We start from the raw sequence: 57,671 nt of genomic DNA, 5'->3' as shown, positions 1-57,671 counted from the left end.
ACGCGGGGCGCCTGGCGCTGCACGCCGGGGTCGACGTCGAGCTGCCGCAGACGGCGGCGTACGGCGAGCTGCCGCGCCTGATCCGCGAGGGTGTCGTCGACGAGGCCGACCTCGACCGCTCCGTCGCCAGGCACCTCCGCCACAAGTTCGAGGCGGGCCTGCTCGACGGCGGCCCGCTGGTGCCCGAGGGAGCCGAGGACGTCGACCTCGACAGCGCCCGCAACCGCGCGATCTCGTCGCGGATCGCGGAGGAGTCGGTCGTGCTGCTGCGCGACGAGGACGTCGCGGGGCTGCTGTCCTCCGGCTCGCTCGCCGTCGTGGGACCGGCCGCGGACCAGTTCCGCAGCCTGGTCGGCTGCTACGCGTTCCCCAACCACGTGCTCTCCAAGCACCCCGGCCACGACCTCGGGCTGTCGATCCCGACGGTGCTGACGGCGCTGCAGGAGGAGTTCGGAGCGTCGCGCGTGCGCTTCGCGGAGGGCGGCTCGATCACCTCCGCGTCGACCGACGGCGTGCAGGAGGCGGTGGACCTCGTCCGCGGCTCCGACGCGGCGGTCGTCGTGGTCGGCGACATCGCGGGGCTCTTCGGCGACGGCACCTCGGGCGAGGGCTGCGACGCGGCCGACCTCCGCCTCCCCGGAGCGCAGGAGCCGCTGGTGACGGCCGTGCTCGAGACCGGCGTGCCCACCGTGGTGGTCGTCCTCTCGGGCCGGCCCTACGCGCTCGGGGCGTTCGGAGCGGCGCGCGGACTCGTGCAGGCGTTCTTCCCGGGAGCGGACGGGGCGGCCGCGGTCGCCGGCGTGCTCTCGGGCCGCGTGGCTCCGACCGGGCGGCTGCCCGTGCAGATCCCGCGGCTCCCGTCCGCCTCGACCACGTACCTGCAGCCGTCGCTCGGGCTCTCGAACCCCGGGATCACGGCGCTGGACGCGACTCCGCTCTACCCGTTCGGCTACGGGCTGACCCGCGGCGCGGTGACGTACACGGAGCTGGCGACGGCGGCGGAGCTGCCGGTCGGCGGATCGCTCGACGTGGCGGTATCGCTCCGGAACGACGGCGCCGACACGGTCGAGGTGGTGCAGCTCTACGCGGGCTACCCGACCTCGGCGGTGGTGCGGCCGGTCGCGCAGCTCATCGGCTTCGCGCGCGTGCCGATCGCGGCGGGCGAGACGATGACGGTGCACTTCCACGTCGACGCGGCCCGGCTCGCGGTGACGGGGGAGGACGCCCGGCTCGCCGTGGACCCGGGGCCGCTGCGACTGACGGCCGGCGCCTCGGCGGCGGACGCGGCAGTGACGGCGGAGGTGTCGATCACGGGGGAGCGGCGGCTGCTCGCCGAGCGGGCGCTGCGGACCCCCTGGTCGGTGGCGCGAGGCTGAGCGGTCGGCGCCTCAGGGGGGAGGCGCCGGCCGCTCGCGGGGGGCGGGCCGGCGGTGCCGGCTCGCGAGTCCGCAGAAGTCGCGGTGCTCGAGCGCGAGACCTGCGACTTCTGCGGGGTCGGCGGCCGGGAGCGCGACGGCCGCGTAGCACCGGAGGCGCACAGCGCAAGGGGCCCGCGCGAGCCGGGGGCCCGGCCTAGCGTTTAAGGAGCGGCGCCGCCGGTGGCGGGCCGCGGAGAAGACCGATGCAGAGGAGAGTCATGCCCGCCCTGACCGACACGTTCACGCTGTCCAACGGAGTCGCCATCCCGAAGATCGGGTTCGGCACCTGGCAGATCCCCGACGGCCCCGAGGCCTACGACGCGACGACCGCCGCGCTCGAGGCGGGCTACCGACACATCGACACCGCCCGCGCCTACGGCAACGAGGCGAGCGTCGCCCGGGCCCTGCGCGACAGCGGCGTCCCGCGAGACGAGGTGTTCATCACCACCAAGCTCCCGGCCGAGGTGAAGGACTACGAGGGCGCGAAGGCGAGCTTCGAGACCACCATGGCGGCGCTCGAGCTCGACCACGTCGACCTGTACCTCATCCACGCCCCGTGGCCCTGGCAGGACATGGGCTCGGACCACCGCGAGGGCAACATCGCGGCGTGGAAGGCGATGGAGGAGATCCTCGAGGCCGGTCGCTCGCGCGCCATCGGCGTCTCGAACTTCCAGGTCGCCGATCTGGAGTCGCTGATCGCGGCGACCGACGTGGTGCCGCACGCCAACCAGATCCGCTGGTTCGTCGGCAACACCCAGGACGAGACGACCGCGTACTGCAAGGAGCACGGCATCCTCGTCGAGGGGTACTCGCCCCTCGCGACGGGCGGCCTGCTCGACAACTCCGACATCGGCGAGATCGCCGCGAAGTACGACAAGTCGGTGGCGCAGCTCTGCATCCGCTACCTGCTCGAGAAGGACGTGCTGCCGCTGCCGAAGTCGACGACGCCCTCGCGCATCGTCGAGAACGCCGACGTCGACTTCGAGATCTCGTCCGAGGACCTCGCGCACCTCGACTCGCTCGTCGACACGGAGTCCTGACCCGCGGGCGCCTGCTCCTGACGGTCCGGAGGCCGTCGCACTCGAGCTCGAGCGCGGCGGCCTCCTGCGTCTCGGCGCGTCCTGCGCCGCCTCCGCTCGCGAGTGCGCAGGAGTTGTCGCAGTGGGCGTCGAGTGCGACAAGTCCTGGCTTCTCGCCGGACTCCTCCGATCGCGGTTCCGCGAGTGTGCAGGAGTTGTCGCAGTCGGTCTCGAGTGCGACGACTAATGGAGTCTCGGGGTGCTCGGCGCAGGAGCGACGGGCGCCCGGCGTCCTGAGGCCGGTCGCGAATGCGCAGGAGTTGTCGCGGTCGGTCTCGAGTGCGACGACTCCTGGCTTCTCGCCGGGGCGAGCCGGGGCGAGGCGGGGCGGGCCGGGGCGGGCCGGGGCGGGCCCCGGCCCGCCCCGGCCGGCGGCCGCGCGTCAGGCCAGGCGCAGCAGGCGGCAGCCGTGCGGCTCGAGCTCGAGCTCGACGGCGCCGCCGACGATCGGCAGCTCGGCGCCGCTCCACACGTCGACGGCCGAGGCTGCGCCGGAGCAGCCCAGGTCGGTCAGGTGCGCGGAGTAGGACCGCGCCGACGAGCCCAGCCAGAACACTCCGCGCCACTGCTCGTCGCCGCGCCACGCCGACCACACCACCAGGTCGCCGTCGCGGACGATCTCGCGGCTGCCGTCGCTGCCGAGCAGCGCGAGGACGTCGCCGTTCGTCAGCAGCGCGAGCGTGTCGGCGGGCGTGTCCGGGAGGTGCCCGCCCATCATCAGCGGCGAGCGGAGCAGGCACCACAGCGTCACGAGCGTCCGCTGCTCCGCGGGCGTGAACCGCGAGAGCCGGTCCTCGCCCACGTGCGCGCGCACGCCGATCCGCCCCAGCGGCAGCATGTCGGCGTCGGCCCAGGCGCCGGGACGCTGGTGCGGAGCCCAGCGCGCGGCCCGCTGGAACTGCTCGTGCAGGTGGGCCCAGTCGTCCCAGAAGTCATCCGAGATCCGCCACATCTGCGCGGTCGACCGCAGCAGCTCGAGGTTCTCGAGCGAGAGCTGCTTGCCGGGGGAGAGGCTCAGCACCATCGGACGGCCGGTCGCGTCGATCGCGCGGGAGAGTGCGGCGATCTCCTCCGCCTGGATCGGCGGGTAGAGCACGTCGTCGAGCTTCACGAAGTCGACGCCCCACGAGGCCAGCTGCGCCATCACGGAGTCGTAGTACTGCTGCGCGCCGGGCGCGCTCATGTCGACGCCGTAGTTGTCCGGGTTCCACGGGCAGACGTTCCCGCGGTCGGCGATGTCGGCGCAGGTCGCCTCCGCCCCGAGCACCGGCAGGCCGAGCTCGGCCGCTCGGCGGGGGACGCCGCGCATCAGGTGCACCCCGAAGCGGAGGCCGAGGGCGTGCACGCGCGCGGCCAGCGCCGTGAACCCGCCCGTCGCCGCGGAGGGGAAGCGTCCGACGGCGGGCTGCGGGCGGCCCCAGTCGTCGAGCACCGGCTCCGACACCTCCTGGTAGTCGCTCGTGCCGGGATCGGGCTCGTACCACTGGATGTCGACGACGACCGTGTCCCAGCCGTGCGGCAGGAGGTGCTCGGCGAGGTACTCGGCGTTCGCGAGCACCTCCTCCTCCGTCACCGAGGCGCCGAAGCAGTCCCAGCTGTTCCAGCCCATCGGCGGGCGGCGGGCGGCCTCCGTGCGCGCGGCGATCACGAGAGCTCCAGCGTCACGGTCGCGAAGGAGTGCGGGGGCAGCGTGACGCGCAGTCCTGTCGCCGTGGTCTCGATGCCCTCGAGGGCGACGGGGCTCACCTCGTCGGCGGCGCCGGGCCGGTTGTGCGCGTCGGGGCGGTCGGCCGTCAGGAGGCGGCCGGTCGCGCCGGTCACGGTCCCGCCGCGGAAGTCGAGGGAGACCTCGAGCGGCTCCTCCAGGTCGACGTTGGTCAGCGAGACCAGGACGCGGCCGTCCTTCGTGGAGGCGGAGGCGGAGGCGACGGGTATCTCGCGGCCGTCGACCGCGTGCGTCGGGCCGGCGACCGTGGTCGGCAGCACCGTCGCGTCGTGGTGCCCCTTGTTCATCTCGAACACGTGGTAGGTCGGCGTGCGGACCATCTCGCCGCCGTCCGGGTCGGTCAGCAGCATCGCCTGCAGCACGTTCACCGTCTGCGCGATGTTCGCCATCGTCAGGCGGTCGGCGAAGCCGTGGAAGACGTCGAAGTGCCAGGCCGCGACCATCGCGTCGCGGATCGTGTTCTGCTGGAAGAGGAAGCCAGGGTGGGTCCCCGGCTCCACGTCCCACCAGGTGCCCCACTCGTCGAGCACCATCCCGTACTTCTTCTCGGGGTCGTGGACGTCCATCACCGCGGCGTGCGAGCGGAGCAGCTCCTCGATCCCCTGCGCGGCCACGATCGTGCTCCAGTAGGTGTCGGCGTCGAAGTCGGTCGCGCTGCCCTTCGCGTGCCAGCTGCCGCCGATCGTGTAGTAGTGCACCGAGACCGACTCCCACGGCACGGAGGAGAAGGGGTGTCCCTCGATCTCGGGGATCACCTCCATCAGCGTCTGCGTCCAGTGGGTGTCGGCGCCGTCGGCTCCGGCCGCCACGCGGTAGAGCGGAGTGTCGTTGCCGCTCTGCACGAAGGTCCCGAACTGCCGCGCCAGGTCGGCGTAGGCGCCGGCGCGCATGTTGCCGCCGCAGCCCCAGGTCTCGTTGCCGAGCCCCCAGAAGCGGACGGTCCACGGCTCCTCCCGGCCGTGGGAGCGGCGCAGGTCGGCCATCGGCGACTTGCCCGCGCCGGTGAGGTACTCGGCCCAGTCCGCCATCTCCTGCACGGTGCCGGAGCCGATGTTGCCCGAGATGTAGGCGTCGGCGCCGAGCAGCTCGCAGAGCGCCATGAACTCGTGGGTGCCGAAGGAGTTGTCCTCCGCGACTCCGCCCCACTGGGTGTTGATCAGGCCGGGGCGCTCCTCGCGCGGGCCGATGCCGTTGGTCCAGTGGTAGCGGTCGGCGAAGCAGCCGCCGGGCCAGCGGAGGTTGGGGATGTCGAGGGCGCGGAGGGCCTCGACGACGTCCAGGCGGATCCCGCCCTCGTTCGGGACGGGCGAGTCCTCGCCGACCCAGAAGCCGTCGTAGATGCACCGGCCGAGGTGCTCGGCGAAGTGGCCGTAGAGGTGGCGGCTGATGGTGGCGCCGGGGCGGTCGAGGTCGACGGTGACGGTGCTGTTCACGGGGTGCTCCAGGGTGGTGGCGGACGAATCGGCGGCGGCGGTTCCGGCGGCGGCGGTGTCGAGGACGCCGGGGTCGGCGGCGGTGCTCACGCGGTCTCGCGGACGAGCCGCAGGACGATCGCGCGGTCGGCGTGGAAGGTCGGCAGGTCCAGGCCCGCCTCGCCCAGCAGGCTCCCCGAGTAGGCGGGGGCCGGGGCGTCGGAGTCCAGCGGCACCGTCGACTCCAGCCAGTGCGGGCTCTGCCAGGGCGGGCCGAGCGAGCCGGGGCGCGCGGTCTCGATCCGGTAGCGCGCCCGCGGATCCAGGCCCGGGAGGCGGACGCGGCGGCGCGAGTCCGCGGTCAGCGCAGGCGTGACCAGCGTGTACAGCGCCTCCGAGCCGTCCGGCGCGACGACGCCGCGCAGCGACGGCGCGTCGGGGTCGGAGTCGTCGCCCCCGACGACCCGGCCGGTCGCGATCAGGCTGCGGTGCTCGCGGTACGCCGCGATCCAGCCCGCCAGCACGGGCTCCTCCTCCGCGTCCAGCTCGCGGAGGTCCCACTCGATCCCGAAGTGGCCGAGGAAGGCGATCGCGCAGCGGGTGTGCAGGTCGCTGGTGCGACCGGTGACGGAGTTGACCGGCGAGGCGACGTGCGATCCGAGCATCTCCGGCGGCACGAGCAGCCCGGTCCAGCGCAGCATCCGCGAGCGGTCCAGCGGGTCCTGGTTGTCGGAGGTGTGCACGCGGTCGGTGCGCTCGAGGATCCCCAGGTCGACCCGGCCGCCGCCGGAGGCGCAGCTCTCGATCTCGAGCTCCGGGTGCCGGGCGCGCAGCTCGTCGATCAGCCGGTACAGCGCGAGCGTCTGCTCGTGCACCGCGGCCGTCCCGGTGGCGGGGTGGCCCGCGTCGATCAGGTCGCGGTTGTGGTCCCACTTGAGGTAGGCGACGCCGAGGTCGGCGACCAGGCCGTCGAGCACGCCGAGGATGTGCGCGAACGCGTCGGGGTTCGTCAGGTCGAGCACCTGCTGGAAGCGGAACCGCGGCGGCAGCTCCTCGCGGGCCCGCAGGATCCAGTCGGGGTGCGCGCGGGCGAGGTCGGAGTCCTCGTTGATCATCTCGGGCTCGACCCAGAGGCCGAACTCCATGCCCAGGCCGCGGACGTGCTCGGCGAGGGGGAGGAGGCCGTCGGGCCAGGCGACGGGGTCGGGCGTCCAGTCGCCGAGGCCGGCGCGGTCGTCGCTGCGGCCGAGGAACCAGCCGTCGTCGAGCACGTAGCGCTCGACCCCGAGGGCGGCGGCGCGGTCGGCCAGCTCGGCGAGGACGGCGAGGTCCTGGTCGAAGTAGACCGCCTCCCAGACGTTGAGCGTCACCGGGCGCGGCCGGCGCGAGGAGCGGGAGACCCCGCGGAGGTGGGCGTGGAAGCGCGCGGCCGCGGCGTCGAGGCCGTGGCCGAAGCTGCCGGAGATCCAGGGGGAGGAGTAGCTCTCGCCGCTCGCGAGGCGCACCTCGCCGGGCAGGAGCAGCTCGCCGCCCCGGAAGGCGAGCCAGCCGTCGCCGCGCTCCACCGCGTGCTCGTGGTTGCCGCCGATGCCGACGTGGCAGAGCCAGACCCGCCCGTCGGCGGAGTCGAAGCCGGGGGTGCCGACCGCGACGACCGTCGTCGCGTCCAGGCCGGTGCGGCCGCGCCGCGAGGAGCGGGAGTGGGTGCCGGTGACGACGGGGTGGCGCTGGGGGATCTTCTCGGTGCCCCAGCGGCCGGAGAAGTCCAGGATCTCGCGGGCCTCGGTCGGGATCCGGAGGGCGGGGTCGACGCCGATCACCTCGAGGTGCCCGGCGCCGTCGTTGCGGACCGAGACGCGGGTCCTGAGCAGTCCGGCAGGGGAGAGAACGATCTCTAGGACGACTCCGATCCGGGCCTGCGCGTCGTGCGCCTCGACGGTCACGGCGGCGCTGCCGGCCTGCGCGACCGCGCCCTCCGCGAGGGTCTCCCCGTCCACCGAGACGGTGTCCACGGTCAGCCTCGGCGACCAGCCGGCGCCCTCCCTGTGCACCCGGAGACCTGGCAGGCCGGCCCAGCCGAAGGTGTGCTCGGGCAGGATCCCGGGCTCGTAGGGGACGTCGGAGGAGCCCTCGATCCCCGTCCGCACGGGAGTTCTTGCGAAAGCTGCGAGATCGTCGTCGCTCGCGTCGAGTCGCGGACCCCAGTGCAGCAGCACGGGCAGGTCGCCTCCCGACTGAGTGAGGAGGGCGGACACGTCATCGGCGACGAGATGGATCACTCTCGGGGATTGCATGTCCCCATTCCTATCGTCGATCCTGGTCTGAGTACAGCGAGAGATCGATCTCGACCCTCGGTCGGATGGACCACCGCGCGGATCGACCCGCGCCGATCGACCACCGCTCGCACCGCTCATCCCCACCACCCACCGCCTCGACGAGGAGCACCCATGCCGCTGACCCACCCGGCCCCGCACGAGACCCGCCTGGAGCGCGGGGTGCTCGACGCGCGGCGGCGGCTCAACCGCGACTACCTCCTCTCGCTCACCGACGAGGGGCTGCTGCAGAACTTCCTGATCGAGGCCGGGATCGGCGACCAGGGCTGGCACCTGCACCCCTCGCAGGACTCGCGCGAGGCCCGCGGCCTCGACCGGCACTGGGGCTGGGAGACGCCGGGCTCGCAGCTGCGCGGGCACTTCCTCGGCCACTGGCTCTCCGCAGCGGCCCGCGAGGTCGCGGTCACCGGCGACCCGCTGCTGCGCGTCCGGATCGACTCCGTGCTCGACGGACTCGAGCGCTGCCAGGAGGAGAACGGCGGCGGCTGGATCTGGGCGATCCCGCGCGGCTACCTCGACCGCCTCGCGACCGGCCGCCCCATCTGGGCGCCGCAGTACGCGATGCACAAGCTGCTGATGGGCCTCGTCGACCTGCACCTCGACCTCGGCGACGAGCGGGCGCTGCGGATGGCGCGGGCCGCCACGGTCCCGCTGCTGGAGTGGGTCCGCGGATTCGACGACGCCGCGTTCCAGGAGATCCTCGAGGTCGAGACCGGCGGCATGCTCGAGGTCTGGGCCGACCTCCTCGCGATCACCGGGGACCCCGTCTACACCGAGCTGCTCGGCCGCTACGACCGCCGCTCCCTCTTCGAGGGCCTGCTCGAGGGCCGCGACGTGCTGACCAACATGCACGCCAACACCACGATCCCCGAGGTCCTCGGCGCCGCCCGCGCCTACGAGGTCACCGGCGACGAGCGCTGGCGGAGGATCGTCGAGGCCTACTGGGAGCAGGCGGTCACCCTCCGCGGCACCTTCTGCACGGGCGGTCAGACCTCCGGCGAGATCTGGACGCCGCCCTTCGCGTTCGCCGCTCGCCGCGGCGAGAAGACGCAGGAGCACTGCGTCGTCTACAACATGATCCGGCTGGCCGACGTGCTGCTGCGCTGGACCGGCGACCTCGCCTACGCCGACTACATCGAGCGGAACCTCTGGAACGGCCTCCTCGCCCAGCAGAACCCGCGGACCGGGATGGTCGCCTACTTCCTGCCGCTCGAGGGCGGCGCCCGCAAGGACTGGGGCAGCCCGACCGAGGACTTCTGGTGCTGCCACGGCACGCTGGTGCAGGCGCACACGCGCCACTCCGGGCTCGTCTTCTACCGCGGCGGCGACGCCGAGCTGACGATCGCGCAGCACGTCGACGCGAGCCTGCGCCTGCCGACCGCCGCCGGCGACGCGGCGGTGCGGGTCGAGGTGCTCGACACCGCCGGCTACGTCGGCCCGGACGCCAACGCGGGTGCCGCAGGCGACGTGCACCGCCCCACCGCCTCGCGGATCCGGGTCGAGATCGTCTCGGAGGAGGGGGTCGCGCTGCACGTGCGGCTGCGGGTGCCGGAGTGGACCGTCGGCGAGCCGGGGGTCGCGGGCGACGCCGAGCGCGTCCGGGCGGGCGACGGCGCGCTCCTGATCGAGCACCCCGGCGGCCGCACGAGCGTCGACCTCGCCTTCGGCACCGAGATCCGCGCCGTGCCGATCCCGGACGAGCCGGGCACGGTCGCCTTCGTCGAGGGCCCGATCGTGCTGGCCGGCCTCGTCGACCGCGAGATCGCGCTGCGGGGGCGCCTCGAGGACGCCCCCGCCCTGCTCGCCCCCGACAACGAGCGGCAGTGGACCCAGTGGCTGCGCGGCTACCGCGCCGTCGGCCAGCCCGCCGCCGTCCGCTTCCGGCCTCTGCACGAGGTCGTCGACGAACCCTTCTCGCTCTACTTCCCGGTCTCGGCCGGGAGCTGATGGACAGGATCCCCTCCGTGACCTGCGCTCCGCGCTCATGACCGCCTCCACCGCCTCCCCCGCCGTCCAAGCGATGCCCCGCGGCCGCCTCCTGCTGCCGATCTTCGCGATGCTCGTCGGCTTCGGGCCGCTCACCATCGACCTGGTGCTGCCGTTCCTGCCGACGCTGCAGGACGATCTCGGCGTCTCGGTGGCGACCGCCCAGCTGGTCGTCACCGGCGCCACCTTCGGCTTCGCGGCCGGCCAGCTCATCTCAGGACCGCTCAGCGACGCGGTCGGCCGCAAGTGGCCGCTCGGCGTCTCGGCGGCGCTGCACATCGCGGCGAGCCTCGTCGCGGCGATGACCTCCGACACCGCCGTGCTGCTCTCGGCCCGCTTCGTCCAGGGCGCCGCCTGCACCGCTGCGGGCGTCGTCGTCACCGCCATCGTCCGCGACCTCTACAGCGGCAAGCGGCTCGTCACGATGCTCGCGAACCTCGCCGTGATCGTCTCGGTCTTCCCGATCCTGGTGCCCTCCGTCGGCGCGCAGCTGACCAAGGTGATCGACTGGCGCGGCTCCTTCCTCGCGGTCGCCGCCTGGGGAGCGCTCGCGACCGTGATCGCGCTCCTGGTGCTGCCCGAGACGCTGCCCCGCGAGCGGCGGCACCAGGGCGGGCTCGGCCCGTCGCTGCGCAACTCCTTCGGGATGCTCCGCCGGCCGCGCGTGCTGGCGCTCGCCGCCGCCTCGGCCGCGGGCTGGTCGGTCGGCTTCGCGTATCTCGCGACCGCTCCCTTCCTCTACACGAACGTCTACGCGGTCGGGCCCGACCTGTACGGGCTGCTGTTCCTGGTCACCTCGCTCGTGACGATCGCGGTCGGGCAGACGACGGGACGGGTGATCGTGCCCCGGTTCGGACCCCGGTTCGCGATGTCCGCCTCGGCGATCGTCACGGCGCTCGGCGCCGTCGTGGTCGCGGTGCTCGCGCTCACCGGCACGCCGCCGCTGCTCGTCGTCGTCGGCGCGCTGACGTTCGCGCTGGCCGGCCGCTCGCTCGGCTTCGCCCCGGTGCAGTACCTCTCGCTGCAGGGCCCGTCGAGCGAGGCGGGCAGCGTCACGGCGATCCTCGGCACGGTCAGCTTCACAGCGGCCGGACTGGTGATGCCGGTGATGGGCGCGTGGGCCGAGATCTCGCTGATCCCGTTCGCGATCCTGCTGCTGCTCGCGGGGCTGGTCGAGGGCGGCGTGGCGCTGCTGTTCCGGCCGGGCTCGCGGCGCTTCGATCCGGGGGCGCAGCGGCTCGAGGACGAGCCGGCGGAGGCCGCCCGATCGGCCGGCCCCCGCGAGCACGACGAGAAGAGCTGAGATGACCCTCCGGGAAGGAACCACTGTGGAACTGCGCTCCGGCGACTACACCCTCCGCCTCGAGGCGGGCGGCCTCGAGGTGCTCGCGGGCGAGCGCGTCCTCTACGCGAACGACCGGCCGCTGCGCGTCACGGTCAAGACCGTCGCCGCGATCAGCGAGTACTCCGGAGCGCCCTACGACGACGTCTCGCTGTCGGAGGGGGCGATCACCGCGAGCGGGACGATCACCGTCCGCTCCGGGTCGGCCTTCGCCGTCACCGACGTCTGGCGCGTCGCGGGCGACGGCTTCTCCGTGCACCGTGACGTCGAGGTGCTGGCGGCCGGCGGCGACCTCGGCTTCTCCACCGCCGTCTCGCTCGGGCTGACCGGGTCCGACGACCTCCGCGACTACGAGTGCTTCGCCCCCGGCGCCTGGTACCGCGACAACGCCTTCGGGCCCGCCGACGCGATGGGCCGCGACCCCGGCAGCGAGTACTTCTGGCGCACCGAGACGCACTACGCGCTGCCGCTGTTCGCCGCGCAGAGCCTCGCGACCGGCGAGACCGTGGCGCTCTCGCGCTGGGCGGCCGACGCGACGCTGCCGCGCCTGGACGTGGTCCGCTCGGAGAACTTCACCGACCCGGAGTGCACCGTCGGCTCGATCGGCCTGAGCCGCCCGCAGGGCACGACGCTGAACTACCTCTACTACGGCTTCGGCGTGCGGACCCCGCTCGACGTGCCGCCCGTGGGCCTGTCGATCGACTACGTCCACCCGGGCGCCGACGGCGAGCGCCCGATCGACAACCCCTACTCCGGCCTCGACTACGACGCCGCCCCGAAGGCCCTGCAGCGGGTGAACCACCCGGTCGAGGTCGGCTTCCGCCAGCGCTACGCCGTCGCGGTCGACCTCGGCCGGTACGACGACTTCGCGACGATGATGCGCGCCACCTGGCGCAGCACCTACGCCCGGCTCCGCGACGACCTGTTCGAGGTCGACAACGAGCGGCACTTCCACCACGGCATGGCGATCCTCCAGCGCCTCACCCGCCGCTACGGCGACTCCTGGGGCCTGCCGTTCGCCTGCCAGCTGCCGGACCTCGACGTCTCGAGCGTCTCCTTCCAGTTCGGCTTCGTCGGGCAGCAGCCCGGCATCGGCTACCAGCTGCTGCGCTACGGCGACCGCGAGGGCGTGCCGGAGGCGTTCGAGCAGGGCGTCGGCATCGTCGACTTCTGGGCGCGGACCGCGCTGCCCGAGTCGGGCCCGCCGCGGATGTGCTTCAACCCCTCGCTCGGCGGCTTCGAGCCGTACCCGCACTACCTGCGGATGCTCGCCGACGGCGTCGAGGCGATCCTCGACGCCTACCTGCACCTGCGCGACCTCGGCGACGAGCGCCCGCTCTGGCTCGAGTTCTGCCGGCGGACCGCCGACTGGCTGCTCGAGGTGCAGGACGCCGACGGCAGCTTCCACCGCGCCTACAACGCCGATGGCTCGGTGCGGATGGACTCGCGCTCGAACACCCCGAGCGTGATCCGCTTCCTCGTGCAGCTGCACCTCGTGACGGGGGAGGGGCGCTACCGCGCGTCCGCGGTGCGCGCCGGCGAGTGGTCGTTCGCGAACATCCACCGGACCCTGGAGTACCGCGGCGGCACCTGCGACAACGCCGACATCCAGGACAAGGAGGCGGGCATCTACGGGCTGTTCGGCTTCCTCGCGCTGTACGACCTGACGGAGGAGCCGCGCTGGCTGGAGGGCGCCGTCCGCGCCGCCGACTACACGGAGACCTGGACGTACGCGTGGTCCTTCCCGGTCCGCGCGCCCTGGGCGCATCCCTTCAACCGGTACTCGATCAGCGGACAGAGCATCATCACCCTCGGCGGCGGCGCCGACGTCTACATGGCGGCCTGCTCGTACAGCTACTACCGACTGCACCTGATCACGGGCGACGAGCACTACCTCGATTTCGCCGAGTTCCTGCACCGCAACACCCGCCAGTCGACCGACGTCGACGGCAGCATCGGCTACGCGATGCCCGGCCTCGGCCACGAGAGCGGCGACTTCGCGACCCAGACCCTGCGCAGCCACCACCACTGGCTGCCCTGGTGCACCTTCGTCGAGGTCGACCCGGCCTCGCGCCTGCGCGACACCTTCGGCGTCTACGAGATCGCCGATGCGCAGCGCCTGCCCGCCGCCGAGCGGGCGGCCCGCAACCGCGTCTACGACCGCTACGGGCACTCGCGGAGCTGACCCCACCCACCGCATCCGGCTCGCGTCTCGTTCCCGCGTCGACGCAGCCGCACGGCGGGTCCGGCGGCCAGCGGGGACGACACCCGGTGCGCTGCTCCGCCTTCGTCGGCGTACCGGAGCCCGTTCCGCGTGCCGCAGCCGTACCCTCCGCAGGACCCTCAGCCGCGCCACTCCACGTCCACGCGCACCGCCTCGGCACCGAGCTCCAGCCCGCCCGACACCTCGCGCCCGTCGACCCGCAGCACTGCGTCGCGCAGCGTGCGCACCCGCGTCCCGCCCGCCGGTGCCAGCCACTCCGCGCTCGGCACCCGCCGCGCCCACAGCGACGCCCGTCCCGGCGACCACTCCAGCCGGTCCACGACCACCCCGCCGCGTGCGCGCAGCCCCGTCACGGCACCCCGCGCCCACGCGGACGGCAGTGCCGGCAGCACCGTCAGCGTCTCGTCATCCGATCCGAGCAGCATCGCCGCCACGAGCCCCGGCAGTCCACCGCTGGCGTCGAGGTTGAAGATCCGCCCCGCGTCGTGCCGGGTCGTCAGCGTCGGTGACCAGTGCTCGACCGCGAGCCACTCCGCGCAGGTCAGCGCCGCCTCCCCGTCACCCAGCGCCGCCGCCGCGACGCCCACCTGCACCAGCCCGAACGCCATCTCCATCCGCCCGGGAGGAGCGGTCGGCGCCTCGGCCCGCCACGCGATCTTCGCCGCCACCGTCGCCGCCGCGGCGGCCCGCAGCCGCACCGCGGAGGCGCCGGGGCCCTCGAAGGCAGCGTCGCCCGCGTACCAGAGCGGGTACAGCTGCGACGCGTGCCGGTGCGCGATCTCCTCCGCGAACCGCGGGTCGATCCACTCCGCCAGCGTGCCGTCCTCGGCGACCCGGTACTCCGGCAGCTCCGCCACCACCCGCGCCCAGCGCTCGTCGAGCGAGTCGTCGCCGCGGGCCCGGCCGAGCAGCGCCGTCGCCCGCGCGGCGTCCCGCAGCACGGCGACGTCGATCGTCGCATCGACCGCTATCGGCGAGCGCGCACCACCCGGTGTGTTCTCGGGGGAGTAGGAGGGGACGATCCGGCGCACCCCGTCGACCACGGTCGTCCCGGTCTCGGCGAAGCGCAGCACGCCCTCGGCCAGCTCCCACAGCCGGTCGTCGACGATGCCGCGGTCTCCCGTGGCCGCGACGGCGTCGGCGGCCAGGCGCAGCACCCAGCCGCCGCAGCCCGTCCAGAAGAGGTGCGGGTAGCTCGCCGCGAAGTGGTCGGCGCGGCCGTGGGTCGACATCCGCGACGGAAGGAGCATCCCCTCGGCCCCGTAGACGAGGCGCGCGTTGTCGCGGTAGTCGTCGAGGTGCGGCAGCACCAGCTCCAGGATCGACAGCGCCAGCTCGGGCGTGCCGGTCGGGATCATCCCCGCCATCGCGCCGTTCTGCACGTTGCCGTTCAGCGTGTAGTCGGCCGACCACGCCGGCCGCCAGGTGCCCTGCCAGACGCCCTGCAGCGTCGGCGGCAGCTCGCCGGTCGACGCGACGATGTTCGCGCGGCCGCTGAGGTACGCGAGCTCGACGACGCGGCGGCGCGCGCCCTCGTCGCCGGCGCGGGCCTCCTCCCAGAGGTCCTCGGTGAGCACCGCGGAGGAGGCTCCGGCGAGATCGAGGGAGGAGGCGCCGACCAGCCGGCCGTGCCCGTGGCGCTGGGCCTCGCGCAGCTCCGCCCACGAGGCGTCGCCGCTCGTCGGCTCGCCGCCCGCACGCTCCCGGCCCGTCGGCTCGCCGCCCGCCAGCGACAGATCGACGCGGAGGAGCGCGCCCGCCCCGGCCGCGACCGGCACCGTCGAGCGGGTCACGACGCCCTCCACGTCCCACGGCGCCCCGGTCGCCGCGGTGACCGTCGCGCGGATCCGCTCGCCCCCGGTCTCGGCGCTCCCGGTCCCGGCGACGGCCAGCAGTCGCCCGACCGCACCGCCCTCGACCGTCGCCTCGACCACGGCCGACGCGTCCGGCACGCCCGTGTCGAACGAGGTCGCGTCCCCGGCGCCCAGCCCGAGCTCGACCGTGCTCTCGCCGTCGCGCTCCGCCTCCACCCGCAGCCGGACGCTCTCGCCCCCGTGCGGAGCGATCAGTCGCACCGCGTGCCGCCCGCCGTCGAGGTCGGTCCACTCGACCGCGACCTCGCCCAGCAGCGGGTCGAGCAGGCGCCGGCTCGACGCGACCCCGCCGGCCGTGCGGATCGACAGCGTCGCGCACAGCCCGAGCGGATCGGTCCATATCAGGCCGCCGTCGTAGCCGCTCGCCCGCGCCCCGCGCTCGAGCAGGTCGCTCGCCGCGTCGGCGTCCCCGGCCAGCAGGGCACTCCGCAGCTCGTCCCGCACCGGGGCGAGGTCCGGGGCGGCGGGCCGCGCGTTGACGGGGAGGAAGTAGCGCTCGTGCGCCAGCGAGACGGTGAGCGCGTCGGCCGGGCCGTGCACCACGGCGCCGACGCGGCCGCTGCCGACGATCAGGCCCTCCTCCCAGGTCGGGGCCGCAGTGGCGGTGACGAGGGTGGGCGTGCGCGACAGTGCGCCGTCGATCGGGGCGATGATCGGTTCCTTTCGGGCTCGCGGGAGTGCCTGATATGTTGCGTGGACCCTCAAATTACCTCTCCCGGTGCGACGGCGCGCGGGAGTCGAGAGTTAGGAATCCGCGATGACGCGACCGATCACCCTCTTCACCGGCCAGTGGGCGGACCTCCCCTTCGAGGAGGTGGCCCGCCTCGCGGGGGAGTGGGGCTACGACGGCCTCGAGATCGCCTGCTGGGGCGACCACATCGACGTCGCCCGCTGGGACGACGCGGAGTACGTGCAGAGCCGCAAGGACATCCTCGAGCGCAACGGCCTCCAGGTCTTCGCCATCTCGAACCACCTCACCGGCCAGGCGGTCTGCGACGACCCGATCGACGAGCGCCACCGCGACATCCTCAGCGACCGCGTCTGGGGCGACGGCGACCCCGAGGGCGTCCGGCAGCGCGCCGCCCAGGACCTCAAGGACACCGCCCGCTTCGCCGCCGCGCTCGGCGTGACGCAGGTCAACGGCTTCTCCGGCTCGTCGATCTGGAAGGGCGTGGCCATGTTCCCGCCCGCCTCCGACGAGTGGATCGCCGCCGGCTACCAGGACTTCGCCGACCGCTGGAACCCGATCCTCGACGTCTTCGAGGAGGTCGGCGTCCGCTACGCGCTCGAGGTGCACCCGAGCGAGATCGCCTACGACTACTGGACCGCCAAGCGCACCCTCGAGGCGATCGGCCACCGCGCCTCGTTCGGCTTCAACTTCGACCCGTCGCACTTCGTCTGGCAGCAGCTCGACAGCGTCGCGTTCGTGCTCGACTTCGCCGACCACATCTTCCACGTGCACGTGAAGGAGTCGGTCACCAACCTCGACGGCCGCAACGGCGTCCTCGGCTCGCACCTGCCGTGGGCGAACCCGCGCCGAGGGTGGACCTTCGTCTCGACCGGGCACGGCGCCGTCCCGTGGGAGCCGGTGTTCCGCGCGCTCAACGCGATCGGCTACACCGGCCCGACCAGCGTCGAGTGGGAGGACGCCGGCATGGACCGCCTCGACGGCGCCCCCGAGGCCCTGGCCTTCGTGCGGAAGCTCAACGCGATCACGCCGCCGGCCGACGCCTTCGACGCGGCGTTCTCGACCTCGCGCGACTGACCGCCCGCCGCCCGCCTGCATCCCGGAGGCCGGAAGGACCGACTGCCCGCGAGGGCCGTCCGGGCCTCCCGGCCTCCGTCGTGCTGCGAGCGCGTCCGCAACCGGGGCCGGGACGCTGCAGCGGGCGCCGAACGGGCCGGAGAGGGCGATCCGCCCTCGATCGCTGACGCAATCCAGGCCGGTCTCGGCGGCGGGCCCCCGCCCCGACCCGGCGGCGTGCCGGGAACGACGGACGGCCGGCCCCCCGCAGGGAGCCGGCCGTCCGGCCTCGCAGGATCTACAGGCCCTGGGAGAGGCGGTAGTACGCCGCGTTCGAGCGGATGTCGGACTCGAAGCCGCGGAGGGTGGTCGACTCGTCGATCACGAGGAGCTCGACGCCGGCGATGCGGGCGAAGTCCTCCCACGCCTCCAGGCCGATCTGCGTCGTCATCACCGTGTGGTGCGCGGCACCGGCGGTGATCCAGGCGGCGGCGCTGGTGCCGAAGTCCGGAGCGGGCTGCCAGACGGCGCGGCCGACGGGCAGGTGCGGGAGCGTCTGGGGCGGCTCGACGTTCCGGACCTTGTTCGCGACCAGGCGGAAGCGCTCGCGGACGTCGCTCAGGGCGACCACCACGGCCGGGCCGGCGTCGGCGGTGAAGACCAGGCGCACCGGGTCCTCGCGGCCGCCGATGCCCAGCGGGTGGATCTCGAGCGAGGCGCGCTTCGACGACAGGGACGGCGACACCTCGAGCATGTGCGCGCCGAGGATGAGCTCCTCGCCGGGCGTCATGTCGTAGGTGTAGTCCTCCATCAGGCTGGTGCCGCCGGGGAGGCCGGCGCCCATGACGGCGGCGATGCGGATGAGGACGGCCGTCTTCCAGTCGCCCTCGCCGCCGAAGCCGTAGCCGTCGGCCATGAGGCGCTGCACGGCGAGTCCGGGGAGCTGGCGGAGCCCGCCGAGGTCCTCGAAGCTGTCGGTGAACGCCTCGAAGCCGCCCTCCTCCAGGAACGAGCGCAGGCCGATCTCGACCGCGGCGCCGTAGCGGAGCGACTCGTGGCGCTCGCCGCCGGGGAGCAGCTCGGGGACCACGTCGCAGCTCTCGAGGTACTCGGCGACGAGGGCGTCGATCTGCGCGGAGGTGGCGGCGTCGACGCGCTCGACGAGCTCGTTCACGCCCCAGGTGTTGACGCTGACGCCGAGGCGGATCTCGGCCTCGGTCTTGTCGCCCTCGGTGACGGCGACGTTGCGCATGTTGTCGCCGAAGCGGGCGACCTTCATGCTCTGCGAGGCGGACCAGCCGGCGGCCGCGCGCGACCAGGTGCCGATGGCCTCGGTGACGCGGGCGTCGCTCGCGTGGCCGACGACGGTCTTCCGGGGCACACTCATCCGGCTGAGGATGTAGCCGTGCTCGCGGTCGCCGTGCGCGGCCTGGTTGAGGTTCATGAAGTCGAAGTCGATGTCCTGCCACGGCAGGGCGACGTTCGCCTGGGTGTGGAAGTGCAGCAGCGGCTTGGCGAGCGCGTCGAAGCCGTGGATCCACATCTTCGAGGGGCTGAAGGTGTGCATCCAGGTGATGACGCCCACGACGGAGTCGTCGGAGTTCGCCTCGATCATGGTGCGGCGGATGGCATCGGAGCTCTTCAGCACCGGCTTCCACTCGACGGTCACGGGGATCGCGCCCGCCTCGTTCAGCTGCGCGACGACGGCCTGCGACTGCTCGGCGACCTGGCGGAGGGTGTCCTCGCCGTAGAGGTCCTGGCTGCCGGTCAGGAACCAGACGGTGCGGGTGGCGAGGTCGGGGATGATGCTCTGGTACACGCTCATGCGATGGCTCCGGTGGGGTTCTGTCCGTAGACGTTCTGGTAGCGGTCGAACAGGGCGTCGATCGACTCCTGCGGGATGGGGACGAGCTCGCCGCCCTGGCGCGCGAGGTGCACGGTGCGGGCGACGTCCTCGGCCATGACGGCCGCCTTGACGGCGTCCTTCGCGTCCTTGCCGATGGTGAAGACGCCGTGGTTCTGCATCAGGACCGCCCGCGAGCGGTGCCCGCTGAGGGTCGCGACGATGCCGCGGCCGATGGAGTCGTCGCCGATGATCGCGAACGGGCCGATGGGGATCTCCCCGCCGAACTCGTCGGCCATCGCGGTGATGACGCAGGGGATCGACTCGGCGCGGGCCGCCCACGCGGTCGCGTAGGTGGAGTGCGTGTGCACGACTCCGCCGACCTCGGGCATCTCGCGGTACACGTAGGCGTGCGCCGCGGTGTCGCTGGAGGGGCTGCGGTCGCTGCCGGGGGTGCCGGGGACGACGTTCCCGTCGAGGTCGCAGAGGATCATGTTCTCGGGCGCGAGGTCGTCGTAGGAGACGCCGCTGGGCTTGATCACGAAGAGGTCGGCACCGGGCACGCGGCCCGAGATGTTGCCGCCGGTCCAGATGACGAGGCCGTAGCGGACGAGCTCGGAGTGCAGCCGCGCGACGTCCTCGCGGACGCGGGCGATCGCCTCCTCGACGGCGGGGGTCTGGGTGGTCATGCGGTGGCTCCCTGGTTCTGCGGGTCGGTGAGGGTCTCGACGGCGGTCTGCTCGACGGCGAGGCCGGCGCGGTAGCGCTCGAGGTAGGCGGAGAAGCCGGCGACGTCGTCCGCGTCGGGGGCGACGGTCTCGAAGCCGGAGTCGCCGAAGACCTGATCGGTGAGGTACGCGTCGAGCGCGACTCCGCTCTGCAGGCGGTAGGCGGCGAGCACCGCCATGCCCCACGGGCCGCCCTCGGAGGCGGTCGCGGCGACCGAGACGGGGGCGTCGAGCGCGCCGGCGAGGAAGCGCTGGGCGACACCGGCGGTGCGGAACATGCCTCCGTGCGCGAACATCTCGTCGATCCGGACGCCCTCGCCCGCGAGGACGCGCATGCCCAGAGCCAGCGTGCCGAACACGCCGTAGAGCTGCGCGCGCATGAAGTTGGCGAGCGTGAGGCGCGAGTCGGGGGTGCGCATGACGAGCGGGCGGCCCTCGACCAGGCCGGCGATCGGCTCGCCCGCGAGGTGGTTGTAGGCGAGCAGTCCGCCCGCGTCCGCCTCGCCCTCGAGCGCCTCGGCGAAGAGGGTGCCGTAGACGGCGTCGCTGTCGGAGGGTCCGCCGGATGCGGCGGCGAATCGCGAGAACAGGCCGACCCAGCCGGCGAGCTCGCTGGCTCCGTTGTTGCAGTGGACCATCGCGACGAGGTCGCCGGCGGGGGTCGCGACGAGGTCGAGCTCGTGGTGCACGCTCTCCAAGGGGCCCTCGAGGACGACCATGGCGAAGATGCTGGTGCCGGCGCTGACGTTGCCGGTGCGCGGGGCGACGGAGTTGGTCGCCACCATGCCGGTGCCGGCGTCGCCCTCGGGCGGGCAGGCGGGGGCGCCGGGCCGGAGGGAGCCGGTGGGGTCGAGCAGGAGCGCGCCCTCGGCGGTGAGCGAGCCGGCGTCGGCGCCCGCGGGGAGCACGGCGGGCAGCAGCTCGCGCAGCGGCTTCACGGCGCCGGCCGCGCGCTCGTCGTAGAGGTCGACGACACGCTGGTCGTAGTCGCGGGTCGCCGGGTCGGTCGGGACCATGCCGGAGGCGTCGCCGACTCCGAGGACCTTCTCGCCGGTGAGGCGCCAGTGCACGTAGCCGGCGAGGGTGGTGAGGAAGTCGATCCGCTCGACGTGCGGCTCGGAGTCGAGGACCGCCTGGTGCAGGTGCGCGAGCGACCAGCGCAGCGGGATGTTGGCGCCGAACAGCTCGGTGAGCTCGGCCGACGCGGGCCCGGTGCTGGTGTTGCGCCAGGTGCGGAAGGGGACGAGCAGCCCGCCGTCCGCATCGAAGGGGAGGTAGCCGTGCATCATCGCCGAGACGCCGAGCGCCCCGACGGAGGAGAGCTGCACGCCGTGGCGCGAGGAGGCGTCGGCGACGAGGTCCGCGTAGGCGGCCTGGAGCCCCGCGTGGACGGCGTCGAGGGAGTAGGTCCAGCGGCGGTCGACGAACTGGTTCTCCCACTCGTGGCTGCCGACGGCGAGGACCACGGACGGGTCGGCCGCGTCGACCAGGCACGCCTTGATCCGGGTGGAGCCGAGCTCGATGCCGAGGGCGGTGGCGCCGCTCGTGATCACGTCGGCGGGGGTGGGCCTGCGCTGGTCCATCATGCTCCTCGCTCGGGCGATGTGACCGTTCACAAAGCCCCGGGTCAGCGTAGGCGAAACGGCTCGGGGTCGGCAAGCGAGGGGCCCGCCGACGGGGTCCGACTGCTCCTCCTCCGCCGCAAGCCCCTTCCGCCGGGGCCGCCCGCTTGGTCGCATGAGGCATGCGTGAGATCAGACTCGTCAGACTCGTCACCCGCCTCGAGAACGCCGCCGCCCTCGATCCGCTCGTCGGCCGGGTGAAGCGGGCCGTGAACGCGGTGGTCCGGCCGCAGCCGGTGCGGGACGTGCTGCACGGCGTCCCGGTCGGCCACCCCGTCCATCCGCTGCTCGTCCTCGTGCCCACCGGCGCCTGGGTGTCGGCGGCGGTGCTCGACCTGCTGCCGGGGAACCAGCGCGCGGCGAGGACCCTCGTCGGCGTCGGCGTGATCAGCGTCCTGCCGACCGCCGCCTCCGGCTTCACCGACTGGTCGGAGCTGCACGAGCAGCAGACCCGCGTCGGGCTGGTGCACTCGGCGGCCAACGTGGTCGCGACGGGCCTCTACGCCGCGTCGTGGGTGCAGCGCCGCCGCGGGCGCACCACGAGCGGGAAGGTGCTCGGGATGCTCGGGCTCGCCGTCGTCTCGGGAGGCGGCTACCTGGGCGGCCACCTCAGCTACCGGCAGGCGGCGGGGGCGAACCACGCGGAGGACGTGCCGCACCGCTTCCCCTCGGGCTGGCAGGAGCTCGGCGCCCTGGCGGACCTGCCCGAGCGCACGCCGGTGAGGAGGGAGGTCGCGGGCCTCCCCCTGCTCGCCTTCCGGCGGGGCGAGCGGATCGACGTGCTCTCGAACGTCTGCAGCCACCTCTCCGGCCCGCTCGACGAGGGCGAGGTCTCGGCGGACGGCTCGGGGGAGGCGTGCGTCGCGTGCCCGTGGCACGGCAGCGCCTTCTCGCTCGAGACCGGCGAGGTGCTGCGGGGGCCGGCCACCTCGCCGCAGCCGCGGTTCGAGACGCGGGTGCGCGAGGGGCGCGTGGAGGTGCTGCTGCCGCACGCGGGGTGAGGCGGGGGCCGGTGCTGCTCAGGCCTGAGCCGTCGACGCCCGCTCCACCAGCACCGGCGGCACCGGGCGGTCGACGGCGGGCTCCTCGCCTCGCAGCTCCGCGAGCACGACGCCGATCGTGCGGCGGCCGACCTCCGCGAAGTCCTGGCGGATGGTGGTCAGCGGCGGCTGGTAGTGCGCCGCCTCGGGGACGTCGTCGAAGCCGACGACGCTGAGGTCCTCGGGCACGCGCAGTCCCCGCTCGGTGCAGGCGTGCAGGAGTCCGAGGGCCATCTGGTCGTTGCCGGCGAACACCGCGGTCGGCAGAAGCGCGGCTCCGAGGAGGCGGAGGCCGGCGCGGTAGCCGGACTCGGCGCTCCAGTCGCCCTCCACGACGGCGACGGGGTCGAGGCCGGCCGCGCTCATCCCGGCGCCGAAGCCCTCGAGCCGCGCCTGCGCCTCCACCCAGTGCTGCGGACCGGCGAGGTGCGCGATGCGGGTGTGGCCGAGGCCGACGAGGTGCTCGGTCGCCAGTCGCGCTCCGGCCGCCTGGTCGACGAGGAGCAGGGAGTCGGCGCCGCGGTCCGTCGCGCCGAGCGTCACCGACGGGACGCCGATCGCGAGGCTCTCGATCGCCTCCAGCGCGCGCTCCTGCGGGGCGAGGACCACGATCGCCTCCACCGACTCCCGCTGCAGGTGGGCGAGACCGTCGGCCAGCGACTCCGCGTCCGGCGCCGCGTTCACGACCGGGACCCGGTAGCCCGCGTCGCGCGCCGCCTGCTCGATCGCGGCCATCGCGGTGGCGGTGCCGTAGAAGCTGTGGCTCTCGGCGGCGAGGATCCCGATCAGGCCGGAGCGGCTCGTCGCCAGGGCGCGGGCGGCGGCGCTGGGGCGGAAGCCGAGGTCCTCGATCGCGGCGAGCACGCGCTCCCGGGTGCGCGGCCGCAGCTGCGGGCTGTCGTTGAGCACCCGCGAGACCGTCTGGTACGACACTCCGGCCCGCACCGCGACGTCGCGGATGGTCGGCGCGCGGTCGAGGGGCATGGCCACACCGTAGCGGTGCGTGCGCCCCCGCCCCCTCCTGCGAGACGCCTCCCGGGTGCGGGTTCGTCGGCGGGTCGCGTACCGGAGCGGCGTCCCGCGGGCGCGGGTCAGGGGCCGCCGAGCCAGTGGTCGATGCGGTGGTGGTCGGGGGTGAAGCCGTGGTCGACGCCCCAGAGGACGGCCTGCGTGCGGCTGGTCGCGCCGATCTTGCCGTAGACGCTGCGGATGTAGGACTTCACCGTGTTGGGGCTGAGGTAGGTGAGCGCGGCGACGTCGGCGTTGCTCTTGCCCTGCGTGATGAGCGCGAGGATCTCCGACTCCCGGTCGGTGATGCCCTCGTGGCGGCCCGGCCAGTCGAGGCCCGGTGCGCTGCCCGCCCGCCGCGGAGGATCGCTGACGACGACCTCGCCCGCCGCCACCCGCTCGAGCGCGGCCACCAGCTCCCGCGCCGGCAGGGTCTTGGAGAGGTAGCCGTGGACGCCCTGCTCGAGGGCATCCGCGATGAGCGTCGGCGCGAAGTTCCAGGTGTAGACGACCACGTGCTCGGCCCGCTCGTTGCGCACCAGCTCCGCGATCTCGTGGTGGTCCGACTCCGGCTGGGCGAACGAGTCGTAGAGGACGACGTCGATCCGATCGGAGAGGGAGGCGTTCGCGTCGATCTCGGCGACGACCACCCGGTCGCGGTAGTGGTCGAACATGTGCGCGAGGCCCGTGAGGACGACGTCGTAGTCGTCGACGAGCGCGACGGTGAGGGGCGCACGGCGGGTCATGGTCGGACGCTACCGCACGGCTCGTCGGGGCGAGCACACCCCCAGGGGTGTACCGCCGCCGCCTCCGGGGTGGTTGCGTAGCCACCGGTCCCGCAACCGCGGAACCGACCAGCGGGCCCCCGCCCGCACAACGGAAGGACGACCGCCATGCTCGGTCTCATCATCAGCCTCATCGTCGTCGGACTCATCGCAGGAGCGCTGGCCCGGCTCATCGTCCCCGGGAAGCAGAGCATCAGCATCGGCATGACCATCGTGCTCGGCATCGTCGGCTCGTTCGTCGGCGGCTTCCTCGGCTTCCTGATCTTCCAGCACGACCCGATGGACGGCTTCTTCCAGCCCGCCGGCATCATCGGCTCGATCATCGGAGCGATCATCGTCCTGCTCGTCTACACCCGCTTCGCCGGCCGCTCCGCCGCGCGACGCTGACCCGCAGCGCGCGGCGACAGCGAGGTCGCTGCCGACCCGCCCTCCGCGGGCGTGCAGGCACCACGCTGACCGGCGGCCCCGGCCCGGCTCCCTCCACGGGCCGGGCCGTCGTGCTGTGCGCGGGGTGCCCGGGCGTCGTCCGCGGTCTCCGACGCTGCGTCCGCGGGTTCCGGCGCTCCGTCCGCGGAGTCCGCGCTGCGTCCTCCGCCCTCCGCGGATCGGCGGCGGAGTCCGTGGCTGCCGCGTCGGCGGCTGCCGAGTCCGTCGCCGCGGAGTCCGCAGCCGCGCAATCCGTCACCGCCCAGCCGCTGCGCACCGGGGTGCGCGATGCTCGGGCGATGCCGCTCGTCGTCCCCGATGCCCTCGTCCCGCTCGCGCTCCGGCTCGCCCGTGCGAACCGCACCTTCGTCAGCGCGGAGGGAGCCCGTCGCCGCATCCGGGAGCGCGCGCTCCGTCCCGCCTCCTTCGGACCGCCGCCCCGCCTCCGGCCCGGCGTGCGCGTCGACGTGGAGCAGGTCGGCTCCTGGCCGGTCTACACGATCCGCCCGCGGGTGATCCGCGGCGGCGTCGTCTACGTCCACGGCGGCGGCTGGGTGAACGAGATCGCGCCCCAGCACTGGTGGCTCGCCGCCCGCATCGCCGACGAGGCCTCCGTCGCGGTGACCCTCCCGATCTATCCGCTCGTGCCCTTCGGCACGGCGCTCGAGGCGCGCGACGGCGTCCGCGCTCTGGTGCTGCGGAGTCGGGAGCGGCACGGGGCGACCTGCCTCGCCGGCGACTCGGCGGGCGGCCAGATCGCCCTCTCGACCGCTCTCGCCCTGCGCGACGACGGGGTGGTCCTGCCGCGCACCACCCTCGTCTCGCCCGCGCTCGACCTCTCCTGGAGCAACCCGCGGATCCCCGAGGTGCAGCCGACCGATCCCTGGCTCGGCACCCCGGGTGGTCGCGTCCTCGCCGAGAGCTGGCGCGGCGCCCTCGACCTGCTCGATCCCGCGGTCAGCCCGCTGTTCGGCGACCTGGCGGGCCTCGGCCCCCTCACTGTCTTCACCGGCACGCGGGACGTCCTCAATCCGGACGCCCACGTGCTGGCCGAGCGGGCGGCGGCCGCCGCGGTCCCGTTCGAGCTCCACGAGGCCGTCGGGCAGGTCCACGTGTACCCGCTCGTGCCCACGCGGGCCGGCCGCGAGGCGCAGCACGACCTTGTCGAGGGGCTCCGCGCGGCGGTCTGACCACCGGCCGGCCCAGGCGTCCGGCAGGCTCCTCTCAGTCCGTCTTCCGGACGGCGGACGGCGCCTCCGCCCGCTCGTCCACGACGTCGAGGCGAGCCAGCGCGTTCGCCGTCCCCCGGCGGTCCCGTGTCGCGACCAGGCCGATCATCGCGGCCGCCGCGAGGACGAAGGCGAGCAGCGACCAGAACCCGCCCTCGACGGCGAGCAGGGTCGACCAGCCGCCCGATCCCGCCGCCCAGCGCACGAGCCGCTGCCAGAGGAGCGGTCGCGGCTCGGGACGCAGGCGCACCACCGTCTCGCCGAGGGTCCGCCCGGACCGCAGCACGATCACCAGCTGGAGCAGCGGAGCGACGAACGGCAGGGCTCCGAGAACCACGTCCCCGGGGCTCGAGCGCGTGTCCACCCCCGCGAGCACGAGGCCGACCCCGGTGATCGAGACGAGCGCGCCCGTGATGAGGCTCAGCGCGAGCACGTCGCAGAACATGCCGAACGCGCGGCGGCGGATCGTGACCGGGCGGGCCAGCTCCGGCACCGCGCCCTCGGTCCGGCGGGTGAAGACGAGGAGCACAGGGGAGAGGAGGGTGCCGAGCAGGGCGCCGGCCGTGTTGGCCAGCAGGTCGTCGACGTCGAAGAGCCGGTAGGCGCACGGGTAGAGGAACCAGTCGCCCGTGAGCTGCGTGACCTCGATGAGGAGCGAGACGGCGAAGCCGACGACGGTGCCGCCGATCATCCCGGCGACGAGGCGCCCGCGCAGAGCGAGGTGGCGGACGAGCATCCCGAGGGGAACGAAGAAGACCACGTTGAGGAGCACCTGCGCGGACGCGGGGTTCGTCAGCAGCGCGCGGGGCCCGTCGATCCCGCCCTCCTTCGCGATGTCCCCGACGAAGGCGAACAGGCGCAGCTGAGGACCCGATCCGGTGCGGCAGGCGGCGGCGACCGTCGCCTCGTCGGGCAGGGGGAGGAGCGTGTAGGTGACGAGGGCGAGCGCGTAGACCACGGCGGCGAAGGCGAGCACCGCGTTGCCGATCCCGAGGACGCCGCGGCGCCGGTACTGCAGGGCGGCCCAGGGCACGAGGCCCACGAGGGCGACGGCGGAGCCGAACAGGAGGGCGAGCACGGCGGAGGTCATGCGTCGACAGTAGGAGAGCGGAGGCCGATCCCCACCGACAGGCGCGTCGGGGATCTCCGCCAGCGCGATTCGTCCCTCCCCAGCGCGGGATCCGGGCGCTCCTCCACGGATCCGAGCGATCCCCGCCCGCCGCCTCCACGCCCTGCTAGCGTTTCCTGGGTCGCGTCCAAGAAACGCGTGCACCCCCAACCCCTCCACGAAAGACGTCATGCCGCTGCGCTCCCGCCTCCTCGCCCTCCCCGCCGCCGTCGCGGCCGCCGCGCTCCTGCTCAGCGGCTGCACCGCCGAGACGCCCGACGCCTCCAGCACCCCCGTCGACGGCGGGACCCTCACCTACGCGTCCGGCGACGCCGAGCCCACCTGCCTCGACCCGCACGTCGGCGGCAACTACCCGCAGGCGCTCCTCGCGACACAGGTGCTCGAGTCGCTCGTCTCGCGCGACGCCGACGGCACCATCACGCCGTGGCTGGCCGAGTCGTGGACCGTCTCGGACGACGCGCTCAGCTACGACTTCACCCTGCGCGAGGGCGCGACCTTCACCGACGGCACCGCCCTCGACGCGGAGGCGGTCGCCGCGAACATCGCGCACCTGCAGGACCCGGCGACCAAGTCCTCCACCGGCTACCTCGCCGTGGCGAAGGTCGCCTCCGTCACCGCGGTCTCGCCGACCGTCGTCCGCTTCACCCTGACTGCGCCGGACAGTGCGCTGCTCGAGTCGCTCGCGCAGCCGTGGACCGCGATCGAGTCGCCCGCCGGCATCGCCCGCGGCGAGGAGGCGAACTGCGAGGCGCCCGTCGGCACCGGCCCCTTCACCGTCTCGGAGTGGGTCAAGCAGGACCACGTGACCCTCACCCGCAACGAGGCCTACGACGCGTCGACCGGCCCGACCGGGGACGGCCACGAGGGCCCCGCGCACCTGGCGAGCATCACCTGGCGCTTCATCCCCGACTCCGCCACCCGCTACGCGGCGCTGCAGTCGGGCGAGGTCGACGTGCTCGACAACGCCCAGCCCGACACCCTGAAGGCCGCGACCGGAGCCACCGACCTCGTCGAGCTCGACGCGCCCCGGCCCGGCTCGGTCAACCGCCTCGAGCTCAACTCCGGGCAGGCGCCGTTCGACGACGAGTCCGTCCGCGAGGCGTTCGTCCGCGGCGTCGGCGTGAACGACGCGATCGACTCCCTCTTCTTCGGCACCGCCGAGCGCTCCTATTCCCCGCTGTCCAGCCGCGAGGCGACCGCGTACTCCGACCCGTCGCTCTTCGAGGACGCCGGGTCCGACTCCGAGACGGCCGCCGCCGAGGACCTGCTCGAGAAGGCTGGCTGGGTGGACTCGGACGGCGACGGCATCCGCGAGAAGGACGGCACGCCGCTGACGCTGCGCTTCCCCGTCAGCACCAACCAGTCGATCCCGGCCGAGCAGTCGCTGTTCGAGCAGATCCAGGCCTCGGCGAAGACCCTCGGCTTCGACGTGCGGATCAGCCTGCTCGACCTGTCGAGCTGGTACACCGCGCTCGCGTCGAACGAGTACGAGCTGGTGAGCGCCCCGTACACGAAGGTCGGACCCGACGTGCTGCGGATCCTCTACTCTTCCTCGGGCATCACCCCCGCGCCGAGCGGCTACTTCGCCAACCACGCGCAGATCGCCGACCCCGCGCTCGACTCGCTGCTCGAGCAGGCGAGCGCCACGACCGACGAGGACGCCCGCGCCGACCTGTACGAGCAGGCGCAGCGGATCGTCCTCGAGGGCTACTGGATCCTGCCGCTCTACGACCAGCAGAACCACTACCTGCACCGGTCGGCCGTCCAGGGCCTCGTCGCCCTCGACACCGTGTCGACCCCCTGGTTCGCCGACGCCTGGGTCTGACCCGGCCCCGGCGAGCCGCCTGCACCGATCGATGAGCGGACGCGTGTCGGTCGAGTAGCCGCCACGGCGGCGCATCGAGACCCCGCGATCGGGACGGGCGGAGCTCGAGACGCCCGCTCCGCGGGCTGCTCGATCAGCAGGGGTCCGTCCTCCATGCTGGTCGAGTAGCCGCCGTCTGTCGCGCATCGCGTGCTCCGGAGGGAGCGGACCTCGACGACGCCCCCCTCCACCGCCCCGACCAGAGAGGACGCCCGCCCGCATGATCCGTCGCGTGCTCCTCCGCCTCGGTGGCGCCCTCGTGGTGCTGTGGGCCGTCGCGACCGCCGTCTTCGTCCTCATCCGCCTCGTCCCCGGCGATCCGGCGCAGGCGATCCTCGGCGGTCCGGGCTCGCAGGCGTCGCCCGAGGCGCTTGCCGCGGTGCGGGAGCAGTACGGCCTCGACCAGCCGCTCCTCGTGCAGTACCTGGTGCAGCTCGGCAGGCTCGCGCGCGGCGACCTCGGCACCTCCTACTCCCTGCGCACTCCCGTCGCGCAGATCCTCGGCGAGCAGCTGCCCGGCACCCTCCTGCTCGCCGTGCTCGCGCTCACCGCCGCATGGATCCTGGCGCTCGCGACCGCCCTCTGGTCGACCCGGGGCGGCCGCCTCGCCGCCGCGGTCGGGTCCGGCCTCGAGCTCACGGCGGCCGCGCTCCCGCACTTCTGGCTGGCGACCGTGCTGATCGCCGTCTTCGCGACCGCGCTGCGCTGGCTGCCCCCGGTCAGCACAGGGTCGCCCGCCGGGCTGGTGCTGCCGACGCTCACCCTCGCGATCCCGCTGGCGGGCTTCCTCGGCCAGGTGATGCGCCGCTCCCTCCTCGACGCGCTGGAGTCGCCGTTCGTGCTCGCCGCTCGGGCGCGCGGCGAGGGCGAGCTCGGCGTCCGCGCCCGCCACGCGCTGCGCCACGCGGTGCTGCCAGGGGTCTCGCTCTCGGGCTGGGCGTTCGGCTACCTGATCGGCGGGGCCGTGGTGGTCGAGACGATCTTCGCGAGGCCGGGGCTCGGCCGGACTCTGCTCGCGGCGGTGACCGTCCGTGACGTGCCGGTGGTGACGGGTGTCGTGCTGGTCACGGCGCTGGCGTACATCGTCGTGACCCTCGCCACCGATCTGCTGACGCGCGTGATCGACCCGCGGCTGGCCCGGCGGGAGGCGGTCGCGTGAGCGAGCTCGAGCTGCGCGCCGCCCGCCCGCTCCGCCGGGGTCCCTCCCGCCTCCGCGCCGGCGAGGTGCTGGCCGCGGTCTTCGTCGTGCTGCTCCTGCTCGCCGCCGTCGCGCCCGGGCTGCTCGCCCCTTCCGATCCGCTCGCCGTCGCCCCGCGCGACGCCTTCACCCCACCGGGTGCCGCGCACCTGCTCGGCACCGACGAGTCCGGTCGCGACGTCCTCAGCCGCCTCATCGCGGGGGCGGGCGCATCCCTCCTGATCGGCGCCAGCGCCACCGCGATCGGCCTCGTCCTCGGCGCGGTGCTCGGGGTGGTCGCGGCGTTCGGCGGCCGCGTCGTCGACGGCGTGATCGGCCGCGTGCTCGAGGTGCTCTTCGCCTTCCCCGCACTCCTGCTCGCGCTGCTCGTGATCGTGGTCACGGGTCCCGGAGTCGTCCCCGCCACCATCGCGGTCGGCCTCTCGACCGCGCCGGGGTACGCCCGCATCCTGCGCACGCAGCTGCTCGGCATCCGCGACTCCGGCTACGTCGAGGCGGCGCGCGTGCTGGGGCACGGACCCGTCCGCATCCTCGTCCGGCACGTCCTCCCCAACACCTTCGGGCCGCTCGCCGTGCTGGCGACCCTCGGCGTCGGCCAGGCGATCGTCTGGGCCTCGGCCCTCAGCTACCTGGGCCTGGGCGCCGAGCCGCCCGCGCCGGAGTGGGGCGCGATGCTCTCGGCGGGCCGCACCTACCTCGCGAGCGCGTGGTGGCTGACCGTGTTCCCGGGGCTGGCGATCGTGCTGACCACGATCGCGACGACGGTCCTCGGCGGGCGTCTGCGGGGTGCGCGGTGAGCGCGGTCGTCGTCGAGGGGCTCCGGGTCGCCTTCGACGGAGTCGAGGTGGTGCACGGGGTCTCGTTCCGCGTGGAGCCGGGGGAGTGCGTCGCGATCGTCGGCGAGTCCGGGTCGGGCAAGAGCGTCACCGCGCGAGCGCTGCTGGGGCTGAGCGGAGGCGCCGTGACCGGGAGCGTCCGCGTCGGCGGGACCGAGGTGGTCGGAGCGGGCGAGCGTGAGCTGCGGCGGCTGCGCGGCGGATCCGTCGGCTTCGTCCCGCAGGACGCGCTGCTCTCGCTCGACCCGCTCCGCCCGATCGGCCGCGAGATCGGCGACGTGCTCCGCCTCCACGGCCGCCTCCCCGAGGCCGAGCGCGCGCAGCGGACGGTCGAGGCCCTGGAGAGCGTCGGCATGCCGGAGCCGGCCGAGCGGATGCGGGAGCGCTCCGGCGACCTCTCCGGCGGGCTCCGCCAGCGCGCCCTCCTCGCGGCGGCCGTGGCGCTCGATCCGCCGCTGCTCGTCGCCGACGAGCCGACCACCGCGCTCGACGTCACCGTCCAGGCCCGCGTGCTCGAGCTCTTCGCCGAGCAGAAGGCGCGCGGCCGGGCGCTCGTCCTGGTCTCGCACGACCTCGCGGTGGTGGCGGGCCTCGCCGACCGCATCCTCGTGCTGGCCGACGGCCGCGTGGTGGAGGAGGGGACCGCGGCCGAGGTGCTGCGCGCGCCCCGCAGTCCCGAGGCCCGCGCGCTCGTGGCCGCCGTCCCCGCAGGGCGCCCGCGCGGCTCGCGGCTCACCGACCCGACCGCACCGGCGACCCCGCCCGAGACTCCCGGCGAGGTCGTGGTCGCGGCCCGCGGACTCGCCGCCCGCTTCCCGCTGCCCGGCGGAGGAGTGCGGGTCGCGGTCGACGACGTCGACCTCCGGCTGCGGCGCGGCGAGACCGTCGGGCTCGTCGGCGAGTCCGGGTCGGGCAAGAGCACGGTGGCCCGGCTCGTGCTGGCGCTGCGGCGTCCGGACGCGGGCGCCGTCGAGCTGTTCGGCGAGCCGTGGTCGGCAGCGACCGAGCGCTCCCGCCGTCCCCGCCGCCCGCGGATCGGCGCCGTCTACCAGGACAGCCTCTCCTCGTTCGACCCGCGCTGGAGCGTCGGCCGCCTCCTCCGCGACGCCGGCGCCGCCTCCGTGCCCGCGCTGCTCGAGAGCGTGGGGCTCGACCCCGCCCTGGAGCGGCGCTCGCCGCGGACCCTCTCCGGCGGTCAGCGCCAGCGCGTCTCGATCGCCCGGGCGCTGGCGACGCGCCCCGACGTGCTGATCTGCGACGAGCCCGTCTCGGCCCTCGACGTGTCGGTGCAGGCGCAGATCCTCGACCTGCTCGACGACCTGCAGCGCCGTCACGGCCTCGCCCTCCTCCTCATCTCGCACGACCTCGGCGTGATCGCCCACATGAGCGATCGCATCGCCGTGATGCGCGAGGGTCGGATCGTCGAGGCGGGGCCGGCCGCGTCGCTCCTCGCCGCGCCGCAGGAGGAGTACACGCGCCGCCTGCTCGCCGCCGCCCCGCGCCTCGAGCGCTGAGCCGTCCGTGGCGCGGCGCCCGCCCGCACCGCCGAGGCGCCGCGCTGCCGCCGGGACACCGCCTCAGCAGCGGTGTCCCTCGAGCGCAGCGGTGTCTCGAAGCGCCCCCCGCGCAAGCCCGCGCCGCGAATCCGCCGCACCTCCACCACGTGTCGGACCTGCGGCGTAGCGTTGCCGAAGTGATGCGCCCGACGACCCAGACCCTCGGCCAGCTCCGTGCCTCCGGGCACGTGCAGAAGAGCCTCCGCACCGAGATCCGCGACAACCTGCTCGACGCCCTGCGCGAGGGCCGCGACCCCTGGCCGGGCCTGCACGGCTTCGCCGAGACGGTCATCCCGCAGGTCGAGCGCGCCGTCATCGCCGGCCACGACATCGTCCTGCTGGGCGAGCGCGGCCAGGGCAAGACCCGCCTCCTGCGCACCCTCGTCGGCCTGCTCGACGAGTGGACGCCCGTCATCGAGGGGTCCGAGCTCGGCGAGCACCCCTACGAGCCGATCACCACGGAGAGCCGCCGCCGCGCGGAGGAGCTGGGCGAGGACCTGCCCGTCGCGTGGAAGCCCCGCGAGGAGCGCTACGTCGAGAAGCTGGCCACCCCCGACACCAGCGTCGCCGACCTCATCGGCGACGTCGACCCGATGAAGGTGGCCGAGGGCCGCAGCCTGGGCGACCCGGAGACCATCCACTTCGGCCTCATCCCGCGCAGCCACCGCGGCATCGTCGCGATCAACGAGCTGCCGGACCTGGCCGAGCGGATCCAGGTCGCCATGCTCAACGTGATGGAGGAGCGCGACATCCAGATCCGCGGCTACGTCCTCCGCCTCCCCCTCGACGTCCTCGTCGTCGCGAGCGCGAACCCGGAGGACTACACGAACCGCGGCCGGATCATCACGCCGCTGAAGGACCGCTTCGGCGCCGAGATCCGCACCCACTACCCGACCGCCCTCGTCGACGAGGTCGCCGTCATCCGGCAGGAGGCGGACCTCGTCGCGACCGTGCCCGATGCGCTCATCGAGATCCTCGCCCGCTTCACGCGGGCCCTGCGCGAGTCGGGCTCCGTCGACCAGCGCAGCGGTGTCAGCGCCCGCTTCGCCATCGCCGGCGCCGAGACCATAGCCGCCGCCGCCCTGCACCGCGCCACCCGCCGCGGCGAGGAGGAGGCGGTCGCCCGCCCCATCGACCTCGAGACCGCCGTCGACGTGCTCGGCGGCAAGATCGAGTTCGAGTCGGGGGAGGAGGGCCGCGAGGACGAGATCCTCGACCACCTGCTCCGTCAGGCCACCGCCGAGACCGTCCGCGCCCACCTGCGCGGCGTCGACCTCGGGCCGCTCGTCGAGGCGGTCGAGAACGGCGCGATGATCACGACCGGCGAGCAGGTGACCGCCCGCGAGTTCCTGGCCGGCCTGCCGCTGCTGGGCGAGGCCCGCGTGTACGACGAGGTCGCCGAGCGCCTCGACGCCGTGGGGGAGGGGCGCCGCGCCGGAGCGGTCGAGCTCGCCCTCGAGGGCCTCTACCTCTCGCGCAAGCTGAGCAAGGAGACGGGCGGGGGCGAGGCCGTCTATGGCTGATGCTCCGCGCGGCAACCGGCGGCTGAAGCGCGACGCGCGCTACGCGAAGTACGACGGGGGACCCGATCCGCTCGCTCCTCCGGTCGACCTGAAGGAGGCCCTCGACGCGATCGGCGAGGACGTGATGGGCGGCACCTCGCCCGAGCGCGCCCTGCGCGAGTTCCTCCGCCGGGGCACCCGCGACCGCGAGGGCCTGGACGACCTGGCCGCCCGCGTCGCCGAGCGGCGTCGCGAGCTCACGCAGAGGAACAACCTCGACGGCACGCTCCGCGAGATCCGCGAGCTCCTCGACAAGGCCGTCCTCGCCGAGCGCAAGCAGCTCGCCCGCGACACGCAGATGGACGACGGCGACCGCGCGCTCGCAGAGATCCAGCTCGACAGCCTCCCGCCCTCACCGGCCGCGGCCGTCTCGGAGCTCCGCGACTACCGCTGGCAGAGCCCCGAGGCGCGCGCCGACTTCGAGCGGATCCGCGAGCTCCTGGGCCGCGAGATGCTCGATCAGCGCTTCGAGGGGATGAAGCAGGCCCTCGAGAACGCGAGCGACGAGGACCGCGCCGCGATCGACGCGATGCTCCGCGACCTGAACGAGCTGCTCGAGGCGCACGCGCGCGGGGAGGACACCCCCGAGCAGTTCGACGCCTTCATGGAGCAGCACGGCGAGTACTTCCCCGAGGGCCCGGAATCGGTGGACGAGCTGATCGACGCGCTCGCCGCCCGCGCGGCGGCGGCCCAGCGGATGCGCAACTCGATGACCGCCGAGCAGCGCGCCGAGCTCGACGCCCTCGCCCAGGAGGCCTTCGGCACGCCGGAGCTCATGCAGTCGCTCGGCCGCCTCGACGAGACCCTGCGGGGGCTCCGTCCCGGCGAGGACTGGGGCGGCTCCGAGCGGATGGACGGCGAGCAGGGGCTCGGCCTCGGCGACGGGACGGGCGTGTTCCAGGAGCTGGCCGACCTCGACGCCCTCGCCGACCAGCTCGCGCAGACGGACCGCTCCTCCCTCGACGACCTCGACCTCGACCTGCTGGCGAAGCGCCTCGGCGAGGACGCCTCCGTCGACGCGCAGACGCTGAAGCGCCTGGAGCGGGCCCTGCGCGACTCCGGGACCCTGCGCCGCGGCTCCGACGGCCGCCTCGCCCTCAGCCCGAAGGCCATGCGCCAGCTCGGCAAGGCGCTCCTGCGCGACATCGCCGAGACCGTCTCCGGCCGTCAGGGCGCCCGCGACGTCCGGCGTGCGGGCGCGGCGGGCGAGCGCTCCGGAGCGACGCGCTCGTGGGAGTTCGGCGACACCGAGGCCTGGGACATCCCCCGCACGGTGACCAACGCCCTCACCCGCAGCGCCGGCGAGGGCCGACCGGTCGGCTCGGGGGTGCGCATCCTGATCGACGACGTCGAGGTGCAGGAGACGGAGGCGCGCACGCAGGCCTGTGTCGCGCTCCTCGTCGACACGTCGTTCTCGATGGCGATGGACGGCCGCTGGGTGCCGATGAAGCGCACCGCCCTCGCCCTGCACACCCTGATCAGCAGCCGGTTCCGCGGAGACGCGCTGCAGCTCGTCGCCTTCGGCCGACGCGCCGAGGTGATGGACGTCGAGCAGCTGGTGGGCCTGGACGCGGAGTGGGACAAGGGCACGAACCTGCACCACGCGCTGCTGCTGGCCAACCGGCACTTCCGCAAGCACCCGAACGCGCAGCCGGTGCTGCTCATCGTCACCGACGGCGAGCCGACCGCGCACCTCGAGCCCGACGGCGGCGTCTTCTTCGACTACCCGCCGGACCCGCTGACGGTCGCCGTCTCGGTCCGCGAGCTCGACGCGTCGCTCCGCCTCGGCGCGCACACCACGTTCTTCCGCCTGGGCGACGACCCGGGCCTCGCGCGCTTCATCGACTCGCTCGCCCGCCGGGTCGGCGGCTCGGTGGTGAACCCGGAGGCGGAGGACCTGGGAGCGGCCGTCGTCTCCTCCTACCTCGGCGCTCGCGGCGCGGGTCCGGGAGGCAGCGGAGCGCCGGGCGAGGAGCTGTTCGGCCGCGGCTGGAGCTTCTGAGCCCCTCAGGATGCAGGAGGGATCCGCTCCCGCGCCTGAGGATCAGCGCGTCTCCGCCGCTCTGGAGGCGTTCGTCCTGAGTTCTGACAGCGTCCGGCTCAGAACAGCGGCCAGGGCACCGCGGGCATCCCGCCCCGCGGGCCCGGGAAGCGGCCGAAGGAGCCGAGCCGCTCGCAGCGCTTCGCGAACGCGGCGACCTCGTCCTCGGTGAGCAGCTCCGAGAGCGCCTCGCCGAGCGGTCCGTCGATCTGCGCGCGCAGGAGCGCCAGCGCCGTCAGCTCCTCCTCGAGCAGCGGTTCGCCGATCCAGCCCCAGAGGACCGTGCGCAGCTTGTGCTCGGAGTGGAAGGTGAGGCCGTGGTCGACCCCGTAGCGGTGGCCGTCGGGCAGCGCGAGCACGTGCCCGCCCTTCCGGTCCGCGTTGTTGGCGACCACGTCGAACACGGCCATCCGGCGCAGCGCCGTCGAGTCCTCGTGCACGAGGGAGATGTCGCGGTCCTCCTCGTCGCTGCCGTCGAGGACGTGCCGCCATCCGTCGGGCACGGCGTCGGCGGGCACCAGGTCGACCGCGTCCTGGTCCGGATCGATGTCCTGCCAGAGCTGGACCATGCCCGGCCCGAGCGGACCGTCGCGGAGCCACGTGCGCGGCACCACGTTCCAGCCGAGCGCCTCCGAGACGAGGTACGCGGCGACCTCGCGGCCCGCGAGCACGCCGTCCGGGAAGTCCCACAGCGGCTTCTCGCCCGAGATCGGCTTGTAGACGACGGACGTCTCGCCGAGCTGCGCGAGGAACGTCGCGTTCGAGGCGATCGTGATCCGGCCGGCCAGCTCCAGCTCGCCGTCGAGCCCGCCCGGGTCGCTCATGCGAGCGGGCAGTCGTGCCCGTCGGGATCCATCGGCTCGCCGCAGCGGGGGCAGAGCGGACGTCCGGCGCCGACGACCTCGAGGGTGCGCTTCGCGAAGGCGCGCGCCGTCCCGACCGGGATCTTCACCTGCAGCATCTCGGTGGGCTCGGGCTCCTCCTCGGAGTCGTCCTCCGCCTCGGTCAGCGGGTAGGCCTCGATCACGATCTGCGCGGTGGACGGGTCCCAGCCGAGGCTGAGACCGCCGACGCGGAACTCGGGCTCCACGGGCTGGTCGAGCGGGTCGTTGTCGACGAGCTCCGGGGGAGTGCCGGCGGGGACGCTGACCGGGTTGCCCTGGGCGGTCATCAGCTGGTCGAGGATCTCGTCGATCTTCTCGGCGAGGAGGGCCGACTGCTGCTTCTCGAGGCCGACGCTGACCACGCGGGGCCCGGTCTTGGCCTGGAGGTAGAAGGAGCGCGAGCCGGGTGAGCCGACGGTCCCCACGACGACGCGATCGGGCCAGTCGAATCCGTGCACGATCGGAGGCATGCCCCCAGTCTACGAGCGCCCGCCTCCGCAGTGGCTGCGCGCGTCGGGCTCGGGCGGCCTGCTGATCGAGCAGCCGTCTCTTCTGCTGGCCGAGCCCCCCGCGGAGCGGGCGCATCGAGATCCACCGCCGCCGAGCACCCGCATCCCTGCCGCTCGATCGAGCCCTGAAGCGGCCCTCCCGAACCCGCGCCTACTCGTGCCCCGCCCCGCCCCCCACGGCGGCGTCCGCCACGGGGGCCGCCTTCCGCAGCCAGCCCAGGTCCCCGGCGTCCGTGTTCATCGCGACGACCTCGGGCCGCCCCGCGCCGTAGCGGATGATCGACACCGACGCCGGTCCGACGCTGAGCCTCTGGAACAGGTCGAGGTGCATGCCGAGCGCGTCCGCGAGGATCGCCTTGATCGTGTCTCCGTGGCTGACCGCCGCCCACACCGCGCCGGCCCCGTGCTCCTCCGTGACCGCCGCGTCGTGCCGGCGGATCGCGGACACGGCCCGGGCCTGCATCGCGAGCATCCCCTCGCCGCCGGGGAAGACCACCGCGGAGGGCTGGTTCTGCACCGTCGCCCAGAGCGGCTCCGTCGCGAGATCCCGCAGCGAGCGCCCCGACCAGTCGCCGTAGTCGCACTCGGTGATGCCCTTGTCGATCACCGTCGCCGGCGATCCCGTCTGCCGCTCGAGGACGAAGCGCGTGGTCTGCCGGCACCGCTCGAGCGGGCTCGACACCACGGTCGCGAGCTCGACCGCCGCCAGCCGCTCCCCGGTGCGCGCCGCCTGCGTGCGTCCGACGTCGTCGAGCCGCACTCCGGCGGTGCGTCCGGCGAGGATCCCCGCGGTGTTCGCGGTGGTGCGTCCGTGCCGGACGAGGAGGAGCGTGGGCATGGGGCCAGCGTAGGCGGCCGTGCTCCCGCCCCGCCCCGCCGAGGGACCGGGGCCGCGCGACTCCATCGCGGGACGGATGCCCCGACCGCAGCGCCTGCCTAGGGTGGAGGAGCGGCCGCCCACCGCGGCCCGGAAGGGACACACATGGACGGGACGACGCCCCCCGGCATTCCCCAGGACGGCACGGACACCGAGAGCCCCGCCGCGCGCACCGCCGCCGACGGCACCGCTGCCGAGCACACCGACTCCGCGCTCACCGACTCCGCGACCCCCGCATGGGCCGCCCCCGAGGCCTCCGGCCGCCACGGCGAGGTCGCTCTGCGGATCCGCGGCCTCCGCAAGCGCTTCGGCGACAAGGAGGCCGTGAAGGACATCGACCTCGACGTCCCCGCCGGCTCCTTCTTCGGGCTCGTCGGCCCCAACGGCGCGGGCAAGACGACGACCCTCTCGATGGCCACGGCCCTGCTCCGCCCCGACAGCGGCGTCGTCACGATCCACGAGGTCGACGTCTGGAAGGACACCCTCGAGGCGAAGCGGCTGATCGGCGTCCTCGCCGACGGCGTCAAGCTGTTCGACCGCCTCACCGGTCTCCAGCTCGTCACCTACTACGGCCTGCTCTGCGGGCTCGAGCGCTCCGTTGTCGTCGAGCGGACCGACGACCTCCTCGCCCTGCTCGGCCTCGATCCGGCCGACCGCACGCTCGTCGTGGACTACTCCGCGGGCATGACCAAGAAGATCGCGCTCGCCTGCGCGCTCGTGCGCGCCCCGCGCCTCCTGGTGCTCGACGAGCCGTTCGAGTCGGTCGACCCGGTCTCGGCGGCGAACATCCGCGACATCCTGACCGGCTTCGTCGCGTCGGGCGGCACGGTCATCGTCTCGTCCCACTCCATGGACCTCGTCGAGCGGATGTGCGACCGCGTCGCCGTCATCGCCGACGGCCGCGTGCTCGCCTCCGGCACCCTCGAGGAGGTCCGCGCCGGCTCCAGCCTCGAGGAGCGCTTCGTCGAGCTGGTCGGCGGCCGCACCCACCAGGAGGGACCGGCATGGTTGCGCATCTCCTGAGGCTGCGGCTGCTCCTGCTCCGCAACTCGCTGACGCGGAACGTGTGGCAGCTGATCGGCGTGATCCTCGGCGGTCTCTACGCGATCGCGGTGCTCGGCCTGGTCGCGGCCGGCCTGGTCGCGCTCGGAGGCACGGACCCGGCGTTCGCGAACGTCGCGATCGTCCTCGGCGGCTCCGCTCTGATCCTCGGCTGGGTGCTCGGGCCGATCTTCCTGTCCGGCTCCGACCAGAGCCTCGACCTGCCCACCCTCGCGACCTTCCCGATCCCGCTGCGGACCCTCCTCCTCGGGCTCGCCGCCGCGGGCCTCGCGGGCATCCCCGGCGTGGTGACCTCGCTCGGCGCGCTCGCCTCCGCCGCCGCCTGGTGGAGCCGTCCGATCGGCATCCTGCCCGGCCTCGTCGCCGCGGTGATCGGCGTCGCGACCTGCGTGGTCGCGTCCCGCCTGATCGGCGCGCTCACCACGGGCCTGGGCTCGAGCCGCCGCTACCGCGAGGTGATCGGCGGCGTCGTGCTCGTCGTCGTCATCCTGCTCGGACCGCTCTTCTTCGGCCTGACGAACGTGATCCGCGACGGCCTGGACGTCCTGCCCGTGATCGCGGGCGCCCTCGGCTGGTCGCCGCTCGGCGCGATCTGGGCCGTCCCCGGATCCGTCGTCGCGGGCGACTGGGTCGCGGCGATCGCGCGCCTGCTGATCGGGCTCGCGACGCTGGCCGTCCTCGTCTGGGCATGGGCCCGGGCGCTGCGGCACGCGCTCGCGGAGCCCGCCGCGTCCGGCGCGCACTCCGCCTCCGGATCCGCGGGCCTCGGCCTGTTCGGGCGCTTCCCCGGCACCCCGACCGGCGCCGTCGCCGCGCGTGCCCTCGGCTACTGGTGGCGCGACCCGCGCTACAGCCGCGGGCTCCTCGTCATCCCCGCCGTCGTCGTCCTCGCGGTCTTCTACTCCGCGATCGGCAGCGGGGGCGACACCTTCGTGCTGCTCTCGGCCGTGCTCGTCGGCCTGATCTTCGGCGTGACCCTCTGCGCCGACGTGTCGTACGACGGCACCGCCTGGGCGGCGCACGTCAGCTCCGGAGTGACGGGGTCGGCCGACCGCGCCGGTCGCGTCGTCGCCGCCGCGATCATCGGCGTCCCTGCGGTGGTCGTCGTTGCGGTGGGCACCGCGCTGTACGCGGGACGCGCCGACGCGATCCCGGCCGTGCTGGGCATGGCGCTGGCCCTCGTGCTCAGCGGGTTCGGAGTGTCGAGCGTCGCCTCGTCGCTCGTCGTCTACCCCGTGCCCGGGCCGGGGGACAGCCCGCTGAAGACGCCGCCGGGCTCCGGGATGATCTCGAGCGTCGTGATGCTGGGGAGCATGGCCGCGACCGGCCTGCTGGCGCTTCCGTCGATCGTCCTCGGCGCGATCTCGCTCATCGGCGGCGACCCGGCCTTCGGCCTGATCGGACTGGCGGCCGCCCTCGTGCTGGGCACCGTCTTCGCGCTGGTCGGCATCCGCGTCGGCGGTCGGATCGTCGACCGCCGAGCGCCGGAGCTGTTCGCCGCCCTCGTGACGATCGGCTGACGCGGGTGGCGGGGCGCGGGTGGGCGGTGCCCGCCCGCTGCCCGTCTCCGCCCCGCTCCCCGCCCCCGCGAGTGCGCGGAAGTCGTCGCACTCGAGCTCGAGTGCGACGACTCCTGCACACTCGCGGGAGCCGGCGAGGATCGCGCGCACCCGCGAGTGGCCGCGCGCCCGCGAAGGCCCGCACACGGGAGCCGCGGCAGAATGTGGACATGCGCAGCCTCGAAGTCCTCCTCGATCCGGAGTCGGAGGCTCGCGTCCGCAGCCAGTGGGAGGCGCTCGAGGCGGCCGGCATCCCGAGCCTCTCCCTGCACACGTCCGCCAGCAACCGCCCGCACCTCACCCTTATCGCCGGGCCCGAGCTGACCGCCCCGGAGCCGGGCGCGCTCGGTCCGCTGCCGGCGACGGCCGACCTCGGTGCCGTCCTCCTCTTCCCGCACGCCGGGCGCTTCGTCCTCGCCTGGGGAGTGGTCCGCTCGCCCGCCCTCGACGCTCTGCACGATCGGGCCACGCGCCTCGTGCCGGGCGGCGTCGACACCTCGCTCCCGGACGCCTGGACGCCGCACATCAGCGTCTCTCGCCGCCTCCGCGCCGAGCAGCTCGGCGACGCCGTCCCCCTCCTCGGCGAGCCGTTCACCGTCGGCCTCGCGGGCGTCCGCTTCTGGGACGGCGACACCCGCACCCTCACCGACCTCTGAGCCGGACGCTGTAGAAGCCCCCCGACTTCCCCCGCATCCGCCTCCCCAGCTCCCTCCCTGCGGCCCTTCTCCACAGTTCCCCGGACCCCCGGGGCGGCGTCGGAGGCGGCGGGTAGAGTTCCCCGGGTGACAGAGCCCACCGCGACAGCCCTCCCCGCCCCGCCGCTCGCCGACCCCTCGGCGGAGTCCCGCGGCGGCGTCCGGAGCGACGCGGCGAGCGGCGCCCCGGGATCCGGATCCTCCGAGGCGCAGGCGATCCTCGAGAAGGTCTTCGGCTACGGCTCCTTCCGCGGCGAGCAGCAGGCCATCGTCGAGCAGGTCATCGGAGGCGGCGACGCCGTCGTCCTGATGCCCACCGGCGGCGGCAAGTCGCTCTGCTACCAGATCCCCGCCATCGTGCGCCCCGGCACCGGCGTGGTCGTGTCCCCGCTCATCGCGCTGATGCAGGACCAGGTCGACGCCCTCCGCGCGAACGGCGTCCGCGCCGAGTTCCTCAACTCCACCCAGGACGCGGGCGAGCGCAGCCGCGTCGAGCGCGCCTACCTGGACGGCGAGCTCGACCTGCTCTACGTCGCTCCGGAGCGCCTGGGCAACGAGGGCACGAAGCAGTTCCTCGCCCGCGGCCGGATCGCCCTCTTCGCGATCGACGAGGCCCACTGCGTCAGCCAGTGGGGCCACGACTTCCGCCCCGACTATCTCGCCCTGGGCGAGCTCGCCGAGCGCTGGCCCGACGTCCCGCGCATCGCCCTCACCGCGACCGCCACCGAGGCGACGCACCGCGAGATCACCTCGCGCCTGCACCTCGGCGCCGCCCGCCACTTCGTCTCGAGCTTCGACCGCCCGAACATCCAGTACCGGATCGTCAACAAGGTCGAGCCGCGCAAGCAGCTGATCGACTTCCTGCGGCGCGAGCACGCGCACGACGCGGGCATCGTCTACGCCCTCTCCCGCAAGAGCGTCGAGGCGACGGCCGAGGCGCTGCGCTCGGCGGGCTTCGACGCCGTCGCGTACCACGCGGGCCTCGACTCGCGGGTGCGCGCCGCCGCCCAGTCGCGGTTCCTCCGCGAGGAGGGCGTCATCGTCTGCGCGACCATCGCCTTCGGCATGGGGATCGACAAGCCGGACGTGCGGTTCGTCGCGCACATCGACCTGCCCAAGTCGGTCGAGGGCTACTACCAGGAGACGGGTCGCGCCGGCCGCGACGGACTGCCGTCCACCGCCTGGCTCGCGTACGGCCTGCAGGACGTGGTGCAGCAGCGCCGGATGATCGACGAGTCGCCGGGAGACCTGGCGCACCGTCGGCGGATGTCCGCGCACCTGGACGCGATGCTCGCGCTCTCCGAGACGGTCCAGTGCCGCCGGGTGAACCTGCTCGCCTACTTCGGCCAGGAGAGCACCGCCTGCGGCAACTGCGACACCTGCCTCGAGCCTCCCGCCTCCTGGGACGGCACGGTCGCGGCGCAGAAGTTCCTGTCGACGGTCGTCCGCCTCAAGCGCGAGCGCAATCAGCAGTTCGGCGCCGGACACATCATCGACGTCCTCCGCGGCAAGACCACGCCGCGCACCACCCAGCACCAGCACGACGGCCTGGCCACCTGGGGCATCGGCGCCGAGCTCAGCGACACCCAGTGGCGCGGAGTCGCCCGCCAGCTCCTCGCGCAGGGCCTGCTCGGCGTGAACGACGACGGCTTCGGCACGCTCGTGCTCACGCCCGCGTCCGGTTCCGTCCTCAGCGGCGAGCGGAAGGTCGAGCTGCGGCAGGAGCCGGAGAAGCCGGCCCGCTCCAGCGGATCCTCCCGCTCCGGGCGGTCCACCGTCGCCGAGCTGTCGGGCGAGGCTCAGCCGCTGTTCGAGCGGCTCCGGGAGTGGCGCGCCGCGCAGGCCCGCGCGCAGGCGGTCCCGGCCTACATCGTCTTCAACGACGCGACCCTCCGCGAGATCGCGACCGCCGAGCCGGCGACGATGGACGCGCTCAGCATCATCGGCGGCGTCGGCCAGAAGAAGCTGCTCACCTACGGCGAGGCCGTTCTCGCCGTCGTCGCGGGGGAGAGCCCCGAGATCGCCGTCCCGGAACCCGGTGAGGAGGCTCCCGCTCCCCGCCGCGCGCCGGCCGCCCGTGGCGGGTCGTCCCGCTCGCAAGGGGCGAAGCCCTCGTTCGGCCGCGAATCGTCCGGTCCGCCGGTGTCCGCCGCGCAGCCGCCGGAGGACGACTGGGTGCCGCCGGACGAGCCCGACTGGGAGCCCGGCTGGGACAGCTACTGATCCGTCGCTGAGGCGCGCGGTTCACCGCCCGCGACGGAGGCGGGCGCCTGCGCGGGCGATCGTGTTCCGGCGTCCGCGTCGACGATCGTGCCCACCTCGTCACCGACGCGAGCGTCCTCGGCCCGACGCACCGACAAGCGCCCTCAGCCGTTCGCGCCCGTCGACGCCATCCACCCGCCGAGCAGCGTGCAGCAGAACGACACCGCGAGACCCGCCACCGGCACCCAGAACGCGATGCGCCGCCGCACCAGCAGCACGATCGAGACGACCAGCGCCGCGAGGAACGGCACCCACACTCCTCCTGCGGCGAGGACCATCCCGCCCTCGATCAGGCCGATGTCGCAGGCGTTCGATCCGCCGCACGAGTCGCTGGCCATCGCGAAGAACAGCCCGAAGAACGACAGCAGCAGCGTCACCGCGGAGGCCACGAGGATCAGCACGATCGTCAGCACCAGGTCCCAGACGCGGACGGGGCGCCGATGCGGCACCCCGGATCCCGGCGCGGCCGGAGGCCCGGGGGGCGCTGCCGCGACGTCCGAGGGCGGCGCACCCGGAGTCCCGAGAGGCGCGGGCGAGCCGACCACGGGTGGCCCGGCCGCCGGCTGTCGGGCGGGCGGAGGGGGAGGCAGCGGCGGCTCGCTCATGCCGAGAGACTAGCGACGCGTCCTCCGATGAGGCGCCCTCCTCGGCAGAAGCAGCCCGTTCAGCACACGGACGAGCCTCCCCCTCCTCCGCTCCCGTCGGCAGGGACAGCCCGTCCAGCGCACAGACGAGGCGCCCCGCCTCCGCCTGGTCGGTTCCGACAACGCGCTTCCGCCTCCGCCCGGCGCCGTTTGTGCCCGGGCGACGGAACGTTTCCGCCGCGCCGCCGCGAGACCTACCGTGCGAGGACCGCCTCCGCTGCCGCGCCCGTCGGCGCACGACGCACCGGGAGCGGCCCGAACCGCAGACGGTCGAAGGGACACGAACACCATGGTCAGCACCGCTCCCCACCCCCGCTCCGCCGCCGACGCCGCCGACCGGGCGGCCACCGGGCGCACGCGGGCCCGGCGCTCCCGCTCGGGCTCCATCGCGCCCACGCCGCCGGTGGACTCCCTCGGCTCCGAGGTCGACGCGCGCCTGGACGAGGACGGCGCCCCCGCCGTCGACGTCGCCGCCCTCGGCGAGACCCTCCTCGGCCCCTGGCGCGAGCAGCGCCTCGCCAGCCGCGCTCTGACCGCCCGCCCCGAGCTGCACCGCACCGACGGCCTCCCGATGAAGGAGCACCGCCTCCGCGTCTCGGAGCAGATGCGCGTGCTCGCGGCCGAGGGCGGCGTGCACCGCGCCTTCCCGGTCGACCTCGGCGGCGAGGCCGACCACGGCGGCAACATCGCCGGCTTCGAGGAGCTGGTCACCGCCGACCCGTCGCTGCAGATCAAGTCCGGCGTGCAGTGGGGGCTCTTCGGCGCCGCGGTCCTGCACCTGGGCACCCGCCCGCACCACGAGAAGTGGCTGCCGGGGATCATGAGCCTCGAGATCCCGGGCGCCTTCGCGATGACCGAGACCGGGCACGGCTCCGACGTCGCGTCGATCGCCACGACCGCCACCTACGAGGACGGCGAGTTCGTGCTGCGGACGCCGTTCCGCGCGGCCTGGAAGGACTACCTCGGCAACGCGGCGGTGGACGGGCGCGCGGCGGTCGTCTTCGCGCAGCTGGTCACCCGGGGCGTGAACCACGGCGTCCACGCCTTCTTCGTCCCGATCCGCGACGAGCAGGGCGCGTTCCTGCCCGGCGTCGGCGGGGAGGACGACGGCCTCAAGGGCGGTCTGAACGGGATCGACAACGGCCGCCTCCACTTCGACGGCGTCCGCGTCCCGCGCGAGAACCTGCTGAACCGCTACGGCGACGTCGCCGCCGACGGCACCTACTCCTCGCCGATCGCGAGCCCGGGCCGCCGCTTCTTCACCATGCTCGGCACGCTCGTGCAGGGCCGTGTCTCGCTCGACGGAGCCTCGGTCGCCGCGGCGAAGATCGCGCTGACGGTCGCCGTCACCTACGGCGATCAGCGCCGCCAGTTCACCGGCGGCGGCGAGCGGGAGGAGGTGCTGCTCGACTACCAGCGGCACCAGCGCCGCCTCCTGCCGCGCCTGGCCACCACCTACGCCGCCGCCTTCGCGCACGAGAAGCTGCTGACGGCGTTCGACGAGGTCTTCTCCGGCGCGAACGACACCGAGCAGTCGCGGCAGGACCTCGAGACCCTCGCCGCGGGGCTGAAGGCGCTCTCGACCTGGCACGCTCTCGACACGCTGCAGGAGGCGCGCGAGGCCTGCGGAGGCGCGGGCTTCCTCGCGGAGAACCGGCTCACGCAGCTGCGCGCCGACCTCGACGTGTACGCGACCTTCGAGGGCGACAACACCGTGCTCCTCCAGCTGGTCGCCAAGCGCCTGCTGACCGACGTCGGACGCCGCTTCAAGGGCGCCCAGCCCGCGGAGCTGGCGCGGTACGCCGCCTCACAGGTCGCGGGGGCGACCGTCGACAACTCGGGTCTGCGCCGTCTGGCCCAGGTCGTCGCCGATCGCGGATCGACGGCCCGCTCGGTCGGCCAGCTGCGGGAGGACCAGCGCGAGCTGCTCACCGGCCGCGTCGAGAGCATGGTCGCGGGGATCGCCTCACGGCTGCGCCCGGCGTCGAAGCTGCCCTCCGACGAGGCGGCACGCCTGTTCAACGCGCACCAGAGCGAGCTCATCGAGGCGGCGCGCGCGCACGCCGAGCTGCTGCAGTGGGAGGCGTTCACGGAGGCGCTCGCCGGCGTCGAGGACGCGGGCACGCGCACCGTCCTCACCTGGCTCCGCGACCTGTTCGGCCTGGGCCTGATCGAGAAGCACCTCGACTGGTACCTCATCCACGGGCGCCTGTCGTCGCAGCGAGCGGTCGCGGTGACGTCCTACATCGACCGCCTGCTCGCGCGCATCCGCCCGCACGCCGCCGACCTGGTCGCGTCGTTCGGCTACGGGCCCGAGCACGTGCGCGCGGCGATCGCGACCGGCGCCGAGGCGGAGCGCCAGGAGGAGGCGCACGCCTGGTACGAGGCCGCCCGCGCCGCCGGCACCCTCCCCGCTCCGGAGAAGCGCCGCTGAGCCCCTCCGCGGGATGCCGCTCCGGTACGCGACACGCCGCGCGAGGCGCACCGGAGTGGAATCCCGCGGAGACAGGACGGGCAGGGGCGCGTCAGGACGCGAGGAACGCCAGCGCCTGGTCGCGCTCGGCGCGCAGCTCGAGCACGGATTCGTCGATCCGCGCGCGGGAGTGCGCGTCGATCTCGAGCCCCTCGACGATCCGCCACTCGCCGTCGACGGAGCGGACCGGGAACGAGGAGATCAGCCCCTCCTCCACCCCGTAGGAGCCGTCCGACTCGACGGCGGCCGAGGTCCAGGATGTGCCGTCGACCCAGTCGCGCACGTGGTCGATCGCGGCGGAGGCGGCGGACGCGGCCGAGGAGGCTCCACGGACCTCGATGATCTCGGCGCCGCGCTTGGCGACCCGCGGCTCGAACTCCGTGTGCAGCCACTCGGCGTCGAGCAGCTCGGGCACCGGCCGTCCGCCGACGGTGGCGTGCGTCGCGTCGGGGTACTGCGAGGCGGAGTGGTTGCCCCAGATCGCGACGCCCTCGATCGCGTCGACGGGGGCGTCGAGCTTCGCGGCGAGCTGCGCGACCGCCCGGTTGTGGTCGAGGCGCGTCATCGCGGTGAAGCGGCCGGCGGGGATGTCCGGGGCGCTGCGCCGCGCGATCCAGGCGTTGGTGTTGGCCGGGTTGCCGACGACCAGCACACGGATGTCGGAGGCGGCGTGCGCGTTCAACGCGGCGCCCTGGGGCCCGAAGATGCCCGCGTTCGCGGCGAGCAGGTCGGCGCGCTCCATGCCCGCGCTGCGCGGCCGGGCGCCCACGAGGAGGGCGACGTTCGCGCCGTCGAACGCGGCGGCCGGGTCGTCCGTCGCCTCGATCCCGCGGAGGAGGGGGAAGGCGCCGTCCTGCAGCTCGAGCGCCGTGCCTGCGGCCGCGCGGAGGCCGGAGGGGATCTCGAGCAGGTTCAGGCGGACGGGGACGTCCGGTCCGAGGAGCTGACCCGAGGCGATGCGGAACAGGAGCGCGTAGCCGATGGCGCCTCCCGCTCCCGTGACCGTGACCGTGACCGAAGTGCGCTGCTGGTTCATGCGCCGAGCGTATTCCCGTCGGCTGGGGGAGGGGGAGGAGTCAGCCGGACGGCGGGCCCTCGGCGGGAGGCGCCGTCGACCCGCGGAGCACGAGCTTGTTGCGCAGCCGCACGTGCGGCTCGGCCACGCTCCCGCCGTCGATCAGCGTCAGGAGCGCCCGGGCGGCCGCGCGCCCCACGCGGTGCAGCGGCTGCCTCACCGTCGTGAGCGCGGGGACCACCCGGGAGGCGTCGGGCACGTCGTCGTAGCCGACGACCGACAGCTGCCCCGGCACCGAGAGGCCCAGCGCCCGGGCCGCCTCGATCACGGCGATGGCGGAGGCGTCGTTCGCGGCGAAGACCGCCGTCGGGCGGTCGGGCAGCAGCAGCAGCTCGTGGGCGGCGACGAGGGAGGGGTCGTGCCGGTAGTAGCCGACCCGCACGAGCGCGGGGTCGTAGGGGAGGCCGGCGTCCGCGAGTGCCCGCTGGTAGCCCGCGCCGCGCCGGTGCGACGACTCCAGGTCGGGGCGGCCCGCGACGAAGCCGATGCGGCGATGGCCGAGCCCGATCAGGTGGCTCGTCGCCAGCTGCGCTCCGCCGAAGTCGTCGGTCGCCACCGAGTGCAGCTCGGTCTGCGCGGTCAGCGGATCCACGACGACGAGCGGCAGGTCCGACGGGGGGATCACGCCGGAGGGAGTCACCAGGATCGCTCCCGCTACGTGCGCCTCGGTGAGGCGCCGCAGGGACTCCTGCTCCCATCCCGCCCGGCCCCGGCGGCTCGCCCCGCTGCCGGCGAGGAGGTCGAACCGGGTCCCCCGGAGCGCCGTCGCCACTCCCTGCAGCACCTCCGTGCCGAACGGCTCGAAATCGCCCAGGAGCACGCCGATGACGCCCGAGCGCTCCGCGCACTCCGTCGTCACGACCTCCTGCTCGGCCTCCGCCGTCGCCGCCCCTGCGGACATCCTCGTCCCCTCCCGCCGTCCCCGCCCGGCCGCGGCGGAACGCGGTCATCGCCTCGCTGCGCTGCTCCGGACGGTTGAGAACACGTCCTTGCAATCGGGAATGTTCCCGGTAACATTGCCCGCAAGACTAGCTGAGGGAAAGCTCAGCAGTCGAGAGAGACGAGTGTCGGGCAGCCTTTCTCCCCTCAGTGCTGAGGGGGTCGAGAGCTGGAGCTCGCGTGGCCACGCTGTGGAAGCCGCCGCGCACGAGCCGTCCGCCGCTCTCCGCGCGTCCTGCGCTCCAGGCGCGGCCGAACGCCCCTCGGGCTGCGCCGCGCTCCGTCCTCTCGCGGCCTCGGGCCGCGCCACCACTCCGCGCCGTCCGGCGCTCGACCTGATCGGCGACGATGCCGATCGAGTGAGGAACACCATGTCCACGCGACGCACCCCCCGACCCCTCTGGCTCGTCCGCTCGGGCGCCGCTCTCGCCGGCTGCCTGCTCCTGTCCGGCGTCGCCGCCGCGGCCGCGGCCGCCGACACCGAGTACGGCTCCGACGACGTCGACGTGAACGTCAGCATCGAGGAGCTGGAGCAGCCCGGCGCCCTCTCGATGTCGATCGACGGCACCTCCGCCACGCTCGCCGAGGAGGGCTCCACCCCGACCGTGCGCGCGTTCACCGGGCAGCTGCCCGACGTGACCGTGACGGACACCCGGACCGTCGACGAGATCCCGGCCGGAGCCGGCTGGTACGTCCTCGGCTCGGCGAGCGCCTTCACCGGCGACGCGGACCAGGAGGACATCTCCTCCGACCACCTCGGCTGGACGCCGGTCCTCGTGGACGGCGGCGAGTCGGGCCTCGTGTCCGAGGGCGACCCGGTCGACACGATCCTCGACGAGGGCGCCGACGCCGTGGGCCTGTTCGACCAGGAGCTGCTCGCGCTGTCGCTCGACTCGCAGGAGACCGCGACGGACGGGTCCTGGACCGTGTCCGCGGGCCTCACCCTGAAGACCGAGGCCGACGTCGCCCCCGGCGACTACTCCTCCGTCCTGACGCTGTCGCTGTTCGAATGACCCCGATGCGCGCAGTCGCCTCCACGGCGATCGGCGCCCTCCTCGCGGCGGGCCTGCTCGCCTCCGGCGCGGCTCCGGCGACCGCGGCCGGCGCGTGGTCGCCGAAGGCCTCGTACACGTCGACGGACCGCGGCGACGGCACCTACTCCGTGCCGCTGCTGAACGCCGACGTGCCCGACGTCAGCGTCGAGCGCGTGCCCGCGGCCGAGAACGACGAGGGCCGCGACATCTACTACATGATCAGCACCACGATGCACCTGAGCCCGGGCGCCCCGATCATGAAGTCCTACGACCTCGTCAACTGGGAGATCGTCAACTACGTCTTCGACCGGCTCGAGATCGGCGACCGCTTCTCGCTCCGCAACGGGCAGAACTCCTACGGCAACGGCCAGTGGGCCTCGTCGCTGCGGTACCACGACGGCCGCTACTACGCGGTCTTCAACACCAACAACCTCGGCGGCTCCTACCTCTACTCGACCGACGACATCGAGGACGGAGCCTGGACCCGCACAGCCCTCGGCCGCGCCTTCCACGACCCGTCGCTGTTCTTCGACGACGCGGACGGCGGCACGCCGTACATCTTCTACGGCTCCGGATCCACCAGCGCCGTGAAGCTGAGCGAGGACCTGACGACCGTCGTCGCGGAGTACCCGAACATCCTCCGCACCTCGGACTACCCGGGAGCCGGCTACCTCGGCGGCCTGTTCGAGGGCGCGCAGGTGCAGTACATCGACGGGCAGTACTACATCGTCATCATCACGTGGCCCTCGGGCCAGGGCCGCCAGGTGGCGCTGTTCCGCTCCTCCGAGCTGCTGGGCCGCTACGCGACCGCCGACGGCAGCAACCCCTACGAGGGCAAGGGCGTGCTGAACTCCAGCGGGTTCGCCCAGGGGAGCCTCGTGCCGATCGCGAAGGAGGACGGCTCGACCGCCTGGCACGGCATGTTCTTCCGCGACAGCTTCCCGACCGGCCGCATCCCCGGGCTCATCCCGGCGACGTGGAAGGACGGCTGGCCGACGTTCGGGACGAACGGCTCGGTGCCGGTGGGCGGGAGCTTCCCGAAGCCGATCCGCCTCAGCCCCGAGGAGGAGCTGTTCGAGCGGCAGAAGAGCATCGTCGTCTCGGACGACTTCGACAACGACGCCCCGGCGAAGGCCTACCAGGACGAGTCGTGGACGATCCCGCCCGCGCCCGCCTACGACGCGTCGCTGCTCGGCGTGCAGCTGCTCCAGAACCCGGGAGCGGAGTCGGGGACGGCGCCGTGGGCAGGCCAGTTCGGCGCGACGCTGTCGGCCGACACGACCGACCCGGCGTCCGGCACCGCCGCGCTCCGCGTGGGCACCCGCACGCTCAACGGCTCAGGCCCGAGCCAGGTGCTCGCGAACAAGCTGCAGCGCGGCGTGACCTACACCGTGTCCGCGAAGGTGAAGTACACGACCGGCCCCGCGTCGGTCCGCTTCAACCTCTGCGCCGACTTCGGCGCGGGACCCGTGACGATGGCGTCCGCCGCCGTCACGCAGGGGCAGTGGACGACGATCACGGGGACCTACACGGTGCCCGAGACCGCGAACGTCGGCAGCGTGAAGTTCGCCGTCGAGACGCCGTGGGGCAACCCGCAGCCGGCGTCCTCGAGCACCGAGTACCTGCTCGACGACGTCTCGCTCGTCGGCGCCGCCCCCACCCTCGAGCGCCCGACGGCCGCCGAGATCCAGCCGAACGGCTCGACCCTCGCCCTCCCCTGGCAGTGGAACCACGCCCCCGACAACCGCTACTGGTCGCTGACCGAGCGCGAGGGCTGGCTCCGCCTCACCAACGGGAAGGTGCTCAGCGGAACGGCCGCGCACACGCGTCTCTCGGGCTCGCCCGAGATGACGTACCTGGAGGAGGCGCGCAACACGCTCTCCCAGCGCATCGTGGCTCCGAAGCAGTCGGCGGAGGCGGCGTTCGACGTCTCCGGGATGAAGGACGGCGACGTCGCCGGGCTCGCGGCCTACAACCGCGGCTTCTCCTACGTCGCGGTCAAGCGCGTGGACGGCGTCACCACCGTCGGCGTCGTGAACCGCAGTCAGCCGTTCGCGACCACGTTCGACCAGGCGGCCGTGGAGTCCTTCCTCCCCGGCACCACCGCCGCCCTCGGCGACGCCTCGCAGGTGCGCCTGAAGGCCGATCTCGAGCTCTCGGCCCCGGCCGGACAGCTCTGGACGACCTTCTCGTACAGCCTCGACGGGACGAGCTGGACGAAGCTCGGCAGCCGCGTCGGCCCGCAGACCCTCGACGGTCAGCTCACGCACTTCATGGGCCACCGCCTCGGGCTGTTCAGCTACGCGACGAAGACCGCCGGCGGCCACGTCGACGTCGACGAGTTCCTCCTGAGCGACACCCTCTCCTCGGAGGGGAAGGCGCTCGACCGCTCGCAGCTCGACGCGGCCGTCGCCCACGCGGCGACGCTCCGCTCCGACGACTACCCGGCCGACGCCTGGTCCGACCTCCAGTCGGTCCTCGCGAAGGCGCAGGCGGTCGGCACCGCGGGATCGCAGAACCAGATCGACGCCCCGGAGCGCGCGCTCAGCTACCAGCTGGCCCGCCTCGGGACGCTGAAGGAGGCGTCGCTCGACGTGACCGCCGCCGCCGCGACCCGCTGCATCGCGGGGAAGGTCGTCGTGACCGTGCGGGCGACCAACGCCGACGACGTGCCCGTCGCCCTCCGGATGGAGAGCGCCTCCGGCACGAAGACGGTCGCCGCGCTCGCACCCGGCGCCACGACGAGCCACGCCTTCACCACGCGGGCGGCCTCGGTCCCCGCCGCCGAGGTGGTCGTGACTGCGACCGCCACCCTCGACGGCGAGCCGGTGACGACCACGGTGAGAGCGCCCCATCCGGCCGCGTCCTGCGGCTGAGCACTCCGGGGGCGGCCCGCGCGGCCGCCCCCGCCCCCGAACGCGTCAGCGGCACCCGTCGCCGACGATCTCCTGCACGACACGATCAAGGAGGATCCGTGAGATCACCACAACGAGAAGCCGCTCCGAAGGGGCGGTTGCGGCTGAGGCTGCTGGCCACGGCCGCGCTGACCGCGCTCCTGGTGGCACCCTTCGCCGCCCAGACCTCGTCCGCCGCTGAGGCGGAGCTCATCGTCAACGGCGGCTTCGAGAGCGGCATCAGCAGCTGGTTCGTCAACAACGGCAACGCCGCCGACGCCGGCGCCATCGCGACGACCACGGACGCGCGCACCGGCACCGCCGCAGCGCTCGTCACGGGTCGCACGACCACCGGCGCGGGCGCCATGCAGGACCTCAGCGGCAAGGTCGTCGCCGGCCAGACCTACCAGGTCAAGGCGCAGATCAAGTACGAGAACGCCGCGAGCCCCGCGACCAAGCAGTTCTTCGCCACCATGCACTACGGCGGAGGCACCTACACGAACCTCGCGAGCGTCACGGCCACGAAGGGGCAGTGGGCGACGATCAACGGATCGTTCACCATCCCCGCCGGGCAGAGCGTCGCGACCGCGCGCCTCTTCTTCGAGACGCCGTGGACCGCGACTCCCTCGGCCGCGCCCGAGACGCACCTCATGGACTACAAGCTCGACGACGTCTCGCTGGTCGGAGCGGCGCCGCCCGCGCCCGCCTCGCGCACCATCGAGGTCGTGGGCAAGATCCCGGGCGACCACAACCCGCTCATGGGCTGGAAGTTCGGCGCCGACGGCTTCGGCTTCGTCGAGAACGGCCGCGTGTACATGTACATGACGAACGACACCCAGGGCTACGCTCCGAACCCCGCCACGGGCGTCTCGGCGGGAATCGACTACGGCAAGATCAACCAGATCACCGTGATCTCCTCGGACGACCTCGTCAACTGGACCGACCACGGCGAGATCCAGGTCGCCGGCTCCACCGGCGTCGCGCCCTACACCGGCAACTCGTGGGCTCCCGGCATGGCGAAGAAGACCGTGAACGGCGTCGACAAGTACTTCCTCTACTACGCCAACGGCGGCGGCTCCAGCAACGTGATCACCGGCGACTCGCCGGTGGGCCCGTGGACCAGCCAGCGCACCTCCACGCTCATCAACGCGTCCACCCCGGGCGCCGAGGCGGTCGCGTGGAAGTTCGACCCGGCACCGCTCGTCGACGACGACGGCCAGGGCTACCTGTTCTTCGGAGGCGGACCCGCCTCGACCGCGCTCCCCGCGGCCGAGCGCTTCAACAACCCGAAGAACATCCGCGTGATCGAGCTCGGCGACGACATGATCTCGACCCAGGGCACCTCCGCCGTCGTGGACGCGCCCGTCGCGTTCGAGGCGGCCCAGGTGTTCAAGCGCCAGGACAAGTACTACCTCTCGTACTCGTCCCACTTCGGCGGCAACGACTTCGGCGGCAACCAGACCCGCGAGCCCGGCTACCCGGGCGGCGGCGAGATCGGCTACATGATCTCGGACGACCCGATGTCCTGGCCCAAGGAGAACTACGCCGGCGTGATGTTCCCGAACCAGAGCCGCTTCTTCGGAGCCGGCACCGGCGGCAACAACCACCAGTCGGTCTTCGAGCTGGGCGGCAAGTACTACTTCACCTACCACGCGCCGACGCTCAACAAGCGGATCAACGGCGACACCACCCAGGGGTATCGCAGCCCGCACATCCAGGAGCTGCAGTTCAACGCCGACGGCACGGTGCAGCAGGTGGTCGGCGACTACAAGGGCGTCGACCAGGTGAAGGACTTCGATCCGTACCGCACCTTCCCGGCCGAGACCATCGGCTGGAGCAAGGGCATCGCGACGGCGCCGCTCGGCACCCCCGCCGCGGGCGCGACCCAGAACCTCGTGCTGAAGGACCTCGACAACGGCGACTGGACCGCGCTGTCGGCCGTCGACTTCGGGGACACCGGAGCCGCGACGTTCACCGCGAAGGCCAAGACGCTGCAGGCCGGCGGCACCGTCACCGTCCGCCTCGACTCCGAGACCGGGCCCGTCGCGGGCACCGTCGCGGTGAACGGGACGACCGGTGAGTGGACCGACGTCAGCGCCGCGCTGACCGGAGCGACCGGAGTGCACGACGTGTTCTTCAGCTACTCCGGACCCTCCGGCGACCTGTTCGAGCTCGACACCTTCGCCTTCACCGAGGGCGAGGCGGCTCCGGCGCTCGACATCACGGCGAGCGCGGCGACCCGCTGCATCGCGGGCAAGGCGATCGTCACCGTCCAGGCGAGCAACGGCTCCGACGTCCCCGTCGGCGTGACCTTCACGTCGACGTCCGGCACGAAGTCGTTCACCTCGGTGGCGCCCGGCAAGACCGTGTCGCACGCCTTCACCACCCGTCAGGCGAACCTGCCCGCCGGTGCGGTGACCGTCGAGGCCACGGCCACGATGAACGGCGCCCCCGTCGAGACGGAGGTGAGCGCTCCGTACGCGGCGCGCCCGTGCTCGTAGCGCACGGCTGAACCATCGGGGAGCGCCCCCGGCCCTGCGGGGCCGGGGGCGCTCCTGCGCGTGCGGGGGAGATCTCGATGCGCCCCTCCGGGGCCGCTCGATCAGCATGTGCGCCGTCCTGCTGGTCGAGCAGCGGCGCCTCGAGGCCCCCGCTCGGTCAGCGGCTGTCGGCCAGGCGCATCGTGCCGCCGGCCTGGGCGGCGAAGGCGCGGGCGGTCGCCGCGATGGTGCGCTGCATGACCCGCGCCGCGGCGGTCGGCGCGAGGTCCGCCGGGCGCGCGAGGCTGATCGTCCGGGTCAGCGTGGGCTTCTCGAGCGTCGGCTCCTCGATGCGGATCGAGCGCAGCCCCGGGCGCCCCTGCAGCACCATCGCCGGGACGACCGCGACGCCCAGGCCCCGCTCGGCGAAGCGCAGCACCGCGTCCATCTCGGCGCCCTCCAGCACCACGTCCGGCTCCAGGCCCGCGGCGGCGAACGCGGCGTCGGTCGTGCGGCGCAGGTCGTAGCTGGAGTTGAAGACGATCTGCGGGAGGCGGGCGACCGCGGCCAGGTCGAGCGCGCCGGTCGCGGCGAGGGGAGGCTCCGCGGCGGAGGAGACCACGACGAGCTCCTCGACGAGCAGCGGCGTCACCGTGAAGGCGCCGGGAGCGGCCGCGGTCGAGGTCGTCACCAGCGCCAGGTCGAGCTCGCCCCGTGCCAGCTGGTCGAAGAGGCTCCGCGACCCGTCCTCGGCGAGGTGCAGCTCCACGGCGGGATGCGCGGAGTGGAACGCGTGCAGCACCTCCGCGACGAGGCTGATGCAGAGCGTCGGCGTCGCGCCGAACCGCACCCGGCCGCGCTCGAGCCCGGCCAGCTCGGCCAGCTCGCGGCGCACCGATCCGGCGTCGGCGAGCATGCGCCGGGCGAGCGGCAGCAGCAGCTCCCCGGCCGGTGTGAGGGTGCTGCCGGAGCGCGCCCGGTGGAAGAGCTCGGAGCCGAGGTCCTGCTCCAGCGCGGCGATCCGGCGGCTCAGCGAGGGCTGCGCGAGATGCAGCTCCTCGGCGGCGCGGGTGAAGCTGCCGAGGCGGGCGACCTCGACGAATCCGGTGAGCTGCTCGAGATCCATATGCATACCCTATGCGCATGGCTGTGCCCAGCATTATGCATTGGAGTAATCGAAGCGCCGTGCCTAGCGTGGAGGCATGACCACTTCAGAGACCACCGCACCGGAGCGTCGGATCTCCACCTCCGTCCTCGTCATCGGCACCGGCGGATCGGGCCTGCGCGCCGCGATCGAGCTCGCCGAGGCGGGCGTGGACGTCCTCGCGCTCGGCAAGCGCTCGAAGTCGGACGCGCACACCTCCCTCGCCGCCGGCGGCATCAACGCCGCCCTCGCCACGATGGACCCCGACGACAGCTGGCAGCAGCACGCGGCCGACACCATCACCGAGTCCTACCAGCTCGCCAACCCGCACACGGTCGAGATCGTCACCTCCAACGCCGCCCGCGGCATCCAGGACCTCGAGCGCTACGGCATGCCGTTCGCCCGCGAGGACGACGGCCGCATCTCGCAGCGCTTCTTCGGCGCGCACACCTACCGCCGGACCGCCTTCGCGGGCGACTACACCGGCCTCGAGATCCAGCGCACGCTCGTCAACCGGGCCGCCCAGCTCGAGATCCCGATCCTGGACACCGTGTACGTCACGCGCATCCTCGTCAACGAGGACGGAGCAGTGTTCGGCGCCTACGGCTTCGACCTCGTCGACGGCACCCGCTACCTGATCCACGCGGATGCGGTGATCCTCGCCGCGGGCGGGCACAACCGCATCTGGCGCCGCACCTCCTCCCGCCGCGACGAGAACACGGGCGACTCGTTCCGCCTGGCCGTCGAGGCCGGCGGCCGCCTGCGCGACCCCGAGCTCGTCCAGTTCCACCCGTCGGGCATCATCGAGCCCGAGAACGCGGCGGGCACGCTGATCTCCGAAGCGGCCCGCGGGGAGGGCGGCATCCTCCGCAACGGCCTCGGCGAGCGCTTCATGGGCAAGTACGAACCCGAGCGCCTCGAGCTCTCGACCCGCGACCGCGTCGCCCTCGCCTGCTACACCGAGATCAAGGAGGGTCGCGGCACGCCCAACGGCGGGGTCTGGCTCGACGTCTCGCACCTGCCGCGCGAGACGATCATGACCCGGCTGCCGCGGGTGTACCAGACGATGCTCGAGCTGCAGATGCTCGACATCACGAAGGACCCGATCGAGATCGCGCCCACGGCGCACTACTCG

At 73.7% G+C, this 57,671-nt stretch carries 41 protein-coding genes (2 of these 41 running past the window's edge); 24 read left to right on the top strand and 17 right to left on the bottom strand.

What is annotated here, in order from left to right:
* Both GTU71_RS10090 and GTU71_RS10085 read left to right on the top strand, forming a co-directional pair.
* Nucleotides 1-1,376, top strand: the 3' portion of a protein-coding gene (locus tag GTU71_RS10090) for a glycoside hydrolase family 3 N-terminal domain-containing protein (RefSeq protein WP_159939854.1). It extends 946 nt beyond the left edge of the window; 1,376 of the gene's 2,322 nt are visible here — the last part of the coding sequence; its start codon lies off the left edge, out of view; it ends in the stop codon at nucleotides 1,374-1,376.
* A 260-nt stretch (nucleotides 1,377-1,636) separates the two neighbouring features.
* The gene (locus GTU71_RS10085) at nucleotides 1,637-2,458 is read left to right on the top strand and encodes an aldo/keto reductase (protein WP_104226493.1); all 822 of its coding nucleotides are present in this window, start codon (nucleotides 1,637-1,639) and stop codon (nucleotides 2,456-2,458) included.
* Between the two features lie 421 nt (nucleotides 2,459-2,879).
* On the opposite strand, the gene GTU71_RS10080 is transcribed toward GTU71_RS10085, so the two are convergent.
* From GTU71_RS10080 to GTU71_RS10070, 3 genes are read right to left on the bottom strand one after another with little or no spacing between them, the layout of a single operon-like run.
* Nucleotides 2,880-4,145, bottom strand: coding sequence for a glycoside hydrolase family 27 protein (locus tag GTU71_RS10080; protein WP_244230524.1), 1,266 nt, complete (start codon nucleotides 4,143-4,145; stop codon nucleotides 2,880-2,882).
* Nucleotides 4,142-5,746, bottom strand: a complete 1,605-nt coding sequence (locus GTU71_RS10075) for an alpha-L-arabinofuranosidase C-terminal domain-containing protein (RefSeq protein ID WP_308471033.1) — start codon at nucleotides 5,744-5,746, stop codon at nucleotides 4,142-4,144. Before GTU71_RS10075 ends, GTU71_RS10080 begins: the two co-directional genes overlap by 4 nt.
* Nucleotides 5,743-7,929, bottom strand: a complete 2,187-nt coding sequence (locus GTU71_RS10070; protein WP_159939852.1) for an alpha-galactosidase — start codon at nucleotides 7,927-7,929, stop codon at nucleotides 5,743-5,745. Before GTU71_RS10070 ends, GTU71_RS10075 begins: the two co-directional genes overlap by 4 nt.
* 153 nt (nucleotides 7,930-8,082) lie before the next feature.
* Here GTU71_RS10070 and GTU71_RS10065 point away from each other — a divergent pair, with 153 nt between their 5' ends.
* The 3 genes from GTU71_RS10065 to GTU71_RS10055 are packed head-to-tail and all read left to right on the top strand — an operon-like array spanning nucleotide 8,083 to nucleotide 13,481.
* Nucleotides 8,083-9,915 (top strand): beta-L-arabinofuranosidase domain-containing protein, encoded by a 1,833-nt coding sequence (locus tag GTU71_RS10065; protein WP_159939850.1) that lies wholly within the window; start codon nucleotides 8,083-8,085, stop codon nucleotides 9,913-9,915.
* A gap of 37 nt (nucleotides 9,916-9,952) precedes the next feature.
* A complete protein-coding gene (locus GTU71_RS10060; RefSeq protein WP_159939848.1) occupies nucleotides 9,953-11,257 on the top strand; it encodes a multidrug effflux MFS transporter in 1,305 nt (434 codons plus the stop codon).
* A gap of 1 nt (nucleotide 11,258) precedes the next feature.
* Complete coding sequence (locus GTU71_RS10055; RefSeq protein WP_208543570.1) at nucleotides 11,259-13,481, top strand: hypothetical protein; 2,223 nt, start codon at nucleotides 11,259-11,261, stop codon at nucleotides 13,479-13,481.
* Between the two features lie 158 nt (nucleotides 13,482-13,639).
* Here the strand turns inward: GTU71_RS10055 and GTU71_RS10050 are convergent, their stop codons facing one another.
* Nucleotides 13,640-16,099, bottom strand: a complete 2,460-nt coding sequence (locus GTU71_RS10050) for a glycoside hydrolase family 95-like protein (RefSeq protein ID WP_159939846.1) — start codon at nucleotides 16,097-16,099, stop codon at nucleotides 13,640-13,642.
* Nucleotides 16,100-16,151: 52 nt separating this feature from the next.
* Here GTU71_RS10050 and GTU71_RS10045 point away from each other — a divergent pair, with 52 nt between their 5' ends.
* The gene (locus GTU71_RS10045) at nucleotides 16,152-17,159 is read left to right on the top strand and encodes a sugar phosphate isomerase/epimerase family protein (protein ID WP_104226056.1); all 1,008 of its coding nucleotides are present in this window, start codon (nucleotides 16,152-16,154) and stop codon (nucleotides 17,157-17,159) included.
* A gap of 277 nt (nucleotides 17,160-17,436) precedes the next feature.
* Here GTU71_RS10045 and araA read toward each other — a convergent pair whose 3' ends face one another.
* From araA to GTU71_RS10030, 3 genes are read right to left on the bottom strand one after another with little or no spacing between them, the layout of a single operon-like run.
* Nucleotides 17,437-18,963, bottom strand: a complete 1,527-nt coding sequence (gene araA, locus GTU71_RS10040; protein ID WP_159939844.1) for an L-arabinose isomerase — start codon at nucleotides 18,961-18,963, stop codon at nucleotides 17,437-17,439.
* Nucleotides 18,960-19,670 (bottom strand): L-ribulose-5-phosphate 4-epimerase, encoded by a 711-nt coding sequence (locus GTU71_RS10035; RefSeq protein ID WP_104224687.1) that lies wholly within the window; start codon nucleotides 19,668-19,670, stop codon nucleotides 18,960-18,962. Before GTU71_RS10035 ends, araA begins: the two co-directional genes overlap by 4 nt.
* On the bottom strand, nucleotides 19,667-21,292 hold the full coding sequence (locus GTU71_RS10030) for an FGGY-family carbohydrate kinase (protein ID WP_159939842.1): 1,626 nt from the start codon (nucleotides 21,290-21,292) through the stop codon (nucleotides 19,667-19,669). The genes GTU71_RS10035 and GTU71_RS10030 overlap by 4 nt, the downstream gene beginning before the upstream one ends.
* Nucleotides 21,293-21,453: 161 nt before the next feature.
* Between GTU71_RS10030 and GTU71_RS10025 the strand changes: the two genes are divergently transcribed.
* Nucleotides 21,454-22,332: a Rieske 2Fe-2S domain-containing protein gene (locus GTU71_RS10025; RefSeq protein ID WP_104226053.1), complete on the top strand. Its 879-nt coding sequence runs from the start codon at nucleotides 21,454-21,456 to the stop codon at nucleotides 22,330-22,332.
* Between the two features lie 18 nt (nucleotides 22,333-22,350).
* Here the strand turns inward: GTU71_RS10025 and GTU71_RS10020 are convergent, their stop codons facing one another.
* Both GTU71_RS10020 and GTU71_RS10015 read right to left on the bottom strand, forming a co-directional pair.
* A complete protein-coding gene (locus GTU71_RS10020; RefSeq protein WP_159939840.1) occupies nucleotides 22,351-23,355 on the bottom strand; it encodes a LacI family DNA-binding transcriptional regulator in 1,005 nt (334 codons plus the stop codon).
* A gap of 107 nt (nucleotides 23,356-23,462) precedes the next feature.
* Complete coding sequence (locus GTU71_RS10015) at nucleotides 23,463-24,125, bottom strand: response regulator transcription factor (RefSeq protein WP_104225041.1); 663 nt, start codon at nucleotides 24,123-24,125, stop codon at nucleotides 23,463-23,465.
* A 147-nt stretch (nucleotides 24,126-24,272) separates the two neighbouring features.
* Between GTU71_RS10015 and GTU71_RS10010 the strand changes: the two genes are divergently transcribed.
* Both GTU71_RS10010 and GTU71_RS10005 read left to right on the top strand, forming a co-directional pair.
* On the top strand, nucleotides 24,273-24,551 hold the full coding sequence (locus GTU71_RS10010) for a GlsB/YeaQ/YmgE family stress response membrane protein (protein ID WP_104225042.1): 279 nt from the start codon (nucleotides 24,273-24,275) through the stop codon (nucleotides 24,549-24,551).
* 338 nt (nucleotides 24,552-24,889) lie between these two features.
* The gene (locus GTU71_RS10005; protein ID WP_104317138.1) at nucleotides 24,890-25,780 is read left to right on the top strand and encodes an alpha/beta hydrolase fold domain-containing protein; all 891 of its coding nucleotides are present in this window, start codon (nucleotides 24,890-24,892) and stop codon (nucleotides 25,778-25,780) included.
* 34 nt (nucleotides 25,781-25,814) lie between these two features.
* Here GTU71_RS10005 and GTU71_RS10000 read toward each other — a convergent pair whose 3' ends face one another.
* On the bottom strand, nucleotides 25,815-26,909 hold the full coding sequence (locus GTU71_RS10000) for a VanZ family protein (RefSeq protein WP_159939838.1): 1,095 nt from the start codon (nucleotides 26,907-26,909) through the stop codon (nucleotides 25,815-25,817).
* 208 nt (nucleotides 26,910-27,117) lie between these two features.
* Between GTU71_RS10000 and GTU71_RS09995 the strand changes: the two genes are divergently transcribed.
* The 6 genes from GTU71_RS09995 to GTU71_RS09970 all read left to right on the top strand — a co-directional run bounded on the left by GTU71_RS09995 (nucleotide 27,118) and on the right by GTU71_RS09970 (nucleotide 35,966).
* Nucleotides 27,118-28,773, top strand: coding sequence for an ABC transporter substrate-binding protein (locus GTU71_RS09995; RefSeq protein ID WP_159939836.1), 1,656 nt, complete (start codon nucleotides 27,118-27,120; stop codon nucleotides 28,771-28,773).
* 259 nt (nucleotides 28,774-29,032) lie between these two features.
* On the top strand, nucleotides 29,033-29,971 hold the full coding sequence (locus GTU71_RS09990; RefSeq protein WP_104225045.1) for an ABC transporter permease: 939 nt from the start codon (nucleotides 29,033-29,035) through the stop codon (nucleotides 29,969-29,971).
* Nucleotides 29,968-30,807, top strand: a complete 840-nt coding sequence (locus GTU71_RS09985; protein WP_104225046.1) for an ABC transporter permease — start codon at nucleotides 29,968-29,970, stop codon at nucleotides 30,805-30,807. Before GTU71_RS09990 ends, GTU71_RS09985 begins: the two co-directional genes overlap by 4 nt.
* Complete coding sequence (locus GTU71_RS09980; RefSeq protein WP_159939833.1) at nucleotides 30,804-32,360, top strand: ABC transporter ATP-binding protein; 1,557 nt, start codon at nucleotides 30,804-30,806, stop codon at nucleotides 32,358-32,360. Before GTU71_RS09985 ends, GTU71_RS09980 begins: the two co-directional genes overlap by 4 nt.
* 182 nt (nucleotides 32,361-32,542) lie before the next feature.
* Complete coding sequence (locus GTU71_RS09975) at nucleotides 32,543-33,925, top strand: magnesium chelatase (RefSeq protein WP_159939831.1); 1,383 nt, start codon at nucleotides 32,543-32,545, stop codon at nucleotides 33,923-33,925.
* Nucleotides 33,918-35,966 carry a VWA domain-containing protein gene (locus GTU71_RS09970; protein ID WP_159939829.1) on the top strand — a complete coding sequence of 683 codons (2,049 nt, stop codon included), beginning with the start codon at nucleotides 33,918-33,920 and terminating at the stop codon, nucleotides 35,964-35,966. The genes GTU71_RS09975 and GTU71_RS09970 overlap by 8 nt, the downstream gene beginning before the upstream one ends.
* Nucleotides 35,967-36,064: 98 nt before the next feature.
* Here GTU71_RS09970 and GTU71_RS09965 read toward each other — a convergent pair whose 3' ends face one another.
* The 3 genes from GTU71_RS09965 to GTU71_RS09955 form a co-directional block, all read right to left on the bottom strand.
* Nucleotides 36,065-36,829, bottom strand: a complete 765-nt coding sequence (locus tag GTU71_RS09965) for an SCO1664 family protein (RefSeq protein WP_104226043.1) — start codon at nucleotides 36,827-36,829, stop codon at nucleotides 36,065-36,067.
* Nucleotides 36,826-37,359 carry a DUF3090 domain-containing protein gene (locus tag GTU71_RS09960; RefSeq protein ID WP_104225051.1) on the bottom strand — a complete coding sequence of 178 codons (534 nt, stop codon included), beginning with the start codon at nucleotides 37,357-37,359 and terminating at the stop codon, nucleotides 36,826-36,828. Before GTU71_RS09960 ends, GTU71_RS09965 begins: the two co-directional genes overlap by 4 nt.
* A gap of 190 nt (nucleotides 37,360-37,549) precedes the next feature.
* Nucleotides 37,550-38,236 (bottom strand): histidine phosphatase family protein, encoded by a 687-nt coding sequence (locus tag GTU71_RS09955; RefSeq protein ID WP_104262322.1) that lies wholly within the window; start codon nucleotides 38,234-38,236, stop codon nucleotides 37,550-37,552.
* Nucleotides 38,237-38,380: 144 nt separating this feature from the next.
* On the opposite strand from GTU71_RS09955, the gene GTU71_RS09950 reads away from it, so the two are divergent.
* The 4 genes from GTU71_RS09950 (at nucleotide 38,381) to recQ (ending at nucleotide 43,814) form a co-directional block, all read left to right on the top strand.
* On the top strand, nucleotides 38,381-39,298 hold the full coding sequence (locus GTU71_RS09950; protein WP_104297253.1) for an ABC transporter ATP-binding protein: 918 nt from the start codon (nucleotides 38,381-38,383) through the stop codon (nucleotides 39,296-39,298).
* Nucleotides 39,280-40,857 carry a transporter gene (locus tag GTU71_RS09945; RefSeq protein ID WP_104295981.1) on the top strand — a complete coding sequence of 526 codons (1,578 nt, stop codon included), beginning with the start codon at nucleotides 39,280-39,282 and terminating at the stop codon, nucleotides 40,855-40,857. Before GTU71_RS09950 ends, GTU71_RS09945 begins: the two co-directional genes overlap by 19 nt.
* 209 nt (nucleotides 40,858-41,066) lie before the next feature.
* Complete coding sequence (locus GTU71_RS09940; protein WP_159939827.1) at nucleotides 41,067-41,552, top strand: 2'-5' RNA ligase family protein; 486 nt, start codon at nucleotides 41,067-41,069, stop codon at nucleotides 41,550-41,552.
* 126 nt (nucleotides 41,553-41,678) lie between these two features.
* Nucleotides 41,679-43,814 (top strand): DNA helicase RecQ, encoded by a 2,136-nt coding sequence (gene recQ / locus GTU71_RS09935; RefSeq protein ID WP_347877593.1) that lies wholly within the window; start codon nucleotides 41,679-41,681, stop codon nucleotides 43,812-43,814.
* 143 nt (nucleotides 43,815-43,957) lie between these two features.
* Here recQ and GTU71_RS09930 read toward each other — a convergent pair whose 3' ends face one another.
* Complete coding sequence (locus GTU71_RS09930; RefSeq protein WP_244230523.1) at nucleotides 43,958-44,458, bottom strand: DUF6264 family protein; 501 nt, start codon at nucleotides 44,456-44,458, stop codon at nucleotides 43,958-43,960.
* A 328-nt stretch (nucleotides 44,459-44,786) separates the two neighbouring features.
* Here GTU71_RS09930 and GTU71_RS09925 point away from each other — a divergent pair, with 328 nt between their 5' ends.
* A complete protein-coding gene (locus GTU71_RS09925) occupies nucleotides 44,787-46,931 on the top strand; it encodes an acyl-CoA dehydrogenase (RefSeq protein ID WP_159939825.1) in 2,145 nt (714 codons plus the stop codon).
* A gap of 91 nt (nucleotides 46,932-47,022) precedes the next feature.
* Here the strand turns inward: GTU71_RS09925 and GTU71_RS09920 are convergent, their stop codons facing one another.
* Complete coding sequence (locus tag GTU71_RS09920) at nucleotides 47,023-48,006, bottom strand: malate dehydrogenase (protein ID WP_159939823.1); 984 nt, start codon at nucleotides 48,004-48,006, stop codon at nucleotides 47,023-47,025.
* Between the two features lie 40 nt (nucleotides 48,007-48,046).
* Nucleotides 48,047-48,946: a substrate-binding domain-containing protein gene (locus GTU71_RS09915; RefSeq protein ID WP_159939821.1), complete on the bottom strand. Its 900-nt coding sequence runs from the start codon at nucleotides 48,944-48,946 to the stop codon at nucleotides 48,047-48,049.
* A 409-nt stretch (nucleotides 48,947-49,355) separates the two neighbouring features.
* Between GTU71_RS09915 and GTU71_RS09910 the strand changes: the two genes are divergently transcribed.
* The 3 genes from GTU71_RS09910 to GTU71_RS09900 all read left to right on the top strand — a co-directional run bounded on the left by GTU71_RS09910 (nucleotide 49,356) and on the right by GTU71_RS09900 (nucleotide 55,413).
* Complete coding sequence (locus GTU71_RS09910; RefSeq protein ID WP_104233676.1) at nucleotides 49,356-49,997, top strand: hypothetical protein; 642 nt, start codon at nucleotides 49,356-49,358, stop codon at nucleotides 49,995-49,997.
* A gap of 5 nt (nucleotides 49,998-50,002) precedes the next feature.
* Nucleotides 50,003-52,894: a family 43 glycosylhydrolase gene (locus tag GTU71_RS09905; RefSeq protein ID WP_244230522.1), complete on the top strand. Its 2,892-nt coding sequence runs from the start codon at nucleotides 50,003-50,005 to the stop codon at nucleotides 52,892-52,894.
* Nucleotides 52,895-52,992: 98 nt separating this feature from the next.
* On the top strand, nucleotides 52,993-55,413 hold the full coding sequence (locus GTU71_RS09900) for a family 43 glycosylhydrolase (protein ID WP_208543569.1): 2,421 nt from the start codon (nucleotides 52,993-52,995) through the stop codon (nucleotides 55,411-55,413).
* Between the two features lie 157 nt (nucleotides 55,414-55,570).
* Here GTU71_RS09900 and GTU71_RS09895 read toward each other — a convergent pair whose 3' ends face one another.
* Complete coding sequence (locus GTU71_RS09895) at nucleotides 55,571-56,524, bottom strand: LysR family transcriptional regulator (protein WP_159939817.1); 954 nt, start codon at nucleotides 56,522-56,524, stop codon at nucleotides 55,571-55,573.
* Nucleotides 56,525-56,594: 70 nt separating this feature from the next.
* Between GTU71_RS09895 and GTU71_RS09890 the strand changes: the two genes are divergently transcribed.
* A protein-coding gene (locus GTU71_RS09890; protein ID WP_159939815.1) for an FAD-dependent oxidoreductase crosses the window boundary here: on the top strand, nucleotides 56,595-57,671 show its 5' portion. 675 nt of this gene lie beyond the right edge of the window; the window shows 1,077 of its 1,752 coding nt (coding positions 1-1,077); the start codon lies at nucleotides 56,595-56,597; its stop codon lies off the right edge, out of view.

This window comes from Rathayibacter sp. VKM Ac-2762 (genome assembly GCF_009866585.1).
Taxonomy (GTDB): Bacteria; Actinomycetota; Actinomycetes; order Actinomycetales; family Microbacteriaceae; genus Rathayibacter.
Note: the sequence above shows the minus strand (reverse complement) of the source record. Positions and strands in the feature narration are given on the sequence as shown.

Excerpts from the sequence above, each read along its gene's own strand:
- GTU71_RS10085 (WP_104226493.1), top strand. The coding sequence starts at position 1,637 with ATGCCCGCCCTGACCGACACGTTCACGCTGTCCAACGGAGTCGCCATC.
- GTU71_RS10070 (WP_159939852.1), bottom strand. The coding sequence starts at position 7,929 with ATGCAATCCCCGAGAGTGATCCATCTCGTCGCCGATGACGTGTCCGCC.
- GTU71_RS10065 (WP_159939850.1), top strand. The coding sequence starts at position 8,083 with ATGCCGCTGACCCACCCGGCCCCGCACGAGACCCGCCTGGAGCGCGGG.
- GTU71_RS10060 (WP_159939848.1), top strand. The coding sequence starts at position 9,953 with ATGACCGCCTCCACCGCCTCCCCCGCCGTCCAAGCGATGCCCCGCGGC.
- GTU71_RS10055 (WP_208543570.1), top strand. The coding sequence starts at position 11,259 with ATGACCCTCCGGGAAGGAACCACTGTGGAACTGCGCTCCGGCGACTAC.
- GTU71_RS10045 (WP_104226056.1), top strand. The coding sequence starts at position 16,152 with ATGACGCGACCGATCACCCTCTTCACCGGCCAGTGGGCGGACCTCCCC.
- araA (WP_159939844.1), bottom strand. The coding sequence starts at position 18,963 with ATGAGCGTGTACCAGAGCATCATCCCCGACCTCGCCACCCGCACCGTC.
- GTU71_RS10035 (WP_104224687.1), bottom strand. The coding sequence starts at position 19,670 with ATGACCACCCAGACCCCCGCCGTCGAGGAGGCGATCGCCCGCGTCCGC.
- GTU71_RS10030 (WP_159939842.1), bottom strand. The coding sequence starts at position 21,292 with ATGGACCAGCGCAGGCCCACCCCCGCCGACGTGATCACGAGCGGCGCC.
- GTU71_RS10025 (WP_104226053.1), top strand. The coding sequence starts at position 21,454 with ATGCGTGAGATCAGACTCGTCAGACTCGTCACCCGCCTCGAGAACGCC.
- GTU71_RS10020 (WP_159939840.1), bottom strand. The coding sequence starts at position 23,355 with ATGCCCCTCGACCGCGCGCCGACCATCCGCGACGTCGCGGTGCGGGCC.
- GTU71_RS10015 (WP_104225041.1), bottom strand. The coding sequence starts at position 24,125 with ATGACCCGCCGTGCGCCCCTCACCGTCGCGCTCGTCGACGACTACGAC.
- GTU71_RS10010 (WP_104225042.1), top strand. The coding sequence starts at position 24,273 with ATGCTCGGTCTCATCATCAGCCTCATCGTCGTCGGACTCATCGCAGGA.
- GTU71_RS10005 (WP_104317138.1), top strand. The coding sequence starts at position 24,890 with ATGCCGCTCGTCGTCCCCGATGCCCTCGTCCCGCTCGCGCTCCGGCTC.
- GTU71_RS10000 (WP_159939838.1), bottom strand. The coding sequence starts at position 26,909 with ATGACCTCCGCCGTGCTCGCCCTCCTGTTCGGCTCCGCCGTCGCCCTC.
- GTU71_RS09995 (WP_159939836.1), top strand. The coding sequence starts at position 27,118 with ATGCCGCTGCGCTCCCGCCTCCTCGCCCTCCCCGCCGCCGTCGCGGCC.
- GTU71_RS09990 (WP_104225045.1), top strand. The coding sequence starts at position 29,033 with ATGATCCGTCGCGTGCTCCTCCGCCTCGGTGGCGCCCTCGTGGTGCTG.
- GTU71_RS09975 (WP_159939831.1), top strand. The coding sequence starts at position 32,543 with ATGCGCCCGACGACCCAGACCCTCGGCCAGCTCCGTGCCTCCGGGCAC.
- GTU71_RS09970 (WP_159939829.1), top strand. The coding sequence starts at position 33,918 with ATGGCTGATGCTCCGCGCGGCAACCGGCGGCTGAAGCGCGACGCGCGC.
- GTU71_RS09965 (WP_104226043.1), bottom strand. The coding sequence starts at position 36,829 with ATGAGCGACCCGGGCGGGCTCGACGGCGAGCTGGAGCTGGCCGGCCGG.
- GTU71_RS09960 (WP_104225051.1), bottom strand. The coding sequence starts at position 37,359 with ATGCCTCCGATCGTGCACGGATTCGACTGGCCCGATCGCGTCGTCGTG.
- GTU71_RS09955 (WP_104262322.1), bottom strand. The coding sequence starts at position 38,236 with ATGCCCACGCTCCTCCTCGTCCGGCACGGACGCACCACCGCGAACACC.
- GTU71_RS09950 (WP_104297253.1), top strand. The coding sequence starts at position 38,381 with ATGGACGGGACGACGCCCCCCGGCATTCCCCAGGACGGCACGGACACC.
- GTU71_RS09945 (WP_104295981.1), top strand. The coding sequence starts at position 39,280 with ATGGTTGCGCATCTCCTGAGGCTGCGGCTGCTCCTGCTCCGCAACTCG.
- GTU71_RS09940 (WP_159939827.1), top strand. The coding sequence starts at position 41,067 with ATGCGCAGCCTCGAAGTCCTCCTCGATCCGGAGTCGGAGGCTCGCGTC.
- GTU71_RS09930 (WP_244230523.1), bottom strand. The coding sequence starts at position 44,458 with ATGAGCGAGCCGCCGCTGCCTCCCCCTCCGCCCGCCCGACAGCCGGCG.
- GTU71_RS09925 (WP_159939825.1), top strand. The coding sequence starts at position 44,787 with ATGGTCAGCACCGCTCCCCACCCCCGCTCCGCCGCCGACGCCGCCGAC.
- GTU71_RS09920 (WP_159939823.1), bottom strand. The coding sequence starts at position 48,006 with ATGAACCAGCAGCGCACTTCGGTCACGGTCACGGTCACGGGAGCGGGA.
- GTU71_RS09915 (WP_159939821.1), bottom strand. The coding sequence starts at position 48,946 with ATGTCCGCAGGGGCGGCGACGGCGGAGGCCGAGCAGGAGGTCGTGACG.
- GTU71_RS09910 (WP_104233676.1), top strand. The coding sequence starts at position 49,356 with ATGTCCACGCGACGCACCCCCCGACCCCTCTGGCTCGTCCGCTCGGGC.
- GTU71_RS09905 (WP_244230522.1), top strand. The coding sequence starts at position 50,003 with ATGCGCGCAGTCGCCTCCACGGCGATCGGCGCCCTCCTCGCGGCGGGC.
- GTU71_RS09895 (WP_159939817.1), bottom strand. The coding sequence starts at position 56,524 with ATGCATATGGATCTCGAGCAGCTCACCGGATTCGTCGAGGTCGCCCGC.